Genomic DNA, 57,671 nt, shown 5'->3' with positions numbered 1-57,671 from the left:
GAGCAAAAGTTAGCGGATTTAGAGGGTGGTGTAGGAGCTGTTGCAACGGCTTCTGGGCAGGCTGCTATTATGCTTGCTGTTTTAAATATTTGTAGTAGCGGAGACCACTTGCTTTGTTCTTCCACAGTTTATGGTGGAACGTTTAATTTATTTGGAGTGAGTTTGCGTAAGCTTGGTATTGACGTTACGTTCTTTAATCCGAATTTAAGTGCTGATGAAATTGTGGCCCTTGCTAATGATAAGACGAAACTTGTTTATGCAGAGTCGTTAGGAAATCCAGCGATGAACGTTTTAAATTTCAAAGAATTTTCAGATGCAGCGAAAGAGTTAGAAGTACCTTTTATCGTGGATAATACATTAGCAACTCCTTATTTATGCCAAGCATTTGAGCACGGAGCAAATATTATCGTTCATTCTACGACGAAATATATTGATGGTCATGCAAGCTCTTTAGGCGGCATTGTCATTGACGGAGGGAACTTTGATTGGACAAATGGGAAATATCCTGAACTTGTTGAACCGGATCCAAGTTATCACGGCGTAAGTTACGTTCAAAATTTTGGTGCAGCAGCGTATATTGTGAAGGCACGTGTTCAATTATTAAGAGACTATGGAAACTGTATGAGCCCATTCAATGCGTATATTAGCAATATCGGCTTAGAAACGCTACATTTAAGAATGGAGCGTCATAGTGAAAATGCTCTCGCAGTTGCTAAGTGGCTTGCTAACCATGAACGTATTGAATGGGTGAATTATCCGGGATTAGATAGCAATGAAAATTACTCGTTAGCACAAACGTATTTGAAAAAAGGTGCTAGTGGTGTTTTAACATTCGGCATTAAGGGCGGATTAGAAGCAGCGAAAGAATTTATCGCAAATGTAAAACTAGCAACTCTCGTAACGCATGTAGCGGATGCACGAACTTGTGTTATACATCCTGCTAGCACAACGCATAGACAATTAAGTGCTGAAGATCAGCGTCTAGCTGGAGTTACATCAGATTTAATTCGTTTATCGGTTGGTATAGAAGATGTTTCTGATATTATTGCAGATTTAGAAGCAGCGCTAGTCGGAGGCAAAGAACATGCCGATCATAATTGATAGAGATTTACCAGCTCGCAAAGTGTTGCAGAAGGAAAATATTTTTGTAATGACGAAGGAGCGAGCAGAAACACAAGATATCCGGGCATTGAAAATTGCTATCTTAAATTTAATGCCTACAAAGCAAGAAACAGAAGCGCAATTACTTCGTTTAATTGGCAACACACCGTTGCAATTAGATGTTCACCTACTTCATATGGAATCACATTTGTCTCGCAATGTAGCGCAGGACCATTTAACGAGTTTCTATAAAACATTTCGTGATATTGAGAATGAGAAATTTGATGGACTTATTATTACAGGAGCACCAGTTGAAACTCTTTCTTTTGAAGAGGTAGATTATTGGGAAGAGCTTAAACGTATTATGGAGTATTCAAAAAAGAATGTAACATCTACGCTTCATATTTGCTGGGGGGCACAGGCTGGCTTGTATCATCATTATGGTGTTCCAAAGTATCCTCTTAAGGAAAAAATGTTCGGTGTATTTGAACATGAAGTTCGTGAGCAACATGTGAAATTGTTACAAGGGTTTGATGAATTGTTTTTTGCCCCGCATTCTCGTCATACAGAAGTACGAGAGAGTGATATTAGAAAGGTGACAGACTTAACATTATTAGCAAATTCTGAGGAAGCAGGTGTTCACCTTGTCATTGGGCAAGAAGGAAGGCAAGTGTTTGCGCTCGGGCATAGTGAATATAGTTGTGATACGTTAAAGCAAGAATACGAACGGGACCGCCAAAAAGGGTTAAATATTGATGTGCCGAAAAATTATTTTAAGCATAATAATCCAAATGAGAAACCACTTGTAAGGTGGAGAAGCCATGGGAATCTATTATTCTCTAATTGGCTGAATTATTACGTGTATCAAGAAACCCCTTATGTATTATAAAAAAAGATTGTGTAACACGTGGCAACGTTTTCTTTGTAAAGATTAACTCATATTTTTCCGAATGTTCAAAAAACATTGTTTTTCAGATTTTTTACTCATATAATTTCATCTAAACACAATTTTTGAGGGGTGGACAGTATTATGAAAGAAATTCAAGTTGGTTTATTAGGTCTTGGGACAGTTGGGAGTGGTGTAGTTCGTATCATTACAGATCATCAAGAGCGACTTATCCACCAAGTAGGTTGTCCTGTAAAAGTAACGAAAGTACTAGTACAAAATATTGAAAAAGAGAGAGAAGTAGAGGTACCTTCTACTCTATTAACACAAGATGCAAATGAAATTTTAGATAATCCAAATATTGACGTTGTCATCGAAGTGATGGGTGGCATTGATGATGCAAAAGCATATATTTTGCAAGCCTTACAGAGCGGGAAGCATGTTGTGACTGCCAATAAAGATTTAATGGCGTTACATGGGGCGGAACTCTTAGCGGTAGCAAAAGATAATAAAGCAGATTTGTTTTATGAAGCAAGTGTAGCCGGAGGGATTCCGATTTTACGAAGTATCGTAGAAGGACTTTCTTCAGATCTTATTACGAAAGTAATGGGAATTGTAAATGGAACGACAAATTTTATTTTGACGAAAATGTCAGATGAAGGGAGAGCATATAACGACGTGTTAAAAGAAGCCCAACAACTTGGATTTGCAGAAGCAGATCCAACATCAGATGTGGAAGGTTTAGATGCAGCGAGAAAAATGACGATTTTGGCTACCCTTGGTTTTTCTACAAATGTAGAGCTTGGAGATGTGAAGGTAAAAGGGATTACTTCTATTACAGAAGAAGATATTGAATACAGTAAGAGTTTAGGATACACGATTAAATTAATCGGTCTTGCGAAGCGAGATGGTGAAAAATTAGAGGTGACAGTTGAACCGACACTACTTCCAAATACACATCCTCTGGCGGCCGTACAAAACGAATATAACGCTGTATATGTGTATGGTGAAGCGGTCGGAGAAACGATGTTTTATGGGCCAGGTGCAGGAAGTTTACCGACAGCAACAGCTGTTGTTTCAGATTTAGTAGCTGTAATGCAAAATATTCGATTAGGTGTAAACGGAAATAGTGCGGTATCCCCGCAGTATAAAAAAGTATTAAAAGAGCCAGACGAAATTGTTGTGAAGAAATTTTTAAGACTTCATGTAAAAGATGAAATTGGTGTATTTGCAAAAATTACTTCATTATTCTCTGAGCGTGGCGTTAGCTTTGAAAAGATTATTCAAATGCCGCTTGAAGAGAAAGGGAAGGCTGAAATTGTAATTGTGACGCATCGTGCGTCTCTTGCTGATTATGATTATATTCTACATACGTTGCAAGGGTATGAAGAAATAGATTGTTTGAAAGCAAACTATCGAATTGAAGGGGATGCTAAGTAGTATCTCTTCTTATAAAACAGAAAGAGCCTGTTAAGCAGCTTGCTTAATAGGCTCTTTTCTATTTAAAATCTTCGTACCAATTTGAATAAATGCTTGGATAATCCAGCCTGTTGTAAAGGATAAGATGATTGTTCCAAAATAGATAGGTCCATCTAATAGGAAGCTTAATGTTAAAAATAAAAACGCTAACGAAATTTCTGTTCTTCTAAATGTCCATTTCTTTTTCTCAGCAACCGTTAAAACGAAAGCTTCTTGAGGTGCTGCGCAAAGGTTTGTAGAGACGTAAAGACCAATCCCAGCTCCAACGAATAGATTTCCGCAAATAAGTGTTATATATTTTGGAAGAGAACGGATAGCGTCCATAATAGTTGGAATGGAACCAATCCAATCAACAAAAAGGGAAATAAGAACCATCGTTACAATTGTACCAATTGTTATTTGTTTTTTATTCCAAAAGAGTACGATAAGAGTAAATGCAAAGTTAATCATGAAAATCCAAAAACCGATACTTATCCCGAAATTTTGATATAGTGCAATAAAGAAGGAATCATAAGGGCTAAGTCCAAAGGAAGTAATTGTCGTCATCATATTAATACCGATGGCGAGAGTGAGTAGACCGCCAATGAAAAATATATATTCTAATTTGAATCGAAGCATAGTTGTATATCCTTTCAAAATGTATTTGCTAGGAAAGGATATATTGTGGAAAGCTTACCAGGTCAAGGGAGAATTTTTGCAGGGAAGGGGAAAATGAGATGACGAATATAAGGAAGATTGCTGAGCTTGCTGGGGTATCTGTTTCAACTGTTTCACGTGTACTAAATAATCATCCATATGTGAATGAACAGAAACGAAAAGAAATTTTAGCAATTATAGAAGAATTAAATTATACGCAAAATGTGAATGCAATTCATTTAGTGAAAGGAAAAACGAATGTAATTGGCGTTTTATTACCGCACGTAAATGATCAATATTATAGCGCTATTATCGAGGGAATATCAAAGGAAACAGCAAAGAATAATTATAATATGATGCTTTGTCAGACGAATTATAGTGAGGAAAGGGAATTAGAAATTTTAAATATGTTAAAAATGAAAAAACTTGATGGGGTTATTATATGTTCGCGGGCGAATAGTAAGGAAAAGCTTGAAGAATATACGAAATTCGGCCCTATTGTTATGTGCGAAGAAATCGACTCGAATTTCATTTCGAGTGTGCATATTGATTACTATAAAGTGTTTTCGCGCGGAATGAAAAGCTTAATAGATGCGGGCCATACAAGTATTGGGTATTGCATTGGAAGAAGTAATAGCATTAATAGTCAGAGAAGAAAACAAGCATATGAAGATTCGCTTCAACAGATTGCTGTAACACCGATAGAGGCTTGGAAGTTTAAAGGCTGTTTTACAGTGGAAGATGGGCGTAATGTGATTAGGGAATGGACACGTATGTCAGTAAAACCAACAGCGTTTCTTGTATCTTGCAACCATATTGCCGCGGGGATGGTAACGGAAGCGAAAAAACAAGGCATTCGTATTCCGGAAGATATTACGATTATCGGTTGTGATGATCAAGATGTGGCAGATATTTTAGGCATTACGACGATTTCGTATTGTAGTAAAAATGTTGGTGTGAAGGCATTTGAATTATTATATGAAAAGATTAATGATGAGCAAATCGATATAAGGCACGTAGAGTTATTGCCAGAATTAGTACATAGGGAAACAACATAATAGATAAGGTTTGAAAATCGCTTTTCAAAATTGCGTTTGGTATAATTATGGACAATCTATGAGGGCTAAAAGGGGTTTTGATATGAGATCAAAAGTAGTAAAAGTAATTCTACTCATTACAATTGCATCTTTCTGTTTATTTGCATATGGCTTTGTTTCAGGTGTAAATGATGTATTAAATCCGAAAGCTTCAAATTTAATTAAAAAGACCGATGTAGTGGCAAAAGAGAAAAAGAAAACGGGAACGTTACAAATCGTTAGTTTAGGTGATTCATTAACACGCGGTGTTGGTGATAAAGAAGGAATTGGCTATGTTGGACGGATGAAAGAAGATTTACAAAAAGATTATAAGCAAAAGGTTGCATTAACAAACTTAGCTGTTAGTGGTGCAAAAATGCCCGACCTATTAAAACAAATTGAGAGTAGTGGCGCTCAATATTCAATTAAGCAAGCAGATGTAATCGTTTTAACAATTGGAGGAAATGATTTATTTCCAGGGTGGGAATCGCTTGAAAAGATAGATTTAGAAACATATCGTCCTGATACAGCGACGTTCCAAAATGAAGCGAAGAAAATAATAGAAGAAATTCGTAAGTTAAATACAGATAGCCCTATTTTTTGGCTTGGTTTATACAATCCTTTTGAAGATGTAGAAGATTTAAAAGGTTCTTCAAACATCGTTGTAGACTGGAATGCATCTTTAGAAAAATTAGCGATAAATAATAAAAATGTGTATATTACACCGACATTTGATTTATTCCAAAACCGTGGGAAAGATTTATTATACTCCGACCATTTCCATCCGAATGAAATAGGATATACATATATGGCGGACCGATTAGTTCAAAATGTTGCGAGTAAATTAAAACTAGAACAAGGAGGGGTAAAATGACGACGATACTTTCCGTACGTGACGTGAAGAAGGTAATTGGAAAGAAGACAATTGTAGAGAATATTTCCTTCGATGTAAAACAAGGGGAAGTGTTCGGCTTCCTAGGGCCGAATGGTGCCGGAAAAACAACTACAATTCGAATGTTAGTTGGATTGATTAAAGAAACAGAAGGCACGATTTCTATCGGCGGTTATTCTATTAAGGAAAATTTCAGAGAAGCGATGCGTCAAATTGGGAGTATCGTTGAAAACCCAGAACTGTATACCTATTTAACGGGATGGGAAAATTTAAAACAATTTGCCCGTATGTTAGGTGGTATATCAGATGAACGTATTATTGAAATTGCTCAAATGGTTCATTTAGATGAAAGAATTCACGATAAGGTAAAAACATACTCACTCGGTATGAAACAGCGTCTTGGTATTGCGCAAGCGCTTCTTGGAAATCCAAAATTGCTCATATTAGATGAGCCAACAAATGGTTTAGACCCAGCTGGGATTAGAGAACTTAGGGAATTTATACATAAGCTTGTGAAAGAAGAAAATATGAGTGTGTTTATTTCAAGTCATTTGCTAAGTGAAGTGCAAATGATATGTGATCGCGTTGCTATTATTCATAAAGGAAAGATGATAACAGTTGCCAAGGTTGAAGAGTTAATTAAAACAGCAAGTGATCGTGTAGAATGGATTGTTACACCGATTTCTAAGGCGAAAAATATGCTAGAAGATGCTGAGGAAGTAAGAGAAGTGAGTATAGAAGGTGATCGATTACTATGCCGCATGAATATCGCATCTATAAGTAATTGGAATAAACATTTTGTAGAAAACGGGATAGATGTACATAGCGTTAAGGAGCTTGTATTTACGCTAGAAGATTTATTTATTGAACTCACAAGGGGTGAGCAGCATGCGTGAATTTGCGAATCTAGTCTTAAATGAATCGGAAAAAATTTATCGTAAGAAACGTATTTTTGTTGTCATGCTTATTTTAGCAATCTTGATCCCACTTTTCGTGTATGCGCAGTATCGTGAAGTAGAAACGACACAAAAAAGGCTCGGTACGACGGATTGGAAAGTTTCATTACAACAACAAATTGTTGATTCTCAAAACCGCTTGAACAATTCTAGACTACCAGAAGAATGGCGTGATTGGCTAAAGGTAAGAGTGGAGCAGCAACAATATTATTTAGATCATGATATTAACCCGATGGCACCGGGCGCACCCACTTTTGTAAGGGCGTTTATTGAGCAAGGAATTACATTGTTTATTCCGCTTCTCGTAATGATTGTCGCTATCGATATTGTTTCAGGAGAGCGAAGTGATGGAACGATGAAGATGCTACTTACACGGCCGATTCGGCGCTGGAAAATACTTCTTAGTAAGTACGTGACGATGTTATTTTTCATTTCACTCATACTGCTTCTTGTCGGTTTGTTTGCTTACATATTATCTGGGCTTGTATTTGGATACTCGGGATGGAATTTGCCTGTTTTAACTGGGTTTGTTATTGATAAGGAAACGTTAAATACGAATTTTGTACACCTTATTCCGCAGTGGCAATACGTCTTGATGGCGTATGGGTTAGCTTGGTTTGTTGCTATCGTTGTCGGAACTATATCATTTATGGTTTCTGTTTTAATTCGAAATACACCAGCCGGTATGGGCGTTATGTTAGCCGCATTAATCGCAGGTGGCATTTTAAGCTCGTTTGCAACATCTTGGGAGGGTGCGAAATATATTTTTAGTGTGAATTTATCATTAACAGACTATCTATCAGGAAAATTACCTGCATTACAAGGCTTATCGATGGGGTTCTCTTTAATGAATTTAACGGTTTGGGCAGTTATATCCCTTATTATTTCGTTTGTAGTATTTACAAAACAGGATATGGTGAATTAATTGGACGGGAAGTGAAAGCATGAAAAATGTTTTAAAAAATGATTGGGAGCCATTATTGGCACCAGAATTTGAGAAAGAATATTATCGTAAGCTGGCTGATTTTTTGAAAGAAGAGTACAGTACACATGTTGTTTATCCAAGGATAGAAGATATTTTTAGCGCTCTAGAGTATACAAGTTATGAAAATACAAAGGTCGTTATTTTAGGGCAAGATCCATATCATGGACCGGATCAAGCACATGGTTTAAGCTTTTCAGTACAGCCCGGCATTAAAACGCCACCGTCATTGCTAAATATGTATAAAGAACTTCGAGATGAATATGGTTATGAAATCCCGAATAACGGTTATTTAGTAAAGTGGGCAGAGCAAGGGGTTTTATTATTAAATACGGTATTAACAGTTCGACAAGGTGAAGCCAATTCTCATAAGGGAAAAGGTTGGGAGCATTTCACAGATCGTGTAATTGAGCTATTAAATGAACGTGAAAAACCGGTTATTTTCATATTGTGGGGACGTCATGCACAGGCGAAGAAAAAGTTAATTACGAATACGAAGCATCATATTATCGAGTCTGTACATCCGAGCCCATTATCGGCAAGACGTGGTTTCTTTGGTAGTAAGCCATACTCTAAAGTAAATACGATTTTAGCTAATATGGGCGAGAGAGAAATTGATTGGGAAATTCCAAATTTGTAAATAAAAAAGGTAGTTAACAGTCGTTAACTACCTTTTTGCTATTATTGTTGTTCGTTCTTTAATTTTGCATCTAGTACAAAAGTACCGAATGGGATAACTGATGAAACAAATGCCCCAAGTGCCCATGCAATTGATTTGCGGTGTACGATTGTTACTTGAATTACCGCAAAGATGAATAGAATAAATAAAACACCATGAGCCATACCTGTAATTTTAACGGCTGTTGCAAATCCTGCAAAATATTTTAATGGCATTGCTACAAATAATAGTAATAGGAAAGAAATCCCCTCAATTAAGCCGATTGCTCTTAATCGTCCGATTGGTGTAGATAACATGAAGTAGCCTCCTTTAATGTATGCTTGTATATAGTAAATTTGTATTCTTTTTCAAAATAAAATAGTCTATTTTGTTCCATTATATACAAAAAGAAAGTTTACACTACGAGAATAGTGCAAAGTTCAAAATATAGTCACAAAAGCATGAGAATTTAAATAAAAACCTATTTGAAGTGTTTGACTTCAAATAGGTTTTATGAGTGAAAATATTAAACAAGTGCTTCTCTTTTTAGTACGAACTTCTCTACAACTTTTGCAACGCCATCGTTCATATTTGTATCTGTTACGTAGTTTGCAATTTCTTTAATATCATCTGGTGCATTGCCCATTGCAACACCAAGACCGGCGAATTCGATCATTGCCTGATCGTTATAGCTATCGCCCATTGCGATAACTTCTTCGCGCTTAATGCCAAGTTTTTGAATCAGTTGGTTTAAGCTTGTTCCTTTTGTAACACCGGCTTCAGTAAATTCTAAGAAGAATGGTTTAGAACGCATAACACTTAATTGGCCTTCTAGTTGTTTTTGTAGTTTCTTTTCTACTACAACAAGTCGTTCAGCTTCTTTATTCATTAATACTTTTACTACAGGCTCTTTAACAGCAGCTTTAAAGTCATCTACTACAACAATTGGCATACCAGTAATATCGCCCTCAATTTCAGTATAAGGATTATTTTCTTCTGTTACGATATCATCGCCAATATAAGTATGAATCCATACATCTTCAGTTTTACTAATTTCAAATAGGTTGTGAACGATTTCAGGAGATAGCGTACTACTAAAGATTTCTTCGCTTGTTTTACAGTTAATAATTTTTGCACCATTAAAAGATAGAATGAAACTACCGTATTCTTCTAAACGAAGTTCTTTCGCTACATTGCGCATACCAAATGTTGGACGTCCAGAAGCAAGTACAACTTTTACACCTTGCTCTTGTGCAGTCATTAGAGCCTCTTTCGTACGAGGTGAAATGGTATGGTCGTCACGTAATAAAGTATCATCTAAGTCTAAAACAATCATTTTATAAGTCATATTGAAAATTCCTCTCTTTGTTGAAATAGAAATAAAGTTTTATGAAGATATTGGGGAATATATAGTAAGACATCGAACTTCTTTATGTGAAGCTAGGAGAAGTTCTGTATTTTTAGTATAAATTATCACGAGCACATTGCCCATGATAATTTATACTGCTAATGCCCGATCGGTGAGAGCTAATCATTAGTAAAGATGAATAGCTCTCATTGATTAAAGTTTAACTTTATCATTATCGTAACAACTCTAAAGATAGAGTGCAATAATGGAAGTTTTCCAATTTACGATGGTTGTTTTTCTGTAGAACGAGAAAATAGCATTTCGAGCAAAATTGCCATTACAGATCCAAGAACAAGACCGTTACTTAAAAACGATGCTAGAAACGGCGGGAGTGTAGAAAATGCTCCTGCTGGAACAAACATAACTCCGACTCCTGTAAAGATTGAAAGACCTGCTACTTTAAATAACCGTTCTTTATCTTGTACTGTTTCGTATTCGCGAAAGGCAAGACCAATCATGCTTGCAAATACAGGGTAAATGGCAGCATATCCGACTGCGACAGGTATCGCCGCAAAGAATGAAGTAATCTTTGGGAATATACTAACGAAAATAATAAAGCTTGACCCTAACATAAATGGGAGTCGTTTATAAATATTAGTCGTTGCAATAAATCCTGCTGATCCAGAAATCGCGACAGGTCCAATAGCTGAAAAAAGGCCTCCTAGCAATTGATTTATTCCTGTTATAATACCGGCTTGTTTGAAACGATCTGGTGCTGCATTCTTTTCATACTTAGAGACAATCCTTTGCACAACGCGAATACTTGCTAACATATTTGTTAGAAGTAATAGTGTAACGAAAACTACCGTAATTGCCATGTTCCATTCAATACGAGGCATTCCGAAAACAAATAGAGACGGAAAACGGATTATATCTGTCACAGGCGTTACTGGATTTGATAATCCGAAGCATGCGAATAATATCCAGCCGCAGACGATACTGAAAAGAACGGAATATTGTCCAATAATAGGTAGCTTCATGATGAAAAAGGATAGTAAAATAACAATGAGTGAAAGAATAAATACGTCAGCTTGTACCTCTGTATGTTGTCCGTCAAGACCGAACATTCCCTTTAAGAAGGACCCGCTAAGTTGCGCGACGAGAAGAAATAAATATGTTCCAATTACTGTCGGTGTAAAATAGCGCACTAGTTTATCGATGAGCCCAAAAACACTAAGAATAATACAAATGATACCACTTAATAGGAAGGCGTACTGAAGTACTTTAAGCGTTTCGTTGCTGGATCCAAATAATACGACACCTAAACTTGCATAAAGAGAGAAAATGCCCCACCAAAGGCCTGCAGGACCTTCTTGAATAGGAAGTTTATGCCCAAATATAACTTGCAGTAGGCCGGCAAAGCCAAGAACAAATAATGTTCTTTGTACGAATGCAATAGCTTCAGCGCCATCGAGACCATAATTAGTTGCGACGCTAATTGGTACAATAAGGCTCCCCGCTAAAATAAATAGCGCCCATTGTAAGGCGGAAAGAAATGTTTTCATTATATCAACCTCTTTCATAGATTCCATATCTAGTATATATGTATTTCATTTCCACTGGCAAAGATTGTAGATAGAGAAAAGAGTTGAAACACGATATGAATGCACGAAAGCAATTATGGATAGCAGTTATATGTATGACCTTTGTTGTAATTCTAGGAACGTTAGGATTTATGGCGATTGAAGAGATTAGTTTGTTTCAAGCATTTTGGATGACGATGATTACTGTATTAACTGTTGGGTACGGAGATGCCGTTCCTGTAACACAGGCAGGAAAAGTTTTTGCGCTTCTTATCATACCGGTTGGAGTCGGTATTGTTACGTATGCAATTGGTGTAGTGGCAGCTATGATTATTGAAGGGAATTTATTTCATGCAGTACGGAGGAAGAAGATGGATAAACAAATAGCACAGTTACAAAATCATATTATCGTATGTGGTTGTGGTAGAGTGGGGCTTCAAGTTGTACATGAATTGCAAGAAAAGAAAATTCCATTTGTCGTCGTGGATAAAGATGAAAGTATATTAGAGAAGGAAAAACTTTTGTATGTACACGGAGATGCAACGGAAGACCAAGTGTTACATCATGCGGGAATTTCAAAGGCAACCGGTTTAGTTGCTATCGTAGCAAATGATGCTGAAAATGTATTTATTACATTAACGGCAAGAGGGCTAAACGATGCAATTAAAATTGTGGCAAGGGCGGAAAAACCGGAAACTGAAGACAAATTAAAGCGTGCTGGGGCAAATAAGGTGATTAATCCATCTAGCATGGCAGGAATTCATATTGCAAAAGGTATTGCGAATCCGCTAACAGTTCATTATATTGATACAGTACTATATGGCGTGGAACAGTCATTTGTAATTGAAGAAATTGCAGTCGGCAAAGGTTCTATTTTAGCTAGTAAATCGTTACTAGAGAGTGATGTGAGAAATCAATTTGATGTAACAATTTTAGCGATTTTGAGAAATGGGGATGTTATACATAATCCAACGGGGCAGGAAAAACTACGAGAACATGATATGATAATAGTGTTTGGTTCAGTAGAGAAGCTAGGACAATTTGAGAAAGAACTACAAAGTAAGAGGTGACAAGGAATGCAAATATCGAGCGATAAGATTTTAAATAAAATGGCGAATGAAATTGCAAAGGCAAAAAGCAGTGAAGGGCAACAATCAAAAGCGCATTTATTAGTTGTGCGAGCGTTATGTGATTTATTATTAGATGAACAAGCTGAGCCTTCTATGTATAGAGAACCTGAGATTCCATCACAAGTAATTGGATCTCAGCCTATGACGACAGTTCAACCAGTTATGCCGGTTTCTGGAGAACCTGTTTATATAAAAGAAGAAGGCGCAAACGGTAATTCTTTATTTGATTTTTAGAAGATAAATCGTTTGGCTTATATGAAAAAATTGCTTATGATAAAGGTAAAAAAAGGGGAATTAAGATGAAAATTTTCTTTTTACTAGGTTGTATTGCGGCAGGGCTATCTGTTGCGTTAGGGGCTTTTGGAGCACACGGTTTAGAAAATAAAGTTTCTGCAAAAATGTTAGAAGTTTGGAAAACAGGCGTTACATATCAAATGTTTCATGCAGGTGGACTATTCGTAGTTGCTTTATTAATGGATAAAATTCAATCATCACTTTTAACTACTGCTGGCTGGCTTATGGTAGCTGGGATTATTATGTTTTCAGGTAGTTTGTATGCATTAAGTACGACAGGTATTAAGTTCTTTGGCCCAATTACACCTCTTGGTGGTGTAGCGTTTATCGTGGCATGGATCTTAGTCGGAACTGCAGTTGTAAAAGGCTTATAAAAAAACAAAAGCTGGCATATGCCAGCTTTTTTTTATGGTCTTGGAGCATAAGTTGCTTGTTGACTAGGTAAATACATAATTTCTTCTGGGAATTCTACATAATCTAAGTAAATCATTAGTAGTAAAAAACGTTTCCCCGATTGCGGTTCACTAATAACGATGTGATCACGTCCAGCTGCCTCAATAATACCTGTATAAGATTGTGTACCGAGTGAACTACCACGCTCATAAGTCATTACTACGGTGGCTTGCTTGCCTTTGTTCAAGCGAAGAATATTTTCAATATACGACTGTTCTAATGGTAACATGCCTTGAGAGACGGCATATTGAGCTTGCGCAGCTTGTTGTTGCATCGCTTGCTGTTGTTGCTGTTGCTGTGGGGTCATTTGTTGCTGTTGTGCATAAGTTCCAGATGGTTGATAAAAACCTGTTCCATAATACGGGTTTTGTTGCTGTGCCATTCAAAAATCCCTCCTCGTTTTCATTCCTTAATATACGCTAGGGCAATCCCCGGCAGATGGTTGGAAGAAGCAGTGCTTTTTAAAACGTCCAGAGTTTTGTTGGTCATACCAAGTTGGTGGGCAAGGGCCTTCAGGTCTAAAAAACCATAAGGCGAAATTTGCAGGCCAAAAACGTTGTCCTTGAATCGTTCGCCTTGCTAATGCGATATCTTGTTCTCTTGCACGCTGATAAAAATACCCTTTTTGCGTTGCCTCAAAACCGCCAGGATTTTGATAAACCATTTGACGTAAATTACGTATTTTTTTAAAATCTAAACAATTTCCGCGGACACGATTTACCCCTACGTTTCCGACCATTAACATTCCTTGTTGTCCTTCTCCTTCGGCTTCAGCACGCATCAGTCTAGCTAATAACTTTACATCTTCTTCGTTATAAGCAATAACACCCATTATGTGTCACCTCTCTTTTTGGAATACCTTGTGGAAAGAGGTTTATTTCTAGATGAAGTGTGTAACGATTACTAGTTCATACGTATGAGAAAAAGGACTCAGATATGACAACCAAACGAAGTTTTACATGGAGAGAGGAAAATAAAAAAAGCTAGCGTGAGCTAGCTTTCCATCATTAAAATACTTTAGACCATAAGTTTGAGAAGAAATCTCCGATAGAGCGCATTGTTAATACGAACCAATTTGCCTTTTCAACTTCTTCTGTCGTTTTTGCAGTAACTTTCATACTTTTACTACCGTCTAAGAAACCATATTTATCAGTTGATTCTAAAGTAATTGAGCCTACTTTGGCATCTTTCTTAATAGGAGCAACTAAATGTCCATCTTCAGCAAGAGATTTATCTACTTCAGTCCCAATTTTATAAGGATCTTTGCTACCTTTTTTCGCAATTACTGTTATTTCTTTTTCCGGTGTAACAGTCACTTGATCTTCTTTCCCTTTTACTACAGAGATTGTATTATTTTTATCAACTTTTAACTTTTGTTTTTCGAAGTTATTAAACCCGTATTCGATTAATTCACGAGATTCTGTGAAGCGCTCGTCCATTGATTTTGTTTTAATAATAACTGAAATAAGACGTACATCACCACGTTTAGCGGTAATAGTGAATCCATATCCAGCGGTATCAGAACTACCAGTTTTTAAACCATCTGTTCCTTCATAAGAGAAAGCAGCACCTGGTAACATCCAGTTCCAGTTTTCCATACGAATTGGTTTCGGATGATTATCTGGGAAGTTTCTAAATCTTTGTTTTGTATCCTCTAGCATTTCTGGATACTTTGTAATCATTGCTTTTGAAAGCATACCCATATCGCGAGCTGACATGGAATTTTCTCCATTCGGATCCGTTCCCTCAGGGTGTTTTCCTTTTAAGTCAGCGTTATTTAACCCAGTAGCGTTTACAAATTTATATTTCTTTAACCCTAGTTTTTTTGCATGTTCATTTGCAAGATTCAAGAAATTCTTCTCACTTCCTGCAAGAAGTTCTGCTAAGGCAATACTAGATCCGTTTGCAGAGAAGATAACGATAGAATGATATAATTCTCTTACAGTATATTGACGTCCCTTTTCAAACGGAACGTTAGAGAATTCATTATTACGTGAAACTTCATAAGCATAATCAGAAATGTTTACCTTTGTATCCCAAGTAATTTTTCCTTCTTTAATTGCTTCTAATACGGCATAAACAACAATTAATTTTGACATACTAGCAATAGCTAGTAATTCATCTGGATTTTGTTCATGCAGTATTTTTCCTGTATCTGCATCAAATAAAAGTGCAGCTGCCGCCTCAATGTGTATTTTTTCTTCGGCATGGGATGTTGTTACTCCTAAGGAAGAAATTGACAATAAAAGCGCTAGTAAAATAGACAAGATTTTCTTCATATAGATTATCACCTTCGCATCGTTATTAGCATGTAGCTCGTACCATTTTAGCATAAATTTGGATATAGAAAGGTTACAATTTTGTAAGGAAATTGAAAAGAATTTGTAGATTTTTGTTCGAATTTGCAGAGAAAGGAAGTATTTTGAGGAGAAATATAGAGGGTAATAAAAAAGGAACGAAATTCGTTCCTTTTTTACGATTTGCCCCGCTATTTGCCGGGCAGTAAGATCCTCACCTAAAAATTAAGCGAAAGCAAAGAAGTTAGATGGGCGATCAACTGCTTGTAAAAGCCCGATTGGTGAAGGCTAATAATTAGTGGGGATGAACAAAACCCCCACTGATTAAAGTTTCACTCTATATGTGTAAAAACTTCTCTACCTTTTCGTCTGGTAAAATGTTTCCAACGAAAAATGTTCCGAATTCACCATAACGAGCACTTACTTCATCGAAGCGCATTTCATATATAAGTTTTTTAAATTGAAGAACATCGTCAGCGAATAATGTTACGCCCCACTCAAAATCGTCGAATCCAACTGATCCTGAAATAACTTGGCGTACTTTACCTGCGTACTGGCGACCGATTTTACTATGACTGTACATCATTTTTTTACGTTCTTCCATAGGAAGCATGTACCAGTTGTCATCACCTTGGCGACGCTTATCCATTGGGTAGAAGCAAATGTGATTTGCTTTTGGTAGTTCTGGATATAAGCGAGCTAAGATTTGTGGGTTTTGATATGGATCTTCATCAGCTGGAAGGTAGTTGCTTAGTTCAACAACAGATACGTAAGAGTATGCAGGAACCATATATTCAGCTAATGTTGTTTTATTCAATTCTGTCTCAATTTCATTTAACTCTTCCATTGTTGGACGTAAAATCATAAGCATAATATCAGCTTTTTGGCCAACAACAGTATACATTGCATGACTACCTTTTTTCGCGGTAGATACTTCGTTCCATTTTTCAACGACATTTAAAAATTCAGACACAGCTTGTCCGCGTTCGTCGCTAGATAATGTTTTCCATGCAGCCCAATCAATAGAACGTAAATCATGTAAACAATACCAGCCATCTAACGTTGTTGTTGCTTCACTCATTCTATTCACCTCAGTTAATGATAGTTTTACACGTTAACTATAGCATATATAGTTTTAAAATCATCTATATAAAGCCTTAGCGCATAAAATTGTCACATTTAAATTTACTTGAAAATAGGAGAAGATAAGGCTTAAAGGGGATTTATTTCTAGGCTGAATTTTATGAAAATATAATCATTTTAATTTTATCTATTTTTTGGGAGCTATAAGTTTAAAATATAGAGGAAAAGCAGTATTCTTAAAGATAGAGTTTTTTAACATATGTAGGAGGGTTTATTCGTGAGCAACTTATTTACAACAGTAAAAGAAAAAGTTCAAGGAAAAGGCATTTCTATCGTACTTCCTGAAGGAACTGATGAAAGAATTTTAGGCGCTGCAGAGCGTTTAGCAAAAGAAGAGTTAGTACAACCAATTTTAGTTGGTAATAAAGAAGAAATTAGCGCAAAAGCTGCTAGCATGAATTTAACATTAGCAGGCGTTGATATTTATGACCCAGCTACATACGAAGAAATGGATGCAATGGTAGCATCTTTCGTTGAACGCCGTAAAGGTAAAGCAACTGAAGAAGACGCTCGCAAAATCCTTAAAGACGAAAACTACTTCGGTACAATGCTTGTATACATGGGTAAAGCACACGGTTTAGTAAGTGGTGCAGCTCACTCTACAGCTGATACAGTTCGTCCAGCACTTCAAATCATTAAAACAAAACCAGGCGTTACAAAAACTTCTGGCGTATTTATCATGGTACGTGAAGAAGAGAAATATGTATTTGCTGATTGTGCAATTAACATTGCACCAAACAGCCAAGATTTAGCTGAAATTGGTATCGAGAGTGCGAAAACTGCTGAACTATTCGGTATTGATCCACGCGTTGCTATGTTAAGCTTCTCTACAAAAGGTTCTGCGAAATCTCCAGAAACAGAAAAAGTTGTAGAAGCAACTCGTATTGCAAAAGAAATGGCTCCTGAATTAACTTTAGATGGAGAATTCCAATTCGATGCTGCATTCGTACCGTCTGTAGCTGAGAAAAAAGCTCCAGGTTCTACAATTAAAGGTGATGCTAACGTATTCGTATTCCCAAGCTTAGAAGCTGGTAATATTGGCTACAAAATCGCTCAACGTTTAGGTAACTTCGAAGCAGTAGGACCAATCTTACAAGGTTTAAATATGCCTGTAAATGATCTATCTCGCGGATGTAACGAAGAAGAAGTGTACAAGTTAGCTTTAATTACAGCAGCTCAAGCACTTTAATTCTATAATGAATCGAAATAAAGACCGTCGCTATTATAGCGACGGTCTTTATTTTTCTAAGCCAAGTGCTTTATTGTTACGATCAATAATACGTTGTAAATTCGTCTCATATAAAGGTATTTCATCTATTGTTAATTGAGATGGTGTTAACTTTGGAGCGAATTGCTGCAGTGTTTTTAAAAGGCGCATCATTAAATCTTGTACTGTAATAGTTTCGCCAAGTAATTCTGAAAGTGAAGCCATCGTACTCGGTACAATTTCAGGATACGTAAAGCGTGTTTCTTCTCCTTGAATGGCTAGGTTGTAGAAATCACGAACGAGTGCGGCACGCTCAGAGCCACTTCCTGTAGCGCAGAGATAAATTTGGACAGCGACACCACCGCGAATACGGCGCTGTGAAATGCCAGCAAATTTTTGATTGCGAATACTTAAGTCATAGCTACCAGGACAGTAAGAACCAACAATTTCTTTTGCCTCGATTGTAACATCGTAATCGTTTAACATTTCCTTAATTAAATGCCACATTGTATCGTATCCAAGATCAATATCGATACCTTTTTCTGTCTCTTGGAATAAAAGTGATACGTTTAAAACACCTTCATCAAGTACGACTGCAAGTCCACCGGAATTACGAACGATAACATTGAAGTTGTTTTCTTGTAAAAAGGAAATACCTTCTTCCAAGTGTGGTAGGCGTGAATCTTGAATGCCAAGAACAATTGTATTGTGATGAACCCAAGAACGCATTGTTGCAGCTGATTGACCATTTCCAATGCTTGTGCACAGTGTGTCATCCATTGCGAATGACTGCAATGCATGGAATGTTGGTCCCAAACTAGACTGATCTACAATACGCCACTCTGGCTGAGATAAAATGGAACGGGAATTGCTCATATAACTAACCCCTTATCTTTAAAATGACAATCTCTATTATAGCAAAAAATGAAGAAGGGGGTTTTCTCGCATATAAAGGGAAAGTTTAAAGATGAAAGACTAAAAAAGGATGCATTACATGCATCCTTTCTATTCTGCAATTTTTTCTAAATTACCGTTTCGATCCATTCGGAAAGATGTTTGAGAACGTTCTTCGTCATCCATGACTGCCAACTTACGAGCTCGGTTCATAATATTCATAAGTGTTTCGTAATCTTCTTGTACAGTATGAGATTGTTTTTCTAATTTTTCTAGTTTCTTTTCTAGTTCTTCATTTCGAAGGATTTGTGCTCTAATCTCTTGTTTCAATCTCGTATTCTCGTTTTCAAGAGCTGTCACTTTTATATTTGAAGATCCGACTGTTTGTAAAAAATAAATAACATCTTGCATTGTCATAGAGCTTTTTGTAGCAGGAACGGTAGTTTCTTTATATGGAATAGCTTCTTTATATTGTACAATTGATTCCTCTTGTACGAATTCTTCATAATCAGTTATCGAATCTGAAGCTGGTGGTGTATAAAGTAAACGTTTTTTCGCTTGTTCACCGCTTGCAGCGCGCATTTTATCTTTACGATGTTTTTTTGCTAGTTGAAGAGCTTGTTCATAACTATAGCGAACAACAGCATTCCAACGGAAACCACAGGCAGCCGATGTACGATTTAATTGATCACCCACTTCTTCAAATGCATTTAATTGAGTACTTCCTTCTCGAACGTGACGAAGTACAGTTTCAGCAAGTAATAAATCATCCTCATCCGTCCAAGCATCTTGTCTTACTTTCATAGATTCAACTCCCTTTCTTTTTATGAACTTCCTATTTTTATAATGGGCAAAAAAATGAGCTTTTATACAAAGCTTTTAAAAATATGGTAGATTTCGATGAAAGGTATAAATTTTGCCAAGAATGACGTAAGCTTCTGTAGGAGAACATATAAATATGTAGCATTATATGAAGAAAGAGCTTTAAAGGGAAACTTGCAACGAGCTTCAAAGAGCGGTAAAATACCATTTAGTGTTTATTTTTAAATGTACTTGAGAAAAGTTTAAAATAGAGGAAGTGTTATATAATGGGGAACGAATTTCGTGTGTGTGATGATTGTCAGGCAACGAACGTTAAAACGTTGATTCCAAAGTTAAAAAAAGTAGATTCATGTGCAACGATTGAAGTTGCATGTCAGTCGTACTGTGGTCCTGGTCGTAAAAAATCATTCGCATTTGTAAATAATCGTCCAGTCGCGGCTCCAACAGAAGATGAATTAATTGTAAAAATTGAAGCAAAGTTAAATAAGTAAGAAAAAGAAGAGTGAACAGATTACTCTTCTTTTTTTATGCCCATACGAGGAATGAGTTATTCTACGAAAATACAATTGAGTAGATTAACATTCAATGAAGGAGGGGCATCATCTATTCATTCAAATTTCAATTTATATAAATTTATATTTCAAAATAATGGTTGACAGTCTTTTGAAGCGATAGGTAGAATAGAAAGTGTCTGATTCTGATAATCATTATCAAGAAAAGGTCAATTAACCTAATTTTTTATTACTATTTGAGAATAAATTTCATTTCATTAAATATATGTTGTTGGTTAGGATGGTTGAGGTATGGAAGCGAGCGCAAGGAGTATAGAACAGCAAGATGTGAATGTTAAAGAGATTAAGAGCAGGCCGCTCGTTGCTTCTATTATTTTAGTAGCAGGTACAGTTTTGTTAGCTTTAAGCATGGCAGTTTCTATTTCGTTTGGTGCTGCAGATATTAGTTTAAAGACTGTATGGCAAGCTGTGTTTCAGTTTGACGGTTCTATTACGCATCATAACGTAATTCAAGAACTTCGCATGCCTAGAGCAATAGGGGGCGTAGTTGCAGGTGCCTTTTTAGCAGTATCAGGGGCAATTATGCAAGGTATGACGCGAAATCCACTTGCTTCACCATCGTTAATGGGAATTACAGATGGAGCTGTATTTGGAATTGCAATTATGTATGCATTCTTCCCTAATTCACCTTATTTAATGTTCGTTATCGCATCTTTTATTGGGGCTGCGTTTGGAGCGAGCATTGTATATGGAATTGGGTCTTCTTCACCAGGTGGATTAACACCTGTGAAGTTAGCTTTAGCGGGTGCAGCAATTAGTGCTTTATTAGGGGCCATTTCATCTGGAATTGCGCTATATTTCAACCTTGCCCAAGAGGTGAGTATGTGGAATGCAGGCGGAGTTGCGGGAGTGAAATGGGAAAGTATTAATATGTTAGTACCAATTGGCCTTGTTTGTCTCTTTATTGCAATTATGATGTCGAGGTATATTACAATTTTAAGCTTCGGTGAAGAAATTGCGATTGGACTTGGTCAAAATACGACATTAATTAAATTTATCGGAACAGTACTTGTTCTTGTGTTAACAGGTTCTGCGGTTTCTATGGCAGGATCGGTTGGATTTGTTGGTCTTGTAATCCCGCACATGACTCGTTTCCTTGTAGGCTCAGACTATAGATGGGTTATTCCATGTTCTGCGGTCTTAGGTGGGCTGTTAATTGAATGTGCAGATATGTTATCTCGCGTTATTAATCCGCCGTTTGAAACGCCAATTGGAGCAATTACAGCGCTAATTGGGGTTCCATTCTTCCTCTACTTAGCACGTAACGAAGGGAGAGGGAAAATGTGAGGACAAGTGTCTTAACAAAAAAGAACGTTTCTGTTTTAACAATCTTAGTAGGATTGATCGTTACTGTATTTTTAGTAAGTTTAAATACAGGGACATTTAAAATCCCGCCAATGGACGTATTAAAGTCATTGGTTGGACTCGGGGCTGAAGATCAGTCTGTTATTTTATTTGAATTCCGTATGCCGCGTATGGTCATTGCCATATTAGTTGGATCTGCTTTAGCGATGTCAGGTGCGATTTTGCAAGGGTTATCACGTAATCCACTTGCTGATCCAGGTATTATTGGTATTAACGCTGGAGCGGGGTTAACAGTCGTTATATTCGTTTACTTTTTCTTCGGGAAAGTTGGAACTGGTACATTTTTATCTGTATTTATCCTTCCTTTCTTTGCGTTGGTTGGTGCGATATTAGCAGCGGTTATTATTTATTTACTAGCATGGAAAGACGGCGTTTCATCAACGAGATTAATACTTGTCGGTATCGCTGTTGCAGCCGGGTTTGGTGCTGTTAGTTTAATTTTTTCTATGAAGATGACATCTAACGATTTCCGTTTTGCTACGATTTGGTTAGCAGGAAGTCTATGGGGCACAGATTGGAAATTCGTACTAAGTGTACTTCCATGGATGGTTATTTTCTTGCCACTTGCTATTAGTAAGGCTCACATATTAAACATAATGAACCTAGGCGACTCCACAGCGGTTGGCCTTGGTGTAAATGTAGAAAAAGAAAGACGTAAATTATTGTTTATTGCAGTTTGTTTAGCTGGTGCATCTGTTGCTGTTGCCGGAGGAATTGGTTTTATCGGTTTAATGGCTCCGCATTTAGCTAGACGCCTTGTCGGTGGTAAACATCAAATTATGCTGCCTACCGCTGCACTAATAGGGACGTTTTTACTCTTATTCGCAGACGTAATTTCAAGAAGTGTGTTAACAACTTCAGAAATACCGGTCGGTCTTGTTATTTCTGTAATTGGTGCACCATATTTCATATACTTACTTATGAGGACAAAATAAAGGGAGGCTTTTTGTATGGCAACTTTAGCAGTTGATGCGGTATCTGTTGGCTATAATGAAGGGTTAATTATTGATGGATTAACAGTTGAAATTCCGGAAGGGAAAATTACAACAATTATTGGACCAAATGGTTGTGGGAAGTCCACATTATTAAAAACAGCTTCTCGTATTTTGAAGGCGAAAAAAGGTACTGTTTATCTTGACGGAAAAGCAATCGAGAAACAGCCAACGAAAGAAATCGCAAAGAAAATGGCGATTTTACCACAGACTGCAGAAGTGCCAACTGGCCTTACTGTGTTTGAACTTGTTTCATATGGACGTTTTCCTCATCAAAAAGGATTTGGAACGTTGAAAGAAGAGGATTATCGTTACATTCATTGGGCACTTGAAGTGACGGGAATGACAGAATTCGCAAATCGTCCAGCAGAGGCGTTATCAGGCGGGCAACGTCAACGCGTATGGATTGCGATGGCTCTTGCACAAGGGACAGAATTACTCGTATTAGATGAACCGACAACGTACTTAGATATGGCTCATCAATTAGAAGTATTAAACTTATTGAAAAAGTTAAACGAAGAAGAAGGTAGAACGATTGTTATGGTTATCCATGACTTAAACCATGCTTCTCGTTTCTCAGATCATATGATTGCATTAAAAGCAGGTAAGTTAATGAAGCAAGGAACGCCAGACGAAGTGATGACGAGTGAAACACTTCGCAGTGTATTTGAGATTGAAGCTCAAATCGTTCCGTGTCCAGTAAACTGTAAACCAATTTGTTTAACATATGATTTAGCGATGATTAGTAATCAATTGCGTAAAAAAGCATAAGTAGATCCCCCTCGTAAAGAGGGGGGCTTCTAATGGACGTTGAGCTTCTTATTAGTAAATAGGAAGTTGAACACCCGTTAGAACGGGGCATAAGCAACAATTAATCAATATATATTTATTAATTGTTAATCTTGTTTCTTATAGTTCACTGTAACTTATAAGAGAAATACAGCTAGAAGGAGTGGGAACATGAAGAATTTTAAAATGGCGTTATTAGCAATGGTATTAGTCGTTACTTCTGTACTATTTGCAGCTTGTTCTAACAAAGAAGAGAAGAAAGCAGATGCGAAGGATGCGAAGGATGCGAAGACTGAAGAGCGCACTGTACAACACGCAAAAGGGGAAATTAAAATTCCTGCAAATCCAAAGAAAATTGCTGATCTTAGTGGTTCAACAGAAGAATTATTAATCTTTGGTATGAAACCAATTATTACTGCTAATACATCTCAAGAAAAGATTGATGCACATATTGAAAAGAAATTAAAAGACGTAAAACCAGTTGGTTCTGCTTGGGGCGATAAAATTAACATCGAAGCAGTAGCTGCTGCAAAACCAGACTTAATTCTTGTAAACAATCGTCAAGAAAAGATTTATGATCAATTATCTAAAATTGCACCAACAGTTATGTTAAAAACTCCATTAGACCAATGGCGTCCGAAATTCGAAGAAGTAGGTCAAATCTTCGGTAAAGAGAAAGAAACGAAAGAATGGTTCAAACAGTATGATGAAAAAGCAAGCAAATTACATGACAAAATCGTTGCGAAAACTGGCGATGCTAAATTTATGAAAATGGCTGCATATCCAAATGCTTTCCGCGTATACGGTGACTACGGTTACGGTAGCGTAATCTTTAATGATTTAAAATTACCAGCAGTTAAAGGTACACCAACGGATAAACCACTAGTACAAGTACAAAAAGAAGCTTTAATCGATTACAACCCGGATTACTTATTCGTATTTACAACTGGTGACGGTTCTCAACGTCTAAAAGAATTCAAAGAAGAATCAATTTGGAAAAACATGAACGCTGTTAAAAACAACCACGTATTTACAATTAAAAACGAAGACGTAAACAAAGGTTACTTCCCTCTAGGTAAAGAAATGATCTTAGATGAAGTTGCTGAATTCGTTTTAGGGAAATAATGTATAAACAGAAATCACTTTTACTTTGGTAAAAGTGATTTTTTCTTTATATAAGGGCAATTAATATAGTCTTTCATTTCTTTCTGTTTCCTATTTCGTTTATAATATATAGTAAGAATGCAGTAAAGAAAGGGGGATGTCGGAAGGTGGTATATTTAAACGACAAACTCAGCGAAACAAAAGTGTTTAAAGACCCGGTACATAAATATGTGCACGTGCGCGATCGTGTTATTTGGGATTTAATCGGAACGAAAGAATTTCAACGCTTGCGCCGTATTAAGCAGCTTGGAACGACATTTTTTACATTTCACGGTGCAGAGCATAGTCGCTTTACTCATTCGTTAGGTGTATATGAAATTATTCGTCGTATGATTGATGATGTGTTTGATGGCAGACCAAACTGGAATGCTGAAGATAGATTGTTATGTTTATGTGCGTCATTACTTCATGATGTCGGTCACGGTCCATTTTCTCACTCGTTTGAAAAAGTATTTTCATTAGATCATGAGAAATTTACGCAAAAGATTATCGTTGGAGATACGGAAATTAATCGCATATTAAGTCGTGTGGATAAAGAATTCCCGCAAAAGGTAGCCGATGTAATCGCCAAAACATCTACGAATAAATTAGCGATTAGCATGATTTCCAGTCAAATTGATGCAGATCGTATGGACTATTTATTAAGAGATGCGTATTTCACTGGCGTAAAGTATGGAAACTTTGATATGGAACGTATACTACGTGTCATGCGTCCATATGGGAATCAAGTAGTCATTAAAAATAGTGGTATGCATGCTGTTGAGCATTATATTATGAGTCGTTATCAAATGTATTGGCAAGTATATTTCCATCCGGTAACGCGCAGTGCCGAAGTTATTTTAACGAAGATTTTACACCGTGCAAAATCATTGCATGAGAAGTATTATACATTTAAAAATCATCCGGTTCATTTCTATTCTTTATTTGAAGAAGAAGTTACAGTAGAGGATTATTTAAAGTTAGACGAGAACGTTATGTATTATTACTTCCAAGTATGGCAAGACGAAGAAGATCCAATTTTAAGTGATTTATGCCGTCGTTTTATGAATCGAAACCTATTTAAATATGTAGAGTTTACAGATAAGCACGGTTTAGATAATTGGATGGAATTAAGTAGCTTATTTAAAAAGATTGGACTTGATCCAGAATACTATTTAGTAGTTGATTCAACGTCAGACTTACCGTATGACTTTTACCGTGCTGGTGAAGAAGAAGAACGTCTGCCAATCTTACTTCTTATGCCAAATGGAGAGCTTAGAGAGCTTTCGCGTGAATCGGATATTGTTGAGGCAATTACTGGTAAGAAGAGAAGGGATCAAAAACTATTCTATCCGCATGATTTAATCTATGAAGATGGAAGAAAAGGAAAATATAAAGAGAGAATCATCGAATTACTAGAAGGAAAAAAATAAGAAGCAGCTAAGAGCTGCTTCTTATGAAAGAACTTGAAATTATTTGTCGCTTAAGCGTTTTCCGCCAACTGCATAATGGTTTTTAGACATTTCTTCGATGAAAACAACGATGTTTTCTTCAGGAGCACCAGTTGTTTCGCTTACTGCTGCTGTTACTTTCTCAGCAAGAGCTTTCTTTTGTTCCTCTGTGCGTCCTTCTAGCATTTTCACTGTTACGTATGGCATATATAATCGCTCCTTTTATGTAAGTTACACTCTTATTATAGCGGATTATGGGGAAGAACAATCGAAAAAACAAATAATTTCTTTTTTTGACATATTGAAGAGGAGATGAATCATGGATCAGTTATTTAGATACCCATTGCAACAAATTCCGTTGGTAGCAATGGCCATTATTATTGCGTTATCAGTGCATGAATTTGCGCATGCATATGTTGCATATAAATTTGGAGACGATACAGCAAAGAAGCAAGGCCGTTTAACATTATCACCGATGGCGCACTTAGATCCTATTGGGATGATCGCTGTATTAATTCTTGGTTTTGGTTGGGCAAGACCTGTTCCTGTTAACCCATATAACTTTAAAAGGCCGCGTCTTGCAGGGATATTAGTTTCAATTGCAGGCCCAATTAGTAACTTAATTTTAAGTGCAATTGGTTTAATTATTTGGTATAGCCTATTAACATTTGGTGTATTAGATTCAATTCCATTTGCAGTAGCAGATACATTGGCTCAATTCTTCCGAATTTTTATTATGCTTAATATCGTATTACTTGTATTTAACTTATTGCCAATTCCGCCACTTGATGGGTATCGAGTTGTGGAAGATCTAGCACCAACAAATATTCGTGCGAAAATGACACAGTATGAAAAGTATGGAGCAATAGCGTTATTAATTCTTGTTATTACACCGCTTAGCAATTATACAATTCAACCTATTTTTAATGTTGTCATTCCATATGTATTTGTATTTTTAGACAGTATCATTGCGCCTATTTTTGGCCTTTTATAATCATTAAGTGAGGAGGAGTTTACATATGACAGAGAAAAAGAAAAAAATCGGTTTTAATATCGTGAAAAATGATTCAACAGATGGACATGGTGGTTTTGGTGTTGGAGCATTAAGTCTAGAAAACATTTCACCTGTATTTGTCGATGTACTAGAGAAAACAGCATTTGTTGATATCGGTGCAATGCATGCACGTAGTACAGTCGAAAAAGGTATTAAGTTTTTAACAAATAAAGATGAAGTTCCAAACGGAAAACCATTTTGGCTTGTGTGGGTAACGATTGAAAGAACGGCGACAGGTGCTTATTATGCAGGTGTAACAGCTTGTGAAATGACAGTTGACCGTGAAATTCGCCGCGGATATAAATCACTTCCAGAGCACGTAAACAAAATGGATAAATCAATGAAGCGTTACATTATGGTTGACCATATGGATGAATCATCTAAAAAAGTACTTGGTACATTCTTGAAAGAACATAATGAAGCGATTTGGAACGAATCTAGTGAAGAATTGCGCCGTGCATTATTAAGTGAATAAAAAATAGCTGACGGATGCCCGTCAGCTATTTTTTTTACCAAGGAAGATATTTTTTCCACCAACTTGTTTTCTTCTTTTCTTCAGTTGTCTTTTCAAATTCCTCTTTGTCATCGACATGATCCATACAATATTCAGTTGGTTCTGTACCTTTTGCGAAATACATTTTAACTGAAATGGGACAATTTTTTGTAGCGATTTTTCCGTTTTCAGGGTTAATATCGACTGCAACGACGTCACTTGGTTGTTTAAACTCTTTTTGAGGTTGTCCATCTAAGCCTTTTTCCATCGTATCGGTCCATATTTTTTTCGCATATCCTTGTTCTGCTACGTTTGAAATCGATTTAGGTTGATCGTATCCAACCCATACACCCGTTACGATTTGCGGGGTAAATCCAATCATCCAACTATCTGTTTCAGTAGAACCGGATTTTCCGGCATATGTTCTTGATAGTTTAGATAACATCGATTGACCAGTTACAGCAGCATAGCTGCTCAGTTTTTTATTAAACATGCCCGTCATCATTTCTTCCATTACAAACGCTTTGCTTTTATCGAGAACTTGTTTACTCTCCAAATGAGCATCGTATAGCATGTTTCCTTCCTGGTCCATAATGCGGCGAATAAACATCGGTTTTACTTCTTTTCCGCCGTTTGCGAACATGCTATAAGCGTTAACCATTTCAATTGGTTTTACAGGAGATGTACCGAGAGCGAGAGACGGAACATCTTTTAATGCGGTAGTAATACCGAATTGCTTCGCTGTTTTTGTAAGAATGTCTTCGCCTAAAAATAAATTGGTCTTCACGGCATATACGTTATCAGAGACCGCAAGAGCTTGCGCCATTGTTACAAAATCGTCTGCATAATAGTCTTTATAGTTTTTCGGTTTATACTTTGAAACACCGTCACCTAAAGTGAACACAGTGTATTCGCTTTTTAAGCGCGTAGCAGGGGTGAATCCTCGTTCTAATGCCGCGTAATACAGGAATGGCTTAAACGTAGATCCAGGCTGTCGAGCGGCCTGTGTAGCCCTGTTAAATTGACTCGTATTATAATCAGTTCCACCAACAAGGGCAGCTACTTCACCTGTTTTTGGATTCATAGAGACGAGCGCAGTTTGTATGTTTGTTGTGTCAGGTATGTGATCTTTTACAGCTTGCTCTGCAACAGATTGTAATTTAGGGTCTAGTGTTGTATAAATACGCAGGCCACCCTTTTGTAAGGCTTGTTCATCTAATCCGATATCACGAAGAAGAGAAGCTTGTACAGCATCTTGGAAATAAGGTGCAATCTCTGCCACTTTTTTTGTATCTAATGAGGCAAAAGTTAGTGGCTCTTTTTTTGCTGACGTTGCTTGTTTCTTCGTAATGTAACCTTGTTCTACCATTTCGTCTAATATGAGAGATTGTCGTCCTTTCGCACGATCCTCTTTTAAAAAGGGAGAATAGACACTAGGTCCTTTCGGGATACCTGCGAGCATACTAGCTTCCGCTAATGTTAATTCTTTTGCTGTTTTATCGAAATATAGACGAGACGCAGCTTCGATTCCGTAAGCACCATGCCCGTAATAAATTGTATTTAAATATCCTTCTAAAATATGATTTTTATTATAGTTCACTTCAAGGCGAATTGTGTACATCGCTTCTAATAGTTTACGTTTCCACGTTTTATCATGATCTAAGTATAGGTTACGAGCATACTGTTGTGTAATCGTACTAGCACCTTGGACCTTTGCCATCGCTTTTAAATCGGCAACAATAGCACCAGCAATACGTTTCATATCAAAGCCATGATGTTTGTAAAATCGTTGATCTTCGATAGAAAGTGTCGCCTCTTTTACATAAGGAGAAATTTCATTGAGAGATACATTGTAACGTTTTTGCATTTCATTACTTTGTCCGATAACAGTGTCATCATTAGCGTAAAAGACACTTGTTTGTGGGACAGCAACAGGAGGAGGTCCCATAATTTTTGCAACTATAATAATAACAAAAAAGGAAAAAACAAAAAAAAGAACAGAAGAAAACATTACGGTGAAGAAAAGACGTTTATATTTTTTAAGTTTCGGATTCATAGTTTGATCCATCTTTTTCAGCCCCTCAATACTAATACAAACATTATTGTATTAGTATTGAGGGTTTTCGGTTATTTTAAACAATGAAATTTCGAAAACAAAAAGCTCCTTCAATTAAGAAAGGAGCTCAAAGGCACGTGCTGGCCAATCGGTAATAATGACATCTACGCCATAGTCAATCATAGTTTGTAAATCTTTGTATTCGTTAATCGTATAAGGGCGGAAAACGTACCCTTGATCTTGTGCAAATTGAATAAATTCCTTTGTTAGTAATTGAAAGTTTGGATGTAAACCAGTTGCTTCTCTATTTTTTGCTTCAGCGATAGGATCAGCAAGTGGTGTATCATATAAAATTGCTCTTGGGATTTCAGGAGCTATTTCTGCTAATAATGAAACAGAGTCGTGGTTAAATGATGAGAATATAATTTGATTAGATAGATGGTATTCACGAACGAGAGCAACAGCTTTTTCTTCAATAGTTGGATAGTGGATAACATCTGTTTTTAACTCAATATTGAGCTGTAAATTTGTCGTAGATAACCAAATGAATACTTCACGTAACGTTGGGATTTTTGCTTCATGGAAAGAAGGGTCTTTATGGCTACCAGCATCTAAAGCTTGTAATTCCGCTACCGTTTTTTCAGAAACAAGACCTATGCCATTTGTTGTGCGATCTACTGTTTCATCGTGAATCACGACAAGTTCACCATCTTTTGATAGGTGGACATCAAGCTCAATTCCGTGGGCACCAATGCGTTCTGCTTCTTGGAAGGCAATCATCGTATTTTCTGGATGTGTTCCTTTTACCCCGCGGTGGGCGAAAATAAGTGGTTTATTCATACGGAAATCTCCTTATCGTTTCTTTTCTTTTCTTTCATTATGAAACTGCTTTTGGAAAAATACAATTGAATAGGATAAACATTTACAAAAGTCTAACAGTTGCACAAAAGTTAACGTTAACGTAAAATGTAATAATTGAGTGAAGGGAGGAATAAACATGTATAAAATTGATGAAGTCACAAAGCAAGTTGGTTTAACAAAACGTACACTTCGTTATTATGAGGAAATTGGTTTAATTCATCCCCCTGAACGTAGTGAGGGGAACATTCGCCTGTATACGGACGAGGACATCGCCAGAATTAAAAGGATTGTAGAAGCGAAAGAAGTGTTAGGGATTACACTTCAAGAAATGCAACATTTTTTATCGTTAAAAGAAAGAATGGAGCAAAGAAGAAATAGTGAGAATCCTCGTGACCGCGAAGTGATTCAAGAAATTAAAGAGATGCTTGAAAAACAAGTGCAAACGCTAGACGAGAAAATGGATCAAATGCAGCGTGTAAAGGCGGAACTCGAAGATAGCCTACATCGTGCAGCGACATTTTTAGAGAGTACAAAAGGAGAATGATCAAAATGGAGAGCAAACAAAAATTAGGGAGATTGATTACAGTGGTGGCTACCTTCCTTGCTTTTTCGGGTATAGGGGTAGTCGACCCAATCTTACCAAGTATTGCTGAGCAAATTGGTGCATCGCATTGGCAAGTAGAGATGTTATTTACAGCATATATTTTAACGATGGCAATTATGATGTTACCAGCTGGAATATTCGCATCAAGATTTGGTGATAAACGAATGATGACGATCGGTCTTGCGATTGTAACTGTATTTGCGTTTATATGCGGTATATCGCAAACGATTGCCCAATTATCTATTTTCCGCGCGGGGTGGGGATTAGGAAATGCGATGTTCTTCGCAACGGCGATGACATTATTGATTGCATTAAGTAAAGAAGTTCATGAAGCAGTAGGACTATATGAAGCAGCTATCGGTTTAGGGATGGCAGGCGGACCGTTATTAGGCGGGATATTAGGTGGACATTCTTGGCGTTACCCATTTTTTGCGACGAGTATTTTAATTTTCTTAGCATTTATTTTAGTTTTCTTTTTTGTAAAAGAACCGGAGCGAAAAGTGAAACGTAAGGCGGCAGGCGTAGGAGAATTACTTAACCTGGTGAAATATAAACCGTTTATGCAAGGTGCGATTTCAGGAATGTTATACTACTACGGATTTTTCGTTGTGCTAGCATACTCACCACTTATTATGCATTTATCTGCTATTCAATTAGGTTTTGTATTTTGCGGATGGGGATTAGCGTTAGCTTACGGTTCTGCAATTTTGGCCCATAAGCTAGAAGGGAAATATGAACCGAAAGCATTGTTGAAAGGTAGTTTACTCGTATTTGCGCTTTTCTTAATCGCACTATTCTTCGTGAAAGTTATGTGGTTACAAATTGTATTAATTGTTCTATCGGGATTAGCATCTGGATTAAATAATGCATTATTTACAAGTTATGTAATGGATATTTCACCTTATGAAAGATCTGTTACATCAGGTGTTTATAACTTCGTTCGTTGGTTAGGTGGCGCAATTGCTCCAATCTTATCAGGAATCATCGGCCACACTGTTTCACCGCAAAGTCCGTTTTTAGTCGGTGGAATTGTTGTGTTAGTCGGTTGTGTAATGATTTTAATTCCGGTTCGAAAGCCGGTAGAAGTAGAGACAAAAGCCCTTTCCTAAGAAAGGGTTTTCTTTCCTATTACAGGGCAATCCCTTTTCGTACATATGTTAGAACCCTCTGACTAAAATATATTTTCGGTATTTTTGTACTTTTAACTATACTTTTTGGATGTTTTGTTTTATTTTTGTTAGGGGACATTAATGATGTCCCTATTATAAATTTGCATTGAAAGGCGTGATTGTACGATGGAACTATGGTTCACTGAAAAACAAACAAAACATTTTGGGATTACGGCGCGTATTAACCGCACATTACATACGGAGCAAACAGAATTCCAAAAACTTGATATGGTTGAAACGGAAGAGTTCGGAAACATGCTTATTTTAGATGGCATGGTTATGACAACAGAAAAAGATGAGTTCGTTTATCATGAAATGGTAGCGCACGTACCTTTATTTACACATCCAAACCCTGAAAACGTATTAGTTGTAGGTGGTGGCGATGGCGGTGTTATTCGTGAAGTGTTAAAACACCCAAGCGTAAAGAAAGCAACTCTTGTTGAAATCGATGGAAAAGTAATTGAGTACTCTAAACAATACTTACCATCAATTGCAGGCGCACTAGATAATGAGCGTGTAGAAGTAAAAGTAGGAGACGGTTTCCTACACATTGCAGAAAGCGAAAATGAATATGACGTAATTATGGTAGATTCTACTGAGCCAGTAGGACCAGCAGTAAATCTATTTACAAAAGGCTTCTACGCTGGAATCTCTAAAGCGTTAAAAGAAGATGGTATTTTCGTTGCACAAACGGACAACCCTTGGTTCACACCAGAACTAATTACAACTGTGTTTAAAGACGTAAAGGAGATTTTCCCAATTACTCGTTTATACACAGCGAACATTCCAACTTACCCAAGTGGTCTTTGGACGTTCACAATTGGATCTAAAAAACATGATCCATTAGAAGTGAGTGAAGAGCGTTTCCACGAAATCGAAACGAAATACTACACAAAAGAATTACACAATGCAGCATTCGCATTACCGAAATTTGTTGGCGATTTAATTAAGTAAGAGCGTTAAATTGAAATAAATAAAGTGTAAGTGACTCATTTAAGGTGTTTGTCTAGAAGGCTTGAACATGCTAGTTACTTACACTGCTACAAATGAAGTAGTCTTCTTGTAAGAAAAAGAAGGCACAGGTAAATCGAGAAAGAGGAGTTATAGGCTCCAAATTTGAGAAATAATGAAAGGTTGGGATACCTTAAGTTCCACACAAGGAGGAAAAGAGTATGCGTTTTGATGAAGCTTATTCAGGTAAAGTATTTATTAAAAGTCATCCAAGTTTTGAAGAGTCAGAGGCAGTTATTTACGGGATGCCAATGGATTGGACAGTAAGCTACCGTCCAGGTTCTCGTTTTGGCCCTGCACGTATTCGTGAAGTGTCAATCGGTCTTGAAGAATATAGCCCATATTTAGATCGTGAACTAGAAGAGGTAAAATATTTTGATGCGGGTGATATTCCATTACCATTTGGAAATCCACAGCGTAGCATAGACATGATTGAAGAGTATGTATCAAAACTTTTAGATGCCGATAAGTTTCCACTAGGTCTCGGCGGTGAGCACTTAGTGTCTTGGCCAATTTTTAAGGCAATGGCAAAAAAATATCCGGATTTAGCAATCATCCATATGGATGCTCATACTGATTTACGTGAATCGTATGAAGGGGAGCCTTTATCCCACTCTACACCTATTCGTAAAGTGTGCGATTTAATTGGTCCGGAAAACGTATATTCTTTCGGTATTCGTTCTGGAATGAAGGAAGAATTCGAATGGGCAAAAGAAGTAGGTATGAATTTATATAAATTTGACGTATTAGAACCGTTAAAAGAAGTATTACCGAAACTTGCAGGACGCCCAGTTTATGTCACAATCGACATTGACGTATTAGACCCAGCTCACGCTCCAGGAACAGGAACGTTAGAAGCTGGAGGTATCACATCTAAAGAATTATTAGATTCCATCGTGGCAATTGCAAATTCAAATATAAATGTAGTTGGAGCAGACTTAGTAGAAGTAGCTCCTGTCTACGACCATAGTGATCAAACACCAGTCGCAGCAAGCAAATTCGTGCGGGAAATGCTGCTCGGTTGGGTGAAATAAAAGTGAAGCCGACTGTTTAGACCCGGTGACTAAGGTTCTTTCCTGCAAAAGGTGCTTTTTACCTTTTGGCAGGGAAGGTTCTTAGACGCAAGGGTCTAAGAGGCGTAACTGGATAGAAATAAAAGCGGAAGTGGCTCGTTTAGAATGTGAGGGGGATGGAGCTTCAGACGTAGAGGCGCTTTTTGCCTCGAAGGAAGAAGCGAAGCCACCGATCATTCTAGCCGCTATAGCTGGATAAAATAAGAGCCTCCTATATGAATAGGGAGCTCTTATTTTGTCGTTATGTGTCGGTAAGTCGATATATTAAAAAAATCGCTGATATAATTTCATTTACCGTTACACGACAAGAAAAAGAGCTACTCTCAAACAATGAGAATAGCTCTTTTCTTATGCAACTTTTTCTTCCGAAGTAATGCCGCGAATTTCATCAGCAGAACGAATTGGATATTTGCGGAATACGATTGATCCGATGTATCCAACAATAGTGGTAACGATTCCACACAGTACGGCAGCAATTGTTACTTTTACAACGTCATTAAATCCGAATAAGACAAGAAGTCCTGGGATTGGTGATGCTGTTCCTGGTGCATTATTAACGAGCTGGAACAGAGATGTAATAATACCAGCGAGTGCACCGCCAACGAAGTTTGTCGCATAAATTGGAATTGGATTTGCTGAAACAACATCGGCTTGTGTTAAAGGCTCGATTGCTACAGCGATTGTGTCTTTCTTTGAGCAAATTTTTAGTCGCTTAAAGAAAATAAAGTTCATCGGGGCTGAGGCTGCTACGGCAAGACTACCAATTGCCATTGGTAAACCTGTTAATCCAAGCATTGCAGTTAGTGCCATAGAACTTAATGGAGAAGTAGAAATAACTGTTATTAATCCACCAAGCATAATACCCATAATGATAGGACTTTCTGTAGTTGCAACTGAAATCATAGAACCGATTTTACCGAGCGTTGCATTCACGAGCGGATCCATAAGCATGGCCATTCCGCGTGAGATTGGTGCGGCAATAAATAAAATTGCTAAAAACTCTACACCAGCCGGTAATTTCTTTTCGAGAAATTTCACGACGAAAGCGCAAACGTATCCAGCGAAAAATCCTGGTAAAATACCGAATCCGCTAGTAGCAATACCAATTAAAACAGCATATACGGGTGAAACACCGATTGCTAGTGCGACTAAAATTGCCGCTGCGACACCGCTCATACTACCAGAAGCTTCTCCTACTGATTGTAAAAAGTCATTATGAAACATCTCTCCACCGATATAACGGTGAAATGCTTCAATAAGAAAACTTGCGATTGCTGCATTAGCTAAAGCACCCATTGCTTTCATTCCGTAAGGAGCACGGTAACTAAAAAGTGTAAATAGACAAAGTACAACAAGTAATAGTGCTAAACCTTGCAAGATAGCCATTTGAAAACTGTCTCCTTTGATTTTTGTAATAAAAATTTGTATCATTCAATAATAATATAAAAGTTCATGAAACGGAAAAATTTTTTATTGGGAAATTGCTATAAGTTGAAAAACCCTTACAATAATGTAAGGAAAGTGTAAGACTTTTCAATAGAGTATGGTATGCCTTTTTCCGTATAATACAGGTATAGACATAAGATTAGTGAGAAAGAAGTGCAAACAGGAGGCGCATGTATGAAATTGGTAATTAAAGTTTTAGCTGTATTCGCCATTATTTTAGGTGGAACAGCGTACTATTTAAACACGAAAACAGAAGGTGTGCATGCTTTTGTAGACAACTTCTTTTCAAATAAAGAAATACAAGATTATTATGCGGTTATAAATAAAGGTGAGAAAAAAGACGGTGAATACTTGTATACATTTAAAGGGTATACAGAAGACGGAAAGTTACAAGTTGTGAAAAGAATGATGAACCGTGAATTGCATACGGGGGCGTTTATAAAAATTTATGCAAAAGGTATGCAAGGAAAAGGATGGGCTGAAATCCCAAAAGAATCAATTCCGCAAAAAGCGTTGGAAAAAATAGAAAAACCGTAAAAGGAGCGAATCGTTCGCTCCTTTTTTAGTGCGTTAAAATGGTAATAGCTGAATTCTCTTTATTAGAAATGATTTTTGCACGTCCACCAATTGGGAAAGTGAAAATCGGGGTTGTATGCCCGAAATTTGCGTTTGCAATAATAGGTATATGTGTAAGTTCAGGCTTTGAAGCAATCATTTCTTGAATGTCTTCTATCGTACATTCTGCACCTTTTTGCATCTTTCCTATAACGATGCCTTTTACATGTTCAAAGTCAGGTTGCTGCATAAGAGAATGTAAATAACGATCAAAAGTGTTAAGGGTAGCTTTTCCAGTTAAACTATCCTCCTCAAGAAATAATATTTTCCCCTGTAAGTTTGGCATATATGGTGTACCTTGTAGTAAATTCAATGTGCTCATATTACCACCGATAATCTCTCCAGTTGCTTCGCCTTCATGAATCGAAATATAACCTTCATTTGTAATGAATTCTCGATTTTCCTGATCTATATACCAAGAATCATCGCTCCACGTTTCAGATGGCAGGACTTCAATAGGCTTATTAGAAGTTAAGCATTGTAAAAAGTAATTAGTCGTATATTCGAGACCTTTCTTCATTCCAAATGAAGAGAAATGGGGTCCTGAATATGTAATAAGTCCTGTTTTTGTGTAAATTGCATTATTTAAAGCGGTAATATCAGAATAGCCACAGAAAAATTTCGAGTTTTCTCGAATTAAATCATAATCGAGATGTTTCAATAAACCATTAGAGTTGTATCCGCCAAGTGTTGTCAAAATGGCTTTTACATTAGGGTCTCTAAATGCCTCGTGAAGGTCTTGAACGCGTGAAGAAATAGAAGAGGAAGCAAATTGATCTATCTCATCAGCATATGTTGAGAATGTAACTTGAAAGCCCATGTCAGTTAATCTTTTTACAGCAAGCTTTCTGTTTTCAGTTGAGACAATACTTAAGCTGCAAGATGGTGAAATAACTCTAATTTCATCACCCTTTTTTAATTTTGTCGGTAGCACATAACTCACCTCTTTAAATGAAAGAATATTTAGATTTAAAAAATATTTTATCATATGAAATAAAGTGAAAGTGAATTATTTTTTGAAATGGAGTTTTCCTGATTTTTCAGCAGACAGACAGAGGTTTTTTTTGATATGATAGGAAAAGTGATTTATTATAAGTAGTATTTAATATCTATAACATTTGAAAGGTGTGCAAGACGTGGAGAAACAACTTGCAGGCTTGCCGGTACACGTTCATTTCGTAACAGAAATCCGTGAAGGGGCGAGGAAGGAAACCGTTGCTTTTGAAGCAAATGGTCAATACTATGTAAAAGGTCAAGGTACATATGTAACATTCCAAGAGCCGAACGAACAGGGCGAAGTGAAAACAATTATTAAAATTCAAGATGAACAAGTTCTCATTATGCGTTCAGGTGCTGTTTCAATGCGTCAAACGCATGTGAAAGGTGAATGGACAACTGGTACGTATACGAGTGAACTTGGTACGTTTGCATTGCAAACGAAAACTGATAACGTTCTTTTTAAATGGTCGGATGAAAAGAAAAAAGGACAACTCTTCTTAACGTACGCATTGCTTCTAAGTGAACAAGAAGCTGGCAGATATACAATTACACTTAATTTGAAGGAGGCAAAATAATGAATTCTTTAGAACAAGTAAAAGGATTAATTAAAGAAGAAATTCAAGCTGCTGTATTAAAGGCAGAATTAGCGACAGAAGAACAGATTCCAAACGTTGTATTAGAATCTCCAAAAGATAAAACAAATGGTGACTTCTCTACAAATATGGCAATGCAACTTGCACGCGTTGCGAAAAAAGCACCTCGTATGATTGCAGAAGAATTAGTTGCAAACTTCGATAAAGCAAAAGCTTCTATTGAAAAAATTGAAATCGCAGGACCTGGCTTCATTAACTTCTACATGGATAATAGCTACTTAACAGACTTAATCCCAACAATCGTTAACGCTGGCGAAGCTTACGGTGAAACGAATACTGGTAAAGGTGAAAAAGTACAAATTGAGTTCGTATCTGCGAACCCAACAGGTGATCTTCACTTAGGACATGCACGTGGTGCGGCAGTAGGTGACACTTTATGTAACGTATTAGCAAAAGCAGGATACGATGTATCTCGTGAGTACTACATTAATGACGCTGGTAACCAAATTCATAACTTAGCTCTTTCTGTTGAAGCTCGTTACATGCAAGCTTTAGGCCTAGAGAAAGAAATGCCAGAAGACGGATACCATGGTGCGGACATCATTGGAATCGGTAAGCGTTTAGCTGAAGATTTTGGCGATCGTTATGCAAAAGCTGATGCTGAAGAAAGCTATGAGTTCTATCGTTCATACGGTTTAAAATATGAGTTAGCAAAACTTCAAAAAGACTTAGAAAGCTTCCGTGTTAAGTTCGATGTATGGTTCTCAGAAACATCATTATACAAAAACGGAAAAATCGATGCTGCACTTGCAGTATTAAAAGAGCGTGACGAGATCTTTGAAGAAGGCGGTGCAACTTGGTTCCGTTCTATGACTTACGGTGACGACAAAAACCGTGTATTAATTAAAAACGACGGTTCTTACACATACTTAACGCCAGATATCGCTTACCATCGTGATAAATTAGAGCGTGGTTTCGATAAGTTAATCAACATTTGGGGTGCTGACCACCACGGTTACATTCCTCGTATGAAAGCGGCTATTCAAGCACTTGGTTACGATAAAGAAACACTTGAAGTAGAAATCATCCAAATGGTACAACTGTACCAAAATGGTGAAAAAATGAAGATGAGTAAGCGTACAGGTAAAGCAGTTACACTTCGTGAGCTTATGGAAGAAGTAGGCGTGGACGCAATGCGTTACTTCTTCGCAATGCGTAGCGGTGATTCTCATTTAGACTTCGATATGGACTTAGCTGTATCAAAATCTAATGAAAACCCAGTATACTATGCACAGTATGCTCATGCTCGCGTATGCAGTATTCTTCGTCAAGGTGAAGAGTTAGGATTAGCTGCAGGCGGAGACGTGAATTACAAGCTTGTTACTTCGGAGAAAGAAGTAGAGTTACTGAAAAAACTTGGTGAATTCCCAGCTGTAGTTGCGGATGCAGCGCAAAAACGTCTGCCACACCGCATTACAAGCTATGCATTTGAATTAGCAGCAGCATTACACAGCTTCTACAATGCAGAAAAAGTATTAAACCAAGACAACTTAGAATTAAGTAAAGCTCGCTATGAGTTAATGAAAGCAGTACGCACTACACTTCAAAATGCATTAGCAATCGTAGGAGTATCTGCACCAGAAAAAATGTAATAAAGAAAAGCGGAGCCGACTGTTTAGCCCCGAAGGCTAAGGTTCTTTCCCACAGAAGATGCTTTTTATCTTCTTGTGGGGAAGGTTCTTAGACAGAAGGGGCTAGGAGGCAGAGCTGGACAATAAAGAAAAGCAGAAGCGACTCGTTCAGAATAGGAGGAAGGCGCGAAGCCACCGAGTATTCTAACCGATTTTTCGTTTTCAGTAAAAGGCAATCACACGATGTTGTGATTGCCTTTTTGTATGGAGATAATAAAAAAATAAAATTTTATCAAACAAAAGGAGAATTTGCGTCGTCTTATATAAATGACAGGAGGTTTAAGATGGAAGAAAAGGTAGAAGAATTAATTGATATATATAAGCAGCAAATATATTCCTTATGCTATAAATTAGCGAAAACGAAAGAAGATGCAGAAGATATTTTTCAAGAGACTTGGATAAAAGTTTTTTCCTCTAGGCACCAGCTTTCTTGCGTGGAAAATTATAAAAAATGGATTACTACAATTTGTATTCGTACGTTTTATGACTTTTATCGTAAGAAGAAAAGGTGGAAAGATCGCGTATTGGATTTGTTTCATAAAGAGGATGGTGGAGAAATCGATTTCGCAGATGAAGTGAATATATCAGAAGAATTTATTCAAAAAGTGGAATTGGAAATGATACGTGAAGTTATACAGCTATTGAATGAAAAATATAAAACCGTGCTCGTACTCTACTATTATGAACAATACTCTTATAAAGAAATGAGCGAAATATTAAATATACCGATTGGTACGGTGAAATACCGCCTTAATTATGCGAAGAAGCAAATGCGGGAACATTTGGAGGGGTTTGTTTATGACGGAAGATAAGTTTGATCAGAAGATAAGAAGCAGCTTAGCTGAAGACACCATTCCAAGCGGAGAGCTGATAAATAAAACGAAACAGAGCGTACGAAATGCTCGGAAATTAGAGAAAAGATGGGTTGTTTGTATTCATGCTATTTGGATTATTTTATTAACAGTTGTTATGGAGCAGTTTGTCACTCATTTGAATCATAAAGTCCCTATGTTGATAGCAAGTGTGATTATGATGCATCTATACGTTCCTATATATGTTGTCATACAGTCATTTTTAAAGAAGGAGTATAAATTACATGATAGAGTTCGCTAATCCATTTGTAGTATTTGAGATAGCTGGGATTACAATGCTTTTAACTTTTATAGCACTTTTAGTATGTGTAGCATCATGGGTGTATACAGATGCGAAAACGCTTGGAATAAGTAAGTGGTGGAGTGTTATAGCGATTGTATTACCATTTTTTATTGGAGTTTTGTTATATATGATACGAAGAAGTAACAAGAAAATAGAAGGAGAACATACGATGAAGGCTATGAAAAAACAAAAGATAACATTAGTTGTCATATTTGCAAGTACGATGTTTGTATTACTGAGCGGCTTTGCTTTCGTTCAAACGTTAGATGATATGTGGAGAGCTGGTGATATATATTTAGAAAATGAGAAGCAAGGGGAGAACGGTTACGAGGCAAAATTCTCATCATGGGATATTACTGGGAAAGATATTGAACTTGAGTATGAAAAAGATACAGAAGTAACATTTTCTTATGAGACAGATGCAAAACGTGGGAATTTATGTTTTAGCTTGTATGAAAGGCAAGGAGAAGGTATAAGAGAGTTAAAAGAGATCTGTGAATCGAAAAAAGGTACTTTCAAAGCTACATTAAAGGCAAATGAAAAGTATGTATTTAATATAAGTGGTGTAATGGTGAAAGATGGTTTTGTAAAAGTGAATTGGGAAATAAAATAAAGGGCCTTGAGAAAGGCCCTTTATTTTATTGGATTGTATACGTAACGGAAAAGCTAACAGGACTATAGTAAACGAAAGGTGCGTGAAATTGAACATACATATTTCCATCTGTTTTTGCAGTGAAAATTCGGCCGTAACCATCAGAATAGCGCCCGATAAGGTTATGATTTGAGTCATAAACACTGTAACTAGGAGTTTTACTGTTAGGTTGAATTGTTAGTTCCTGTCCTTTTTGAAGGAAAATAGGTTCTTGTTCAGAACTACTTCCAGTTTGCAAAGAATAAAATTTTGTAAAGCTTTGTTCTTGAGTGGCAGCAGCGACTTTTGTTTCAGGAATAAAAGCGGTAGCGCCAGTAATTCCTGCTAAAGTTAAAGCACTGGCTAAAATAATTTTTTTCATAGTAGAAAAAGCCTCCTTATTAGTTGTAATCATTTTTGTTACAATTAATATTGTATAGGATAATGAGCAGGAGGAAATATGCTTTTATGCATATAAATATTTTCTCAATAAAAGACCACCGATAAAAATCAGTGGTCTTTTAAATGATTAAGCAGCTTTCTGTTCAGTTTGAGCAACAGATTTTTGAAGTGTATTATAAACTCCTGTCCCGATAACTTCTAATGCCATTTTCATACGTTCAGGCGAAATGTTTTCTAACACATTATCTTGAGGCGTATGGTATACCTTCTCAATATGATAGATTAATGGATTCCAACTATCGACACCCATCCAAATAAATAGGGCGGCAGGAATACCAACTTCAGCAAATGGCACGTGATCACTAGAGCCGAATTTCCCTTGCAGTACGAGGTCATTATTTAATTGTTTACCTGCTTGTAAGGCTGCGTCTGTTACAAGGTTTGGAGAACCGTTAGGCGTCATAGCATATAAATTCTTTGCTTTATCGTAATTTGTTGCAACCATGTCTGCGTTAAAGACACCTAAAATTCGATCACGTTCTTTTTGGGATAGACTATTAACGTAATAATCGGAGCCAAGTAAGCCAGTCTCTTCAGAACCAAAAGCAATAAAACGAATTTCTTTATCAGTTTCTACATTTTGAAAAGCACGAGCTAATTCTAATACTAATCCTGTACCAGAAGCATTATCGTTTGCTCCAGGTGCTCCAACGACACTATCATAGTGCGAACTTACAACGACAGCTTTTTCATTACCTGTACTATTTTTTGGTTTCTTTTTAGCGATGACATTAAGTGATGTTAAGTTAGATTCATGTCTCGCTTTTAGAGAAAGAAGAGTGGTCCCTTTTTTAGCGATTTCCTCTTTAAATGCATTTCCTTGTGCATAAGCAAGACCAAAGACAGGGATAGACTGCTTTTTCGTTAGGCGGGGATTGAAGGTTTGTCCATAATTTCCGCGTCCGCCAATTAAACTGTATAAAAGGACACCTTTTGCTCCTTTGCTAACAGCATTTTCAACTTGTTTATTATAGTCTGCAACTGTTGTTCCTCTTTCAAATAGAACAATTTTTCCGTTTACTTCATTTGGGATATCCTCTAATTTTGTTCCACCTTGAACAAAGATAAGAGGAGCTGTAACAGCTTCTGTAGAAATTAGTGCGTTAGGGGCAGCACCGGCTTGCCAATTACGCTTTGTGGATAATGATGATTCAATAAATCCAACGTATTGATCCGGTACTTGAAATGGTTGATATTCTACTTCATAGCCCATTGATTTAAGCTGCATACCAACGTAGCGAGAAGCCCATTCTTCTGATTTTGTCCCACCAGGGCGAGGACCAATTGTTTCGGATAAGAAACGGATGTGTTCGATAGCGCGGCTTGCATCAACTTGTTTTGTGATAGGTGAAGTCTGTGTGATTTCTGACGTGGAATCAGCTTTGGCTTGTCCAATTGGAGCTAAGCTAACAGCGAGTGATACAGCAAGCAAAGAGCTTACTATTTTTTGTTTCAAAGATTTTTTCATTTTTTCCTCTCCTATTCTTCTATTCTCTCTGACTGACAAAAGAAGACGGATAACGACTTTATTTTACCGTCATCTTCATTATTTTTCAATATTCTGACATTGAGAAATAAAAAACGCTATATGCATATTTGCATATTTTTGATGGAGATATGTATGCTATCATTTTAAATGAAGGTTCGCTTTCTGCTTGGAAAGCTCCTACATTGCATGAATCTAGTGTACCCAAACTTTAGATTATGTAGAGAAAAGAATCCTATAGGATTTCTTTTCTCATGTTTGAATCATGTGATGATAAATATGTTTCCGCATTTCATACTTATTATCAGTGATATATGTAAGGCATCCATATGAAAATACGAGGCTGTTCAAAGGTTTTCCGTACTTTTGGGCAGCCTCACCCCGTTAAAAGGACGATACTCTATGTATCGTCCTTTTTTGGCATAAAAAAACACCTAATCAAATGTTCACTTGATTAGGTGTGAAAAACTATTAATAATATTTTTTTCGTTTTGTAGCTAAAATACTTAACAAACCAGCTAGTAGAAGTACGATGCCTACTGTTTGAGTAGGATCATTTTTGTGACCTGTATTTGGAAGTTCTTTACCCTTATTTCGGTCATCTTGCTGTTTGTTTATTTGTGTGTCAGGGTTTTCTTTTTCTAGTTCTTCAGAAGTTCCTTTACCATGTGTGTCAGGATTTCCTTTTTCTAGTTCTTCAGAAGTTTCTTTCCCCGTTTCCTCTTCTTTATTAGGAGGAGTAATTGGTTTATCATCTCCACCGGATGAAGAATCGATTTTTTTATTTGAAACTGTAATTTGTAGTGGTGCAGCTTGAGCTTTTTCAATTGTAAAGTTTATTGGTGATGCATCTAATTGATAGCCTTTAGGAGCCTTTGTTTCCACTAATTGATAATTACCAGGTTTCAAATCATTTACGATTAATTTACCATGCCCGTCTGTTTGTAAACCTTCTCGTACTACTTTTCCGTCGTGATCTAAAATATTGAAAATGGCACCTTCAAGTGTTCCATGGTGATCAATATCAATTTTAGTTAACTCCATTGAACCTGTTGTTAAACTATTTAAAGCTGTAACAGAAGTAACTTGAGATTGTCCTTTCGTAATTGTGAAAGGAATTGGCTTAGCACTTAAATCGTATCCAATAGGAGCCTTCGTTTCAACGAACTGATAGTCTCCCGGACGTAAATCAGAAACAGAAATTTTGCCATCTTTATCAGTAGTTAAATCAGTGCGAACATCAAGTCCGTTATGATCAACAATTTTAAAGATAGCTCCTTCAAGAGTAGAGTTGTCAACGTCGTCAAGCTTAATTAATTCGACTGAACCTTTAGTTAAGCTGTTAGTAGCAGTAACAGAAGCTTTAGCTGTTTGACTCTTTTCAACAGTAAACTTGATAGGATTTTGATTTAAGTCGTAATGCTTAGGAGCCTTCGTTTCAACGAACTGATAGTCTCCTGGACGTAAATCAGAAACAGAAATTTTGCCGTCTTTATCAGTAGTTAAATCAGTGCGAACATCAAGTCCGTTATGATCAACAATTTTAAAGATAGCTCCTTCAAGAGAAGTACCGTCGACGTCGTCGACTTTAGTTAATTCAACAGCGCCCTTAGTTAAGCTATTTGTAGCAGTAACAGAAGCTTTAGTCGTTTGACTTTTTTCAACAGTAAACTTGATAGGATTTTGATTTAAGTCGTAATGCTTAGGAGCCTTCGTTTCAACGAACTGATAGTCTCCTGGACGTAAATCAGAAACAGAAATTTTGCCATCTTTATCAGTAGTTAAATCAGAACGAACGTCGTGCCCGTTCATATCGACGATTTTAAATACTGCATCTTTAAGGACAGAACCGTCAAAGTCATCCACTTTAGAAAGTTCAACAGCGCCTTTCGTTAAGCTATTCGTAGCGGTAACGGAAGCGATTTTTTCTTGTCCTTTTTTAACTGTGAACTTAATAGGTGTTTCGTTTAAGTCATAGTGATTAGGAGCTTTTGTTTCAATAAACTCATAGTCTCCTGGTGGTAATTCATCCACAACTAAACGGCCGTTTTTATCAGTAGTTAAATCAGTACGGACATCGTGTCCATCCTTATTAACAATTTTAAATACCGCACCTTCCAGTGTTGTGTTTTCTTCAACATCGTCAACTTTAATTAACTCCACACTACCTTTCGTTAAGCTGTTCGTAGCTGTAACGAAGACATGTTTTGTTTGACTTCTTTCAATTGTGAACTTAATCGGCTCTTCATTTAAGTCATAATGTTTCGGAGCTTTCGTTTCAATAAATTGATAGTCTCCAGGTTGTAAGTCTTTAGCGCTGATTTTTCCAACTTTATTGGTAACTAAATTCGTACGAATATCGTTACCGTTCAGATCAGTAATTTTAAATACCGCACCTTCTAGCATTTCTTTCTTATCTATAGAGTCAACCTTCGTTAATTCCACGCCACCTTTGGTTAGGCCATTCTTAGCAGTAACAGAAGCGTGAGTTAGTTGACTTCTCTCGATAGTGAAGCTAATAGGTGTTTTATTTAAATCGTAATGCTTAGGAGCTTTCGTTTCAATGAATTGATAGTCTCCTGGGCGTAAGTTCGTAGCAGTAATCTTACCATCTTTATCAGTAGTTAAATCAGTGCGAACAATTTTACCTTTCGCATCGATGATGTTAAACACTGCATCAGAAAGTTTTGTATCTGGATTTATATCATCCACTTTTATTAATTCTACAGCACCCTCAGTTAAGCTATTTGTAGCAGTAACTTGGAGCTTTTCTTTTTGGCTTTTCTTAATTGTAAACTTAATAGGTGTACTATCTAATTTATAGTGTTCAGGAGCTTTCGTTTCAACAAACTGATAGTCCCCAGGACGTAAATCAGAAACAGAAATTTTTCCATGTACATCTGTTGTAAGCTCAGTACGAATGTCGTTACCATTCAGATCAGTAATTTTAAATACCGCATCTTTAAGAGCAGTACCATCTACATCATCCACTTTAGAAAGTTCCACAGCGCCTTTCGTTAAGCTATTTGTAGCTGTAACGGAGATAGGATCAGCTTGGCTCTTTGTAATTGTGAATGGAATTGGCTCTTTGTTTAAATCGTAGTGTTTCGGAGCCGTTGTCTCGATGAATTGATAATCACCAGGACGTAGGTCAGAAACGCTAATTTTACCTTGTTGATTCGTAACAAGATTTTTGTGAATTACAGTACCATTCATATCCACAATTTTAAATACTGCGCCTTCAAGAGTAGTGCCATCGACGTCGTCCACTTTAGAAAGTTCCACGCCGCCTTTTGTTAAACTATTTTTCATAGTAACGGTAGCAATATCTTTTTGGCTTTTTTCAATTGTAAATATAATTGGTTTTTTGTCTAAATCATAGTGTTCAGGAGCCGTTATTTCAACGAATTGATACGTACCAGGACGTAAGTTTTCGATAACGATTTTACCTTCACTGTTTGTTTTTAAATCTGTTTTAAGTACTTTGCCATCTTGATCTAGTAAATTAAATACCGCATCGGCAAGTTTTGTTTGAGTGTTTAAATCATCAACTTTAAGTAATTCGATACTACCTTGTTTTAAGCTATTTGTAGCAGTTAAAGAAATAGCTTTCTTCTGTCCTTTTTCAATAGTGAATTTGATTGGTGTTTCATCTAAAACGTAATGCTTAGGAGCTTTCGTTTCGATAAATTGGTAATCACCAGGACGTAGGTCGTTAATTTCGATTATTCCTTGTTCATTTGTAACAAGGTCTTTATGAACTACATCACCGTTCATATTAACAATTTTAAATACTGCATCTTTAAGAACAGTGCCATCAACATCATCTACTTTAGAAAGTTTAACTGCACCCTTTATTAAAGCATTTGTAGCAGTGACATGAAGAGTTTCAGTTTGGCTCTTTTTAATTGTAAATACGATAGGTTTTTTATCTAAATCGTAATGTTCAGGAGCAATTGTTTCAACGAATTGATACGTACCAGGACGTAGGTTTTCAACAACAATTTTACCTTCATCATTTGTTTTTAAGCCTTCTTCAACTAGCTCTCCGTCTGCATCTAATAAATTAAATACGGCGTTAGCAAGTTTTGTATTTATATCAATATCGTCAATCTTTGTTAGTTCAACGCTACCGTTTTTCAAAGCATTTTTGCCTGTAACATTGATCTCTTTCGTTTGACTTCTTTCAATTGTAAATGGAATTGTTGTTTCATCTAATACATAGTGCTCAGGAGCTTTTGTTTCAATGAACTGATAGTCTCCAGGGCGTAAATCAGAAACAGAAATTTTTCCGTTTTTATCTGTAACAAGATTCGTATGAACTTCCTTACCGTTCATATCAACAATTTTAAAGATTGCACCTTCAAGCATCGTACGATCGATGTCATCGATTTTTGTTAATGTTACTGCACCTTTCTTTAAACTATTAGTAGCGGTAACAGTAATATTCTCTTTTTGACTTTTTTCGATAGTGAACGGAATAGGGTCTTTGCTTAAGGTATAGTCTTTTGGAGCTTTTACTTCAACAAATTGATAGTCTCCAGGACGTAAATCAGAAACAGAAATTTTTCCGTTTTTATCAGTCGTTAAACCTTTTCGAATTATTTTTTTAGTATCATGAGCGTCAACAATTATAAATTCTGCACCTTCAAGAGTAGTGCCATCAACATCATCAACTTTTGTTAAAGTGACGCCACCTGTAAGTAAACTATTTTTTACAGTAACAGGGAGAGGAAGATCTTTCTTACTACCTTTTTTAATTGTGAACTTAATAGGTGTTTTGTCTAATTTATAATGTTCAGGGGCTTTTGTTTCGATAAATTGATAATCCCCTGGTGCTAAATCAGGAATAACTAATACTCCGTAATCATCTGTTGTTAAATCTTTCATAATTTCTTTGCCAGTTGCGTCTTGTAATGTGAATACAGCGCCGGCAAGAGCTTTCGCGCTCTCCACGTCATCTTCTTTAATTAATTTGACCTTTCCTCTCGTTAAACTATTTTTGAAAGTAATAGGGATGAGCTTTTGTTGGCTCTTTTCAATCGTAAATTCGATTGGTTCTTCATTTACATCGTAATAAGTAGGAGCCTTCGTCTCGATTAGCTTATAATTACCCGGACGTAAGTCTTGTACTACTAATTTACCGTCTTTATCAGTAGTAAGTTCCGTACGAACATCCTCACCTTTGTCATTAACAATTTTAAATACTGCACCTTCAAGGGTTTCCTTAGCATTTACAGAATCAACTTTTGTTAATTCAATACCGCCTTTTATTAAGCTATTAGTAGCTGTAACGTTAATAGCAGTCGCTTGGCTCTCCTTAATTGTAAATTCAATCGGTGTTTTATTTAAGGTATAATGCTCAGGAGCTTTCATTTCGATAAATTTATAGTTACCTGGACGTAAACCAGTAGCAATAATTTTACCTTCCTGATTCGTAACTAATTCTGTACGGACATCTTCATTTTTGTTATTAACAATTTTGAATACGGCGCCTGTAAGTACAGTGCCATCAGTATCATCGAGTTTTGTTAGTTCAACATCGCCTGGTAGTAGACCATTTTCAGCTGTAATAACAATCGGTGTTTTTTGACCTTTCTCAATTGTAAATTCAATTGGTGTTGATCGCAGTTCATAATGTTCAGGAGCTTTCGTTTCAATAAATTTGTATTTGCCTGGACGTAAGTCAGAAGCTTTAACAGTTCCGTTTGTATCGGTAGTTAATTCTGTACGAACGTCTTCGTTCTTATCATTCACGATTTTGAACATAGCTCCAGCAAGAGGAGTCTTTTTATCAAATTCGTCGACTTTTAATAGCTCAACAGCACCTGTTGTTAAACTGTTTTTTGCAGTAATTGAGATAATGCTTGTTTGACTTTTCTCGATTGTAAACGGAATTGGTTCTTTATTTAAGTCATAGTATTTAGGTGGTGTTGTTTCAATAAATTGATAATCACCAGGATCTAAATCTTTAACGGTAAAAGTTCCATCTTTTTCTGTTTTTAAGTTTGTACGGACATCTTCATTTTTGTCGTTAACAATTTTGAATACGGCACCTTCAAGGGTAGTGTCATCAATATCATCCACTTTTGTTAACGTAACGCCACCTTTAATTAAAGAGTTTTTTGTTGTAATAGAAGCGGCTGTAGTTTGGCTTTTTTCTATTTCAAATAGAATAGGCGTTTTGTCTAATTCATAATGCTCAGGAGCTTTTGTTTCGACAAACTGGTATTTACCCGGACGTAAATCTTTTGCTTCTATTTGTCCATGTTCATTTGTTGTTAATTTCTCATATCCAGGAATATTTTTTCCGTTGCGATCCTGAACAGTAAACTCTGCCCCTGCTAAAGTTTTATTATAATTATCCACTTTTGTTAAAAGAGCAGATCCTTTAGTTAAACTATTTGTCGCAGTTTGGTTTACTACTGTTGTTTGATCTTCAGAGATAGTAAACGGAATAAGTTTGCTATCTAATTGATAATGCTCAGGAGCCTTCGTTTCTTGTAAGTAGTAAGTTCCTGGTTTTAGTTTATCTATAATAATTTGTCCGTTATTATTTGTTGTTAATTTTTCATGTTCTGGAATTATTTTTTTGTCTTTATCTAGTAGTGTGAAAACGGCGCCTTGTAGTGTTGCGTTTTTGTTCAGGTCATCAGATTTTGTTAAAACTACTTTCCCGACAAACTTCTTATTTGCAAGTTTATATGTTGTAGTCTCTTGTGTACCAAGTTCAACAATTTTCCCTTGTTTTAAATCCCAGCTAATTACATAGCCTTCAGGAGCTTTTGTTTCTTTTAATAAATATTTATCGCGCTTTAAGTTATTAAACTTAGCGATACCATCTTTGTCTGTTGTTATTTCGCGGATAACGGTTTTTCCTGTACGATCGTATAAAGTAAATTCTGCCCCGGACAATGGTACTTTCTTATTGTCGTTATCTACCTTTATAATTTCAAGGTTTCCGCGCCCTTTAGTAGCAGATCCTCCGCCTGAACCGGAAGACATTCTCACTTCAATCGTTTCAACAGTTTCTGTATTCTTAACTGTTAACTGATTGCCAGCGATTTTTGCTTTATTACTCACTTTTTCTTTATCGTCTGCATTAATAAGTGAGCGATATTCTAAAATATAAGCTCGATCAATTTTCTTCAAGAAAGCAATTTCAAAATGTTGCTTTCCAGTATTATTGTCTGTTGTGATCGTTAACTTATAGTCTGTTCCTTGTTTTAATTCATTTGCTGTATCTTTTGTTAAATTTCCATATGGATCAACAGTTGTAGGATATAAGTGGAATGAATCTGCCACAAGTACCTGATTGTCTGTTGGATCGTCTGTTACAACTGCGTCTGCAATGGTTGATTGACTTTCGTTAATTGCAATACTCCAATTAATATAGTTGTCGTCTTGCACAGCCTTTTTAGTAACAAAGCTGCCACCTTTATTTACTTGAGTGTCACCTTTAAGGGTGTTTACAATTTTAGAGCCATCTTTTAACTCTGCCTCGTTTTTGTAGGTGCCTTGGATAAGTTCACCATCGAGGCTTGTTTTAAAGATAATATAGTAAGGTGAATTAATTGATTGCTTGAAATGAACCTTTAGGGTGTTTTTATTTTTATCTGTAGGTTCTTCAAGTTCATACTCTTTAGGTGATACGGCATCACCAGGTCTTGCATTATCCGGGCTTCCATTTAAAATCATATCGCGTACTTCAATGGATCCTGGTACTAACTTTTGTTTATCTTGTATTACGTCTATAACATATGGATCTTTAATCTCAACATTATTATAATTAAAACCTATTATCCAAGTGATTTCTTTCGTTTGGGCGTTATAAGAACCGTATTTATATCCATTCGCCTTTGTGAAAGCATCAGGATCAAAGTCTGCTTCAACTTTATTTGATTGTGGATTGGACCCTGCATCTATCCAAGATAGGTTACCTGTATTTTTAAATGAAGTTTTACCACTTTCTAATTTTGTATAGTCAAAGTCTGTCGTATATTTTACGACTAATGTCTTTGTCATATTAGACTGATATGTACCTATAAGGGTAATTTTGAAACCTTTATCTGTTACATCTAAAACATAGTCAGTCTTAGCTTGAAGGGTATAATCTCCGTCTTTAATTTCTAGTTTATTATCTTTTAATTGTAATCCACCATGATCAAAGGTATCCGTAATGATGGCATTGTTTAATGGATAGTTGTTATTATTTACCGCAATTGTCCAGGTTGTTGTTTTGTCTTTATAGTTTGTTTCAGCTTTATTATTAGATTTAATAATATTTTGCTGCTGGAAGCCAGCCTCATTTTCTTTACTTGAGTCATTATCAGCTGTAACTGTATTTTTTACTTTTCCATCTTTTATGATACTATCAGTTGGCTTTGTTTTATAGGTAATTACATAAGCACTATTAATATCCTCATTAAACTGTAAATCGAATCCATTCTTCTTGTTACTTACAGTGTAATTATTAACAGTGTCGCCTGTTACAAGTCTTCCTTTATCATCGTATGAAGCGTTCTTCACAACGATAGAATTTGCATCTAGTTCATGTGTATCGTCAAAAATATCTTTTAAAAGTGCATCTGTTTTTTTGATATTTTTTTGATCACCGTTGTAAGTAATTGTCCATTCAATCGTTTGCGTCTTTGGATCATACTTACTTGTTTTGTTTAAATGTGTACCACGAGAAACCGTTACAGTAGAGCTTGCATTTTGTTGCTTTTGATTATCACTCGTTATCGTAACGTTATTTTGGAAGCTTTTTACGTTTTCATCAGTAATTTTTGTTGCATATTCAATTTGATATGCTTTATTGATAGAATCTTTAAAAGCAATCTCCAATTTTGAGCCCTCTGATGAACTAACTTTGTAATCTGCTGAATCAGCCTCTTTACCACGTGTTACGTTCCCATTAACATCAACTTCTAAATAATAAACTTTAATAGAATCTTTATTTAAGCTTGTGCCTGGTGGAATGTTATCTTTAAAAACAGCGTTTTTAAGAGTGTCTTTCGTTTTGTTCATCTCTACTGTCCAATTAATTTCATTTGTATTAATTGGTCTATCAGGTAACCCTTTTTTATTCGTAGCTGTTTGTACATTAGGCTTAAAGTCAACTGTAATAGAAACATCCTTATCTTTAATCGGGAAAGGAATTTCTTGTGTTGTTGTACCTTTAATTTCAGCTTTATTAAATTCTGTCTTTAATTGTAGGTTACCAGCAACATCTGGATGCTCTTCAACATAATCGTTGAATGTCATCGTGACTTTTCCATCTTTTGTAACAGTAAAATTACCAATTTGATTGTTTTCACTATCATATAAAGGACTGTTAATTGTATTGTAAATCTTAAAATGTTTAGGAAGATCAAAAATATAGTAATCTCCACTTTTCACATTCATTGATTTTAAAAGTTCCCATGTAAACTCAATATTGGCAGGGGAATCTGTACTTGGACGGTTATCCTCTGTAAATGGTTTTCCGTCTTTATCCGTCAGCTTTACACCGGTTAAAATGTTTGTTGTTATTTGCTTTGGACCTGAATTTGTATTCTCAGCAGGGTCGCTTGCTAGCTTTCGTTCTGGATTGTCAGTAGCAATTTTAGCTGCTGGGTTTTGTTCCGGATTATCGGTAACAGGTTTAGTTGCTGGGTTTTGTTCCGGATTATCAGTAACAGGTTTAGTTGCTGGATCTTGCTCCGGATTGTCAGTAACAGGTTTAGTTGCTGGGTTTTGTTCCGGATTATCAGTAACAGGTTTAGTTGCTGGGTTTTGTTCCGGATTATCAGTAACAGGTTTAGTTGCTGGATCTTGCTCCGGATTGTCAGTAACAGGTTTAGCTACTGGATCTTGCACTGGTTTATTAGTATCCTGTTTGGTGCCAGCTTCTTTAGAGTCTTCTACCTGAACAGGAACTGATATAGGCTGAACCATTGTTCCTAAAGGAAAAGCGATTTGAACTGATTTTTCCCCAGTTTTTAAAGTTGAGTTAAACACGGTATCAACTTTAATTTTTCCTTTAGCGTCTTTCAAATTTTCTACTTGATCATTAAATATTAATTTTAATTTATTATCTTTAGCTGTTATAAAATATTGACCAATATTTTTTTGATCTGTTACTAAATCCCCTTGCAAATCTTTAGGTACTTTTAATGCAAGTGGTATTTGAACCACTGCTGTATCATTTGCGTGTGCAACTTGTTGATCCTTTATTGACCAAGCGTATTCTACTTGAATGGTTGATCCTATCTTTACTAAGTTGTTAGGATTTTTTGCTTCGTCAATAATATGATTCGTTGCATCTTTCATTTCAACAGTGTCAAATAAGGAATCTCCTGTTAAGGTTTCCGCTCTTACTTGATTGTATGGAAAACTAGCAAGTTGCGAAAATAGTACGAATACAATTAAACATACATTGAAAAGTTTTTTCATTTTTCCTCCTCTGAACATTCATTTGTCCATTGGGGACTTATTCCACATGAACAAATGGAATATTAAAAGTATTTGTTATAAGCTATTTATTTTTGGTTATCCCTCCGTTTCTATACGCGTTCTCAGACAAACAGGATTATGTTCAAAGTAATAGTATTTAACGTAAAACAAAATGTATATTTACACAGTTCTGTGGAAATATACACAATTCGACAAAAAATGTCGAAAAAAATACTGATATAAAGAATGATATCAGACCTTTATATGTGAGATAGTTTTCATGTATATCTAGTAAAAAAGAATGGTTATAAAGGTAAGTTTTACGATACATACTAACCAAGGTAGTGTATCCCTTTGTGAAGGCTTATTTTTGCCTTAAAGTTATGTGGAAATAAAAATCTAGATAGGGTTGGTTTTGGTCAGAATGAAGACAATATGTACTTTGAAATTAGTCATTTATTTTGTCTAAAGAGAGTTGTGCGATTAGTGGACCGAAGTTGAAAGATGATAGTTTCTTACATTGTTAGAGAAATATAAGGATTACAGAATATTCGACTAACACGTTACTACGGTCATTTTTGAGACTGTTTAAACAATAAGAAAGAAGGTGTTTTCCTCCTTAGTTACAATATCTTTTTAGTAAAGATAAGCTTAAGTAACCTCCGCTAAAGATTATATACTTAAATGATAAAGAGTTCAACAATAGTTCACATATTTTCCCAAAAATAAAAACGGCTGTTTTATGTGGAATAAATCTACAAAACAGCCGTTTTTGGTATTAGATTTCTGTTAAGATTATCGGCTCGCCGCGTGTTACGACAACTGTATGTTCACATTGTGCAACAAGGCTTTTATCAGGTGTAACGAATGTCCAACCATCATCGCCACGTTCGATAATGTGATCAGCTTTCATAGAAATGAATGGTTCTACAGCGATAACAAGACCGTCTTTTAGAAGCGCATTATCCATTGGGTCAAAGTAGCTTAAAATGTGGTTTGGTGCTTCGTGTAAGCTAAGACCAATACCGTGACCAGTTAAGTTTTGAATTACATTATATCCATTTTTATGTGCAAAGTTTGAAACAGCACGACCAATTTGGTTTTGTTTGGAACCAGCTTTCACCTTTTTCATCGCTGCCCAAAATGCATCAACCGCTGCTTGGCAAAGCTTTTCTTTTGCTTCATCTTCTCCAAGTACAAATGAAATACCTGTATCTGCATAATAGCCATCAAGTGCAGCAGATACGTCGACATTTACTAAGTCGCCTTCTTTTAATACGCGATCTCCTGGAATACCGTGAGCAACTTCTTCGTTTACACTGATGCAAGTTACACCTGGGAAATCATATTCTTTTTCAGGTGCAGAAATAGCACCATGCTCATCTAATACTTTTTTACCGATCAAATCAAGCTCTTTCGTTGTCATACCTGGCTTCGCTTCTTTTTTCATTTCTTCACGTGCAAGTGCAACGATGCGGCCGATTTTTCGTAAGCCTTCTAAATCTTGTTCATTACGAATAATCATGAAAACCACTGTCCTTCCTCGAATGTATATCTTATCCGATTGTATCATGTTTATTTTCGTCCTGCTACTCGCTTGCGGTATGTGGGCTGATTCCTCTCATAAGGAATACATGACAATTGTCATATCGATGTCATGACGCATCATACTGTTTCCTAAGTTTTCCAACACGTACAATGTAAATATAAGAAACAGCGGGGGTGGAGAGATGGAAAAGATTATAGAAGTAAATGGTGTTTCTAAAACATTTAAATATAAAAAGGCAGTAAATAACGTCTCATTTTGTGTGAATAAAGGAGAAATTGTAGCACTACTTGGACCGAATGGTGCAGGGAAAACGACGACGATGTCGATGATGCTTGGATTAAAGGATCCGACGGAAGGAACTGTTTCTATATTTGGAAGGAGTCCCAAGCATAGAGATGTTCGTAATAGCCTCGGTGCGATGCTACAAGAAGTAAGTGTCATTGATAGCATTACAGTAGAAGAGGCAATTGAGTTATTACGTAGTTATTATACGAATCCGGTAGCGAAAGAAACGTTACTACAGTTATCAAATTTAGAATCGGAGCGAAAGCAAAGATGTGAGAAATTATCAGGTGGGCAAAAAAGAAGGTTAAACTTTGCACTCGCACTTGCAGGAAATCCTGATTTGCTATTTTTAGATGAGCCGACAGTTGGAATGGATATTACGTCTCGAAGAACGTTTTGGGAAACAATTCGAAAGTTAGCAAGTGAAGGGAAAACAATTATTTTAACAACGCACTATTTAGAAGAAGCGGATGCATTGGCGAATCGCATTTTATTATTTGCGAATGGAAAGATTATCGCAGATGGTACACCAGATGAGATGAAGGCGACGATTTCGCGAAAAACAATCAAGTTTTATTCGAAGGAAAGTATTCCTGCAAAATTACTAAAAGAATTACCAAACGTAACCGAAGTACAGTCAAACGAAGGGCACTTCACTTTAACAACTGGAGATACAGATGCAACTTTAAAAGCGATTTATCAAAAGAACTTACCTGTAACAGATGTTTCAGTTGAACGTGGAAGTCTTGATGAAGCATTTGAACAGTTTATCGCAAATCAGGAGGAGGGAATCGCATGAGAGCTTTATGGATGCAATGCAAAATAGAAATTTTACGTACGTTTCGTAATAAATTGTTTATCTTTTTCTCATTACTAATGCCAGTTATGTTTTACTACATTTTCACAAATGTTATTCAAGTGCCACAAAACGGAGATGCTTGGAAAGCGCATTATTTAATCTCAATGGCGACTTTTAGTATTGTAGGGACGGCACTTTTTAGTTTCGGTGTAAGGATTTCTCAGGAAAAGGGGCAAGGGTGGACACATTTGTTAAAAATTACACCACTTCCAGAGGGGGCATATATAACAGCCAAAATCATTGCTCAAACTGTAGTGAATGCTTTTTCAATCTTAGTTATCTTTATCGCAGGAATATTAATTAATCATGTCGAGTTAACAGTAGGGCAATGGATTGGCGCTGGATTATGGTTGTTGTTAGGTGTAACACCATTTTTAGCGTTAGGAACAGTAATAGGTTCTATTAAAAAGGCAGATGCAGCAGCGGGTTTAGCGAATATTTTAAATATGAGTCTAGCTGTAATTGGTGGCCTATGGATGCCGATTGAAGTATTCCCAAAAATATTAAGAACGATTGGTGAATGGACACCAACATATCACTTCGGAAGCGGTGCATGGGATATTGTAGCTGGAAAATCAGTTGGTTGGGAAAATATCGCGGTACTAGGAGGTTATTTCCTTATATTTGTTGTAATATCAATATATATAAGAAAAAGACAGGAAGCGGTATAAATGATAGAGAAGAAGAGGATTGAGATTTTTCCGAAACAGATGGGTTTCTTCCCGTATATGTGGCTTGTGTATCTGTTATTTCCAATTTACCATCTAGCACAAGCATCGGGATGGAAGCTTGTAATGGGGAGTGGTATGTTGATACTTTTTGTTATCACATACCGTCAACTTTATTTTGTTAATAAGACTTTCGTTTTATGGGCATGTATGCAAATGATACTCACACTGCTATTTGCTTTTTATTATAATGCCTTCATGATATTCTTTGGTTTTTTCACAGCAAGTGCGATAGGGTTTGCGCCAAATAAGAAAGAGTTTCGAG

52 protein-coding genes (2 of these 52 only partly in view) are annotated in these 57,671 nt (G+C 36.5%); 33 read left to right on the top strand and 19 right to left on the bottom strand.

From position 1 onward, the window contains the following. The 3 genes from ACU8YW_RS26770 to ACU8YW_RS26760 form a co-directional block, all read left to right on the top strand. A protein-coding gene (locus ACU8YW_RS26770; RefSeq protein WP_000504750.1) for a bifunctional O-acetylhomoserine aminocarboxypropyltransferase/cysteine synthase crosses the window boundary here: on the top strand, positions 1-1,101 show its 3' portion. 198 nt of this gene lie to the left of the window's left edge; only the last 1,101 of its 1,299 coding nucleotides appear in the window; its start codon lies off the left edge, out of view; it ends in the stop codon at positions 1,099-1,101. Then, the gene (metA, locus tag ACU8YW_RS26765; protein WP_088065059.1) at positions 1,085-1,990 is read left to right on the top strand and encodes a homoserine O-acetyltransferase MetA; all 906 of its coding nucleotides are present in this window, start codon (positions 1,085-1,087) and stop codon (positions 1,988-1,990) included. Before ACU8YW_RS26770 ends, metA begins: the two co-directional genes overlap by 17 nt. Before the next feature lie 141 nt (positions 1,991-2,131). Next, positions 2,132-3,427 (top strand): homoserine dehydrogenase, encoded by a 1,296-nt coding sequence (locus ACU8YW_RS26760; protein WP_000659102.1) that lies wholly within the window; start codon positions 2,132-2,134, stop codon positions 3,425-3,427. Between the two features lie 30 nt (positions 3,428-3,457). On the opposite strand, the gene ACU8YW_RS26755 is transcribed toward ACU8YW_RS26760, so the two are convergent. Beyond that, positions 3,458-4,084: a YczE/YyaS/YitT family protein gene (locus tag ACU8YW_RS26755; protein WP_088065058.1), complete on the bottom strand. Its 627-nt coding sequence runs from the start codon at positions 4,082-4,084 to the stop codon at positions 3,458-3,460. A 98-nt stretch (positions 4,085-4,182) separates the two neighbouring features. Here ACU8YW_RS26755 and ACU8YW_RS26750 point away from each other — a divergent pair, with 98 nt between their 5' ends. From ACU8YW_RS26750 to ACU8YW_RS26730, 5 genes are read left to right on the top strand one after another with little or no spacing between them, the layout of a single operon-like run. After that, positions 4,183-5,160 (top strand): LacI family DNA-binding transcriptional regulator, encoded by a 978-nt coding sequence (locus ACU8YW_RS26750; protein ID WP_088065057.1) that lies wholly within the window; start codon positions 4,183-4,185, stop codon positions 5,158-5,160. A 10-nt stretch (positions 5,161-5,170) separates the two neighbouring features. Further along, entirely contained in the window at positions 5,171-6,052 is an 882-nt protein-coding gene (locus tag ACU8YW_RS26745) for an SGNH/GDSL hydrolase family protein (RefSeq protein WP_176551453.1), read from the top strand. Then, entirely contained in the window at positions 6,049-6,966 is a 918-nt protein-coding gene (locus ACU8YW_RS26740) for an ABC transporter ATP-binding protein (RefSeq protein WP_088608211.1), read from the top strand. The genes ACU8YW_RS26745 and ACU8YW_RS26740 overlap by 4 nt, the downstream gene beginning before the upstream one ends. Beyond that, positions 6,959-7,951, top strand: coding sequence for a DUF2705 family protein (locus ACU8YW_RS26735; RefSeq protein WP_097906811.1), 993 nt, complete (start codon positions 6,959-6,961; stop codon positions 7,949-7,951). Before ACU8YW_RS26740 ends, ACU8YW_RS26735 begins: the two co-directional genes overlap by 8 nt. 19 nt (positions 7,952-7,970) lie before the next feature. After that, on the top strand, positions 7,971-8,648 hold the full coding sequence (locus ACU8YW_RS26730) for a uracil-DNA glycosylase (RefSeq protein WP_088608213.1): 678 nt from the start codon (positions 7,971-7,973) through the stop codon (positions 8,646-8,648). Positions 8,649-8,689: 41 nt separating this feature from the next. On the opposite strand, the gene ACU8YW_RS26725 is transcribed toward ACU8YW_RS26730, so the two are convergent. From ACU8YW_RS26725 to ACU8YW_RS26715, 3 genes are all read right to left on the bottom strand, one after another. Next, entirely contained in the window at positions 8,690-8,983 is a 294-nt protein-coding gene (locus tag ACU8YW_RS26725; protein WP_000953389.1) for a DUF3817 domain-containing protein, read from the bottom strand. A gap of 209 nt (positions 8,984-9,192) precedes the next feature. Further along, the gene (locus ACU8YW_RS26720) at positions 9,193-10,014 is read right to left on the bottom strand and encodes a Cof-type HAD-IIB family hydrolase (protein ID WP_087981923.1); all 822 of its coding nucleotides are present in this window, start codon (positions 10,012-10,014) and stop codon (positions 9,193-9,195) included. A 281-nt stretch (positions 10,015-10,295) separates the two neighbouring features. Further along, positions 10,296-11,579: a purine/pyrimidine permease gene (locus ACU8YW_RS26715; RefSeq protein ID WP_426934433.1), complete on the bottom strand. Its 1,284-nt coding sequence runs from the start codon at positions 11,577-11,579 to the stop codon at positions 10,296-10,298. 95 nt (positions 11,580-11,674) lie between these two features. On the opposite strand from ACU8YW_RS26715, the gene ACU8YW_RS26710 reads away from it, so the two are divergent. The 3 genes from ACU8YW_RS26710 to ACU8YW_RS26700 all read left to right on the top strand — a co-directional run bounded on the left by ACU8YW_RS26710 (position 11,675) and on the right by ACU8YW_RS26700 (position 13,395). Further along, positions 11,675-12,667: a potassium channel family protein gene (locus tag ACU8YW_RS26710; RefSeq protein ID WP_262719775.1), complete on the top strand. Its 993-nt coding sequence runs from the start codon at positions 11,675-11,677 to the stop codon at positions 12,665-12,667. A 6-nt stretch (positions 12,668-12,673) separates the two neighbouring features. After that, positions 12,674-12,961: a YwdI family protein gene (locus tag ACU8YW_RS26705; RefSeq protein WP_001167358.1), complete on the top strand. Its 288-nt coding sequence runs from the start codon at positions 12,674-12,676 to the stop codon at positions 12,959-12,961. 65 nt (positions 12,962-13,026) lie between these two features. Beyond that, positions 13,027-13,395: a DUF423 domain-containing protein gene (locus ACU8YW_RS26700; protein WP_000688322.1), complete on the top strand. Its 369-nt coding sequence runs from the start codon at positions 13,027-13,029 to the stop codon at positions 13,393-13,395. A 32-nt stretch (positions 13,396-13,427) separates the two neighbouring features. On the opposite strand, the gene gerQ is transcribed toward ACU8YW_RS26700, so the two are convergent. The 4 genes from gerQ to hemQ form a co-directional block, all read right to left on the bottom strand. After that, a complete protein-coding gene (gerQ, locus tag ACU8YW_RS26695) occupies positions 13,428-13,856 on the bottom strand; it encodes a spore coat protein GerQ (RefSeq protein WP_000068635.1) in 429 nt (142 codons plus the stop codon). 27 nt (positions 13,857-13,883) lie between these two features. Next, positions 13,884-14,306, bottom strand: a complete 423-nt coding sequence (gene cwlJ / locus ACU8YW_RS26690) for a cell wall hydrolase CwlJ (RefSeq protein ID WP_000538157.1) — start codon at positions 14,304-14,306, stop codon at positions 13,884-13,886. 175 nt (positions 14,307-14,481) lie between these two features. Next, positions 14,482-15,753 carry a serine hydrolase gene (locus tag ACU8YW_RS26685; protein ID WP_088065052.1) on the bottom strand — a complete coding sequence of 424 codons (1,272 nt, stop codon included), beginning with the start codon at positions 15,751-15,753 and terminating at the stop codon, positions 14,482-14,484. A gap of 355 nt (positions 15,754-16,108) precedes the next feature. Continuing rightward, the gene (gene hemQ / locus ACU8YW_RS26680) at positions 16,109-16,852 is read right to left on the bottom strand and encodes a hydrogen peroxide-dependent heme synthase (RefSeq protein ID WP_001287602.1); all 744 of its coding nucleotides are present in this window, start codon (positions 16,850-16,852) and stop codon (positions 16,109-16,111) included. 279 nt (positions 16,853-17,131) lie between these two features. Between hemQ and pta the strand changes: the two genes are divergently transcribed. Then, the gene (gene pta / locus ACU8YW_RS26675) at positions 17,132-18,103 is read left to right on the top strand and encodes a phosphate acetyltransferase (RefSeq protein WP_000067226.1); all 972 of its coding nucleotides are present in this window, start codon (positions 17,132-17,134) and stop codon (positions 18,101-18,103) included. Between the two features lie 48 nt (positions 18,104-18,151). On the opposite strand, the gene lipL is transcribed toward pta, so the two are convergent. Further along, entirely contained in the window at positions 18,152-18,997 is an 846-nt protein-coding gene (lipL, locus tag ACU8YW_RS26670) for an octanoyl-[GcvH]:protein N-octanoyltransferase (RefSeq protein WP_046955490.1), read from the bottom strand. 129 nt (positions 18,998-19,126) lie between these two features. Then, positions 19,127-19,819 carry an RsfA family transcriptional regulator gene (locus ACU8YW_RS26665; RefSeq protein WP_087981931.1) on the bottom strand — a complete coding sequence of 231 codons (693 nt, stop codon included), beginning with the start codon at positions 19,817-19,819 and terminating at the stop codon, positions 19,127-19,129. Between the two features lie 284 nt (positions 19,820-20,103). On the opposite strand from ACU8YW_RS26665, the gene ACU8YW_RS26660 reads away from it, so the two are divergent. The 6 genes from ACU8YW_RS26660 (at position 20,104) to ACU8YW_RS26635 (ending at position 26,131) form a co-directional block, all read left to right on the top strand. Beyond that, on the top strand, positions 20,104-20,328 hold the full coding sequence (locus tag ACU8YW_RS26660) for a YuzB family protein (protein WP_000526075.1): 225 nt from the start codon (positions 20,104-20,106) through the stop codon (positions 20,326-20,328). Positions 20,329-20,640: 312 nt separating this feature from the next. Further along, a complete protein-coding gene (locus ACU8YW_RS26655) occupies positions 20,641-21,696 on the top strand; it encodes a FecCD family ABC transporter permease (protein ID WP_000388283.1) in 1,056 nt (351 codons plus the stop codon). Further along, entirely contained in the window at positions 21,693-22,709 is a 1,017-nt protein-coding gene (locus tag ACU8YW_RS26650; protein WP_088065051.1) for a FecCD family ABC transporter permease, read from the top strand. The genes ACU8YW_RS26655 and ACU8YW_RS26650 overlap by 4 nt, the downstream gene beginning before the upstream one ends. A 15-nt stretch (positions 22,710-22,724) precedes the next feature. Continuing rightward, on the top strand, positions 22,725-23,537 hold the full coding sequence (locus ACU8YW_RS26645) for an ABC transporter ATP-binding protein (protein WP_000212064.1): 813 nt from the start codon (positions 22,725-22,727) through the stop codon (positions 23,535-23,537). Positions 23,538-23,726: 189 nt separating this feature from the next. After that, positions 23,727-24,680 (top strand): ABC transporter substrate-binding protein, encoded by a 954-nt coding sequence (locus ACU8YW_RS26640; RefSeq protein WP_426934435.1) that lies wholly within the window; start codon positions 23,727-23,729, stop codon positions 24,678-24,680. A gap of 146 nt (positions 24,681-24,826) precedes the next feature. Continuing rightward, on the top strand, positions 24,827-26,131 hold the full coding sequence (locus tag ACU8YW_RS26635) for an HD domain-containing protein (RefSeq protein ID WP_098048872.1): 1,305 nt from the start codon (positions 24,827-24,829) through the stop codon (positions 26,129-26,131). 39 nt (positions 26,132-26,170) lie between these two features. On the opposite strand, the gene thmT is transcribed toward ACU8YW_RS26635, so the two are convergent. Further along, positions 26,171-26,356, bottom strand: a complete 186-nt coding sequence (gene thmT / locus ACU8YW_RS26630; RefSeq protein ID WP_001147171.1) for a 2-hydroxymuconate tautomerase — start codon at positions 26,354-26,356, stop codon at positions 26,171-26,173. Positions 26,357-26,468: 112 nt separating this feature from the next. On the opposite strand from thmT, the gene ACU8YW_RS26625 reads away from it, so the two are divergent. Both ACU8YW_RS26625 and ACU8YW_RS26620 read left to right on the top strand, forming a co-directional pair. Then, positions 26,469-27,143 (top strand): site-2 protease family protein, encoded by a 675-nt coding sequence (locus ACU8YW_RS26625; protein ID WP_000372469.1) that lies wholly within the window; start codon positions 26,469-26,471, stop codon positions 27,141-27,143. Positions 27,144-27,168: 25 nt separating this feature from the next. Beyond that, entirely contained in the window at positions 27,169-27,678 is a 510-nt protein-coding gene (locus ACU8YW_RS26620) for a YwhD family protein (RefSeq protein ID WP_087983730.1), read from the top strand. 34 nt (positions 27,679-27,712) lie between these two features. Here ACU8YW_RS26620 and ACU8YW_RS26615 read toward each other — a convergent pair whose 3' ends face one another. Together ACU8YW_RS26615 and ACU8YW_RS26610 are read right to left on the bottom strand one after the other, a co-directional pair. Continuing rightward, entirely contained in the window at positions 27,713-29,764 is a 2,052-nt protein-coding gene (locus ACU8YW_RS26615; RefSeq protein ID WP_088065049.1) for a transglycosylase domain-containing protein, read from the bottom strand. A 102-nt stretch (positions 29,765-29,866) separates the two neighbouring features. Then, positions 29,867-30,592 (bottom strand): glycerophosphodiester phosphodiesterase, encoded by a 726-nt coding sequence (locus tag ACU8YW_RS26610; RefSeq protein ID WP_088065048.1) that lies wholly within the window; start codon positions 30,590-30,592, stop codon positions 29,867-29,869. Between the two features lie 157 nt (positions 30,593-30,749). Here ACU8YW_RS26610 and ACU8YW_RS26605 point away from each other — a divergent pair, with 157 nt between their 5' ends. The 4 genes from ACU8YW_RS26605 to speB all read left to right on the top strand — a co-directional run bounded on the left by ACU8YW_RS26605 (position 30,750) and on the right by speB (position 34,431). Beyond that, positions 30,750-31,157 (top strand): MerR family transcriptional regulator, encoded by a 408-nt coding sequence (locus ACU8YW_RS26605; RefSeq protein ID WP_088065047.1) that lies wholly within the window; start codon positions 30,750-30,752, stop codon positions 31,155-31,157. Positions 31,158-31,162: 5 nt separating this feature from the next. Beyond that, positions 31,163-32,326 (top strand): MFS transporter, encoded by a 1,164-nt coding sequence (locus tag ACU8YW_RS26600; protein ID WP_060487953.1) that lies wholly within the window; start codon positions 31,163-31,165, stop codon positions 32,324-32,326. 186 nt (positions 32,327-32,512) lie between these two features. Then, the gene (gene speE, locus ACU8YW_RS26595; RefSeq protein ID WP_000424696.1) at positions 32,513-33,340 is read left to right on the top strand and encodes a polyamine aminopropyltransferase; all 828 of its coding nucleotides are present in this window, start codon (positions 32,513-32,515) and stop codon (positions 33,338-33,340) included. A gap of 218 nt (positions 33,341-33,558) precedes the next feature. Beyond that, on the top strand, positions 33,559-34,431 hold the full coding sequence (speB, locus tag ACU8YW_RS26590) for an agmatinase (protein ID WP_001209823.1): 873 nt from the start codon (positions 33,559-33,561) through the stop codon (positions 34,429-34,431). 387 nt (positions 34,432-34,818) lie between these two features. On the opposite strand, the gene ACU8YW_RS26585 is transcribed toward speB, so the two are convergent. After that, positions 34,819-35,856 carry a PTS sugar transporter subunit IIC gene (locus ACU8YW_RS26585; RefSeq protein ID WP_000996323.1) on the bottom strand — a complete coding sequence of 346 codons (1,038 nt, stop codon included), beginning with the start codon at positions 35,854-35,856 and terminating at the stop codon, positions 34,819-34,821. A gap of 234 nt (positions 35,857-36,090) precedes the next feature. On the opposite strand from ACU8YW_RS26585, the gene ACU8YW_RS26580 reads away from it, so the two are divergent. Continuing rightward, complete coding sequence (locus ACU8YW_RS26580; protein ID WP_000779928.1) at positions 36,091-36,453, top strand: YxeA family protein; 363 nt, start codon at positions 36,091-36,093, stop codon at positions 36,451-36,453. A 25-nt stretch (positions 36,454-36,478) separates the two neighbouring features. On the opposite strand, the gene ACU8YW_RS26575 is transcribed toward ACU8YW_RS26580, so the two are convergent. Next, positions 36,479-37,465 carry a S66 family peptidase gene (locus ACU8YW_RS26575; RefSeq protein WP_088065046.1) on the bottom strand — a complete coding sequence of 329 codons (987 nt, stop codon included), beginning with the start codon at positions 37,463-37,465 and terminating at the stop codon, positions 36,479-36,481. A gap of 202 nt (positions 37,466-37,667) precedes the next feature. Between ACU8YW_RS26575 and ACU8YW_RS26570 the strand changes: the two genes are divergently transcribed. The 5 genes from ACU8YW_RS26570 to ACU8YW_RS26550 all read left to right on the top strand — a co-directional run bounded on the left by ACU8YW_RS26570 (position 37,668) and on the right by ACU8YW_RS26550 (position 41,582). Continuing rightward, complete coding sequence (locus ACU8YW_RS26570; RefSeq protein ID WP_000414868.1) at positions 37,668-38,105, top strand: YwiB family protein; 438 nt, start codon at positions 37,668-37,670, stop codon at positions 38,103-38,105. Further along, positions 38,105-39,775 carry an arginine--tRNA ligase gene (argS, locus tag ACU8YW_RS26565; RefSeq protein WP_088065045.1) on the top strand — a complete coding sequence of 557 codons (1,671 nt, stop codon included), beginning with the start codon at positions 38,105-38,107 and terminating at the stop codon, positions 39,773-39,775. Before ACU8YW_RS26570 ends, argS begins: the two co-directional genes overlap by 1 nt. Before the next feature lie 323 nt (positions 39,776-40,098). Beyond that, positions 40,099-40,626: an RNA polymerase sigma factor gene (locus ACU8YW_RS26560; protein WP_426934436.1), complete on the top strand. Its 528-nt coding sequence runs from the start codon at positions 40,099-40,101 to the stop codon at positions 40,624-40,626. After that, positions 40,613-40,927: an anti-sigma factor gene (locus ACU8YW_RS26555; RefSeq protein ID WP_087983725.1), complete on the top strand. Its 315-nt coding sequence runs from the start codon at positions 40,613-40,615 to the stop codon at positions 40,925-40,927. The genes ACU8YW_RS26560 and ACU8YW_RS26555 overlap by 14 nt, the downstream gene beginning before the upstream one ends. Then, positions 40,911-41,582, top strand: a complete 672-nt coding sequence (locus tag ACU8YW_RS26550) for an anti-sigma factor (protein ID WP_088065043.1) — start codon at positions 40,911-40,913, stop codon at positions 41,580-41,582. Before ACU8YW_RS26555 ends, ACU8YW_RS26550 begins: the two co-directional genes overlap by 17 nt. A 25-nt stretch (positions 41,583-41,607) precedes the next feature. Here ACU8YW_RS26550 and ACU8YW_RS26545 read toward each other — a convergent pair whose 3' ends face one another. The 4 genes from ACU8YW_RS26545 to map form a co-directional block, all read right to left on the bottom strand. After that, positions 41,608-41,982 (bottom strand): hypothetical protein, encoded by a 375-nt coding sequence (locus tag ACU8YW_RS26545; RefSeq protein WP_088065042.1) that lies wholly within the window; start codon positions 41,980-41,982, stop codon positions 41,608-41,610. Positions 41,983-42,129: 147 nt separating this feature from the next. Beyond that, on the bottom strand, positions 42,130-43,530 hold the full coding sequence (locus ACU8YW_RS26540) for a M28 family metallopeptidase (RefSeq protein ID WP_426934437.1): 1,401 nt from the start codon (positions 43,528-43,530) through the stop codon (positions 42,130-42,132). Between the two features lie 489 nt (positions 43,531-44,019). Beyond that, on the bottom strand, positions 44,020-53,985 hold the full coding sequence (locus ACU8YW_RS26535; RefSeq protein WP_446894023.1) for a SpaA isopeptide-forming pilin-related protein: 9,966 nt from the start codon (positions 53,983-53,985) through the stop codon (positions 44,020-44,022). A 778-nt stretch (positions 53,986-54,763) separates the two neighbouring features. Continuing rightward, positions 54,764-55,558, bottom strand: coding sequence for a type I methionyl aminopeptidase (gene map / locus ACU8YW_RS26530; protein ID WP_097889515.1), 795 nt, complete (start codon positions 55,556-55,558; stop codon positions 54,764-54,766). Positions 55,559-55,715: 157 nt separating this feature from the next. Between map and ACU8YW_RS26525 the strand changes: the two genes are divergently transcribed. The 3 genes in view from ACU8YW_RS26525 to ACU8YW_RS26515 are tightly spaced (each overlapping or abutting the next) and all read left to right on the top strand, a layout consistent with a single transcriptional unit that may run on beyond the window. Then, a complete protein-coding gene (locus ACU8YW_RS26525; RefSeq protein ID WP_097907575.1) occupies positions 55,716-56,618 on the top strand; it encodes an ABC transporter ATP-binding protein in 903 nt (300 codons plus the stop codon). After that, positions 56,615-57,349, top strand: a complete 735-nt coding sequence (locus ACU8YW_RS26520) for an ABC transporter permease (RefSeq protein WP_064470371.1) — start codon at positions 56,615-56,617, stop codon at positions 57,347-57,349. The genes ACU8YW_RS26525 and ACU8YW_RS26520 overlap by 4 nt, the downstream gene beginning before the upstream one ends. Next, positions 57,350-57,671: the beginning of a sensor histidine kinase gene (locus ACU8YW_RS26515; RefSeq protein ID WP_097907574.1), read on the top strand. It continues 809 nt past the right edge of the window; the window shows 322 of its 1,131 coding nt (coding positions 1-322); it begins with the start codon at positions 57,350-57,352; its stop codon lies off the right edge, out of view.

This window comes from Bacillus pretiosus, from assembly GCF_052947655.1.
The sequence above is the reverse complement of the archived record's forward strand: the minus strand, read 5'-3'. Positions and strand labels throughout refer to the sequence as shown.

Excerpts from the sequence above, each read along its gene's own strand:
- metA (WP_088065059.1), top strand. The coding sequence starts at position 1,085 with ATGCCGATCATAATTGATAGAGATTTACCAGCTCGCAAAGTGTTGCAG.
- ACU8YW_RS26760 (WP_000659102.1), top strand. The coding sequence starts at position 2,132 with ATGAAAGAAATTCAAGTTGGTTTATTAGGTCTTGGGACAGTTGGGAGT.
- ACU8YW_RS26755 (WP_088065058.1), bottom strand. The coding sequence starts at position 4,084 with ATGCTTCGATTCAAATTAGAATATATATTTTTCATTGGCGGTCTACTC.
- ACU8YW_RS26750 (WP_088065057.1), top strand. The coding sequence starts at position 4,183 with ATGACGAATATAAGGAAGATTGCTGAGCTTGCTGGGGTATCTGTTTCA.
- ACU8YW_RS26740 (WP_088608211.1), top strand. The coding sequence starts at position 6,049 with ATGACGACGATACTTTCCGTACGTGACGTGAAGAAGGTAATTGGAAAG.
- ACU8YW_RS26735 (WP_097906811.1), top strand. The coding sequence starts at position 6,959 with ATGCGTGAATTTGCGAATCTAGTCTTAAATGAATCGGAAAAAATTTAT.
- ACU8YW_RS26730 (WP_088608213.1), top strand. The coding sequence starts at position 7,971 with ATGAAAAATGTTTTAAAAAATGATTGGGAGCCATTATTGGCACCAGAA.
- ACU8YW_RS26725 (WP_000953389.1), bottom strand. The coding sequence starts at position 8,983 with ATGTTATCTACACCAATCGGACGATTAAGAGCAATCGGCTTAATTGAG.
- ACU8YW_RS26720 (WP_087981923.1), bottom strand. The coding sequence starts at position 10,014 with ATGACTTATAAAATGATTGTTTTAGACTTAGATGATACTTTATTACGT.
- ACU8YW_RS26715 (WP_426934433.1), bottom strand. The coding sequence starts at position 11,579 with ATGAAAACATTTCTTTCCGCCTTACAATGGGCGCTATTTATTTTAGCG.
- ACU8YW_RS26710 (WP_262719775.1), top strand. The coding sequence starts at position 11,675 with ATGAATGCACGAAAGCAATTATGGATAGCAGTTATATGTATGACCTTT.
- ACU8YW_RS26705 (WP_001167358.1), top strand. The coding sequence starts at position 12,674 with ATGCAAATATCGAGCGATAAGATTTTAAATAAAATGGCGAATGAAATT.
- ACU8YW_RS26700 (WP_000688322.1), top strand. The coding sequence starts at position 13,027 with ATGAAAATTTTCTTTTTACTAGGTTGTATTGCGGCAGGGCTATCTGTT.
- gerQ (WP_000068635.1), bottom strand. The coding sequence starts at position 13,856 with ATGGCACAGCAACAAAACCCGTATTATGGAACAGGTTTTTATCAACCA.
- cwlJ (WP_000538157.1), bottom strand. The coding sequence starts at position 14,306 with ATGGGTGTTATTGCTTATAACGAAGAAGATGTAAAGTTATTAGCTAGA.
- ACU8YW_RS26685 (WP_088065052.1), bottom strand. The coding sequence starts at position 15,753 with ATGAAGAAAATCTTGTCTATTTTACTAGCGCTTTTATTGTCAATTTCT.
- hemQ (WP_001287602.1), bottom strand. The coding sequence starts at position 16,852 with ATGAGTGAAGCAACAACAACGTTAGATGGCTGGTATTGTTTACATGAT.
- lipL (WP_046955490.1), bottom strand. The coding sequence starts at position 18,997 with ATGAGCAATTCCCGTTCCATTTTATCTCAGCCAGAGTGGCGTATTGTA.
- ACU8YW_RS26665 (WP_087981931.1), bottom strand. The coding sequence starts at position 19,819 with ATGAAAGTAAGACAAGATGCTTGGACGGATGAGGATGATTTATTACTT.
- ACU8YW_RS26660 (WP_000526075.1), top strand. The coding sequence starts at position 20,104 with ATGGGGAACGAATTTCGTGTGTGTGATGATTGTCAGGCAACGAACGTT.
- ACU8YW_RS26655 (WP_000388283.1), top strand. The coding sequence starts at position 20,641 with ATGGAAGCGAGCGCAAGGAGTATAGAACAGCAAGATGTGAATGTTAAA.
- ACU8YW_RS26645 (WP_000212064.1), top strand. The coding sequence starts at position 22,725 with ATGGCAACTTTAGCAGTTGATGCGGTATCTGTTGGCTATAATGAAGGG.
- ACU8YW_RS26640 (WP_426934435.1), top strand. The coding sequence starts at position 23,727 with ATGAAGAATTTTAAAATGGCGTTATTAGCAATGGTATTAGTCGTTACT.
- thmT (WP_001147171.1), bottom strand. The coding sequence starts at position 26,356 with ATGCCATACGTAACAGTGAAAATGCTAGAAGGACGCACAGAGGAACAA.
- ACU8YW_RS26625 (WP_000372469.1), top strand. The coding sequence starts at position 26,469 with ATGGATCAGTTATTTAGATACCCATTGCAACAAATTCCGTTGGTAGCA.
- ACU8YW_RS26620 (WP_087983730.1), top strand. The coding sequence starts at position 27,169 with ATGACAGAGAAAAAGAAAAAAATCGGTTTTAATATCGTGAAAAATGAT.
- ACU8YW_RS26615 (WP_088065049.1), bottom strand. The coding sequence starts at position 29,764 with ATGGATCAAACTATGAATCCGAAACTTAAAAAATATAAACGTCTTTTC.
- ACU8YW_RS26610 (WP_088065048.1), bottom strand. The coding sequence starts at position 30,592 with ATGAATAAACCACTTATTTTCGCCCACCGCGGGGTAAAAGGAACACAT.
- ACU8YW_RS26605 (WP_088065047.1), top strand. The coding sequence starts at position 30,750 with ATGTATAAAATTGATGAAGTCACAAAGCAAGTTGGTTTAACAAAACGT.
- ACU8YW_RS26600 (WP_060487953.1), top strand. The coding sequence starts at position 31,163 with ATGGAGAGCAAACAAAAATTAGGGAGATTGATTACAGTGGTGGCTACC.
- speE (WP_000424696.1), top strand. The coding sequence starts at position 32,513 with ATGGAACTATGGTTCACTGAAAAACAAACAAAACATTTTGGGATTACG.
- speB (WP_001209823.1), top strand. The coding sequence starts at position 33,559 with ATGCGTTTTGATGAAGCTTATTCAGGTAAAGTATTTATTAAAAGTCAT.
- ACU8YW_RS26585 (WP_000996323.1), bottom strand. The coding sequence starts at position 35,856 with ATGGCTATCTTGCAAGGTTTAGCACTATTACTTGTTGTACTTTGTCTA.
- ACU8YW_RS26580 (WP_000779928.1), top strand. The coding sequence starts at position 36,091 with ATGAAATTGGTAATTAAAGTTTTAGCTGTATTCGCCATTATTTTAGGT.
- argS (WP_088065045.1), top strand. The coding sequence starts at position 38,105 with ATGAATTCTTTAGAACAAGTAAAAGGATTAATTAAAGAAGAAATTCAA.
- ACU8YW_RS26560 (WP_426934436.1), top strand. The coding sequence starts at position 40,099 with ATGGAAGAAAAGGTAGAAGAATTAATTGATATATATAAGCAGCAAATA.
- ACU8YW_RS26555 (WP_087983725.1), top strand. The coding sequence starts at position 40,613 with ATGACGGAAGATAAGTTTGATCAGAAGATAAGAAGCAGCTTAGCTGAA.
- ACU8YW_RS26550 (WP_088065043.1), top strand. The coding sequence starts at position 40,911 with ATGATAGAGTTCGCTAATCCATTTGTAGTATTTGAGATAGCTGGGATT.
- ACU8YW_RS26545 (WP_088065042.1), bottom strand. The coding sequence starts at position 41,982 with ATGAAAAAAATTATTTTAGCCAGTGCTTTAACTTTAGCAGGAATTACT.
- ACU8YW_RS26540 (WP_426934437.1), bottom strand. The coding sequence starts at position 43,530 with ATGAAAAAATCTTTGAAACAAAAAATAGTAAGCTCTTTGCTTGCTGTA.
- ACU8YW_RS26535 (WP_446894023.1), bottom strand. The coding sequence starts at position 53,985 with ATGAAAAAACTTTTCAATGTATGTTTAATTGTATTCGTACTATTTTCG.
- map (WP_097889515.1), bottom strand. The coding sequence starts at position 55,558 with ATGATACAATCGGATAAGATATACATTCGAGGAAGGACAGTGGTTTTC.
- ACU8YW_RS26525 (WP_097907575.1), top strand. The coding sequence starts at position 55,716 with ATGGAAAAGATTATAGAAGTAAATGGTGTTTCTAAAACATTTAAATAT.
- ACU8YW_RS26520 (WP_064470371.1), top strand. The coding sequence starts at position 56,615 with ATGAGAGCTTTATGGATGCAATGCAAAATAGAAATTTTACGTACGTTT.